Consider the following 55105-nt stretch of genomic DNA (forward strand, 5'->3'; position numbering starts at 1 on the left):
TTCCTTCCCCCCCCCTCCCCCCTCCCTGCACCCTCTTAGCCTCCCCCCCCGGGGGGGGGGGGGGGGGTTTTCCCCCCCCCCCCCCCCCCCCCCCCCCACACCGTGTTCCCGGGCGGCCCGGCGCCTAGGCGGTGACCCCGCCCTTCCCGCGCAGCACCTCGATCACGCTCGCGTAGCTGTCCCCGCCGTGGCCGGCCGCCTTCGTCCGCTCCATGGTCGCCTTGAGCAGCTCCGGCAGCGCGTTGTCGACACCGCGGTCGGCCGCCGCGTGGATGAGGTGGTCGATGGCCCCGATCTGTACGTCGACGGTCGCGTCGTCGCCCGGGTAGCGGCCCTCGTCCACCTGCGCCGCGTACCGCGTGAGGAAGCCGCTCACCGCGCCGCCGAGCCAGCGGTTCGCGAGCGCGGTGTACTCCGTGGCGGCCACCTTGTCGGCGCCGACGAGCGCCGTGCCGTGCAGCCAGCCGTTGAACGTGGCCCACATCAGACCGAGCAGCGCCGCGTCGTACAGCGAGGCGACCGCCGGGTCCGTGCCCAGGAAGAGCGCGTCACCGAGGACGTCCAGGGTGTCCTTGTGCGCGGTGAAGGTGTCCTGCGAACCGCTGTAGAGGAACATCATGTCCGGGCTGCCGACGCCGGGCGGCGTCGTCATGATGGCGCCGTCGAGGTAGGTGGCGCCCTGCGCTTCGGCCCAGTCCCTGAAGTCCCGTGCCTGCTCCGGCGATCCGGAGGTCACGTTCACCAGGGCGCGGCCCGCGAGCCGGTCGGCGACCGGGTCGAGCACGGTGTGCAGCGCGTCGTAGTCGAGGACGCAGGTGATCACCAACTCGGCGGCGGTCACCGCCTCATCGGGCGTCGCCGCGACCTTCGCGCCGCGCTCGGCGAGGGCCTTGGCCTTCTCGGGCGAACGGTTCCAGACGGTGGTCGGGTGGCCGCGCTCCAGGAAGGCGGCGGCCAGGGCCGTGCCCATGTTGCCGAGTCCGATGACGGTCACGGGGGCGCGTCGTTCTGCGCTCATTGCGTGGTAACTCCTAGAAGATCCGCCTTCGGGCGGCTGATCACGTTGATCACGTACGGACCACCCTCGCAGCGCGCCGGGGGCCACGACAGTGACGGTGATGACGGTGGCCACCAAATTCCTGCCACCCCGGCGGGTCTCGTATCCTCGCCCGCATGAGCGCTGGAACCGTCGCGGTGGTCGTGACCGAGGAGATCGGGGTCCCGTCGTGGGACCTGTACGAACTGAGCATCCCGTGCACGGTGTTCGGCAAGCCGCAGCCGGATCTGTTCGACCCCTGGTACGACCTCCGGCTCTGCGGCATCGGCGGCGGCGAGGAGGACGGCGCCGCGCGGTCCGGCTTCTCGCTGCGCACCCCGTACGGGCTCGACGACATCGTCGGCGCGGACACCGTCATCGTGCCGTCGGTGCCCGACGCCTGCGTCGAGGAGGGCGCGCCGCTGCCGCCCGGACTCGTCGACGCCCTGCGCCGCGCCCACGCGGCGGGCGCCCGCATGGTGTCCCTGTGCAACGGCGCCTTCGCGCTCGCCGAGGCGGGCCTGCTCGACGGCCGCAGGGCCACCGCGCACTGGCAGCACACGGCCCAGCTCGCCGCCCGCCATCCGCGCGTCGAGGTCGACGACTCGGTCCTGTACGTGGACGACGGCGACGTCCTGACCAGCGCGGGCCTGACCGCGGGCCTCGACCTGTGCCTGCATCTCGTACGCCGTGACCTCGGCGCGCACGTCGCCAACCAGCTCGCCCGCCGCATGGTGGTGCCCGCCCACCGGCCGGGCGGACAGGCCCAGTTCATCGATCTGTCGGTGCCCGCCACGGACGACGCGGGGCTGAGCCCGGTCCTCGAGTGGGCCAGGGAGCGCCTCGACCAGCCGTTGACGGTGACGGACTTGGCGCGCCGCGCGGCGATGAGCCCGCGCACCTTCTACCGCCGCCTCCAGGCCGCCACCGGCACGACCCCCCTCCAGTGGCTCCTCAACCAGCGCCTCGCCCGCGCCCAGAGCCTCCTGGAGTCCACCGGCCTGCCCGTCGAGAAGGTCGGCGAACTCAGCGGCCTCGGCACGGCGAACAACCTGCGCCACCACTTCCTGAAACAGGTCGGGGTGTCACCGAGCGACTACCGCCGGGCCTTCCCGCAGCCGGATTCCGCATCCGTCGGGAAACCCGCTCCGGCGGCGCCCGCAGTACCCGCCTGACGGCGTTCGACGGGGCCGCACACGGGCGGACGAGCGCGGTCCGGGGCACGCCCGCCCACGCCGGTCCGACACCCCGCACAAGCCCGCCTGCACATCCAGGATACCCGGCCTGACCTGGTCTTTCTTCGGTGTCATCGATATTCTTGCCCCCTCTCGAAGGGGGTTCGGATGGACCGGAACATACGCTCCGTGGACGACGTCCTGAAGCTGCTCGACGGGCTGTTCGCGCCGGAGGCCGACCGCTGGACGGCGGCCGCGGGCGACTGGTGGGACGGCTTCTACAGCGACCGGTCCAAGGCGGTGCCGTTCTTCGTGGCGAAGCCCGACGCGAGCCTCGCCTCGTACGTCGAACGCGGCCTGATCCGGCCGGGGCGCGCCCTCGATCTGGGCTGCGGCCCGGGCCGCAACGCGACGCACCTGGCCGCGCTCGGCTTCGAGGTGGACGCCGTCGACGTATCGCCCACCGCGCTCGCCTGGGCCGAGGAGCGCGCCCGCGAGGCCGGGGCCGAGATCCGCTTCCACCTCGGCGACGCGTTCGCGCTCGACCCCGCCGCGCTCGGCGGACCGTACGACCTGGTCTACGACTCGGGCTGCTTCCACCATCTGCCGCCGCACCGCCGCGTCAGCTACCTCGCCCTCCTGGACCGCGTCCTCGCGCCCGGCGGCCACTTCGGCCTCACCTGCTTCGCCGCGGGCGGCATGGGTTCCGAACTGCCCGACGTGGACCTCTACGGCGGCTCCGGACTCCAGGGCGGGCTCGCCTACACCGCCGAGTCGCTCCGCTGGATCTTCTCCGACCTCACGGAGGTCGAGCTGTGCCGCATGCGCGACGAGCCGCCCGAGTCGGCGCACTTCGGCGAACCGTTCCTCTGGACGGGGCTGTTCCGCAAGGACACGCCCGACGCGGCCGGTTAGGGCACCGCCTCCTGCGGCCCCTCGGCCTCGCCCTCGGCACCTGCGTGGCGAGCGGGCAAGCGTCTGTACCTACTAGTATGCACAGACCAGCGACCAGCGGGAGGAACACCGTCATGCCCTTCGTCCGCATAGACGCCCTGGAGGCCGGTCCCGACCGCCTCGACGCCCTCGGCAGGGCCGTGCACGACGCACTCGTGGAGACCATCGGCATCCCCGCCGACGACCGGTTCCAGGTACTCAACGGCCACAGCGGCGGGGGCAGCACGCTGCGGTACGACGACTATCTCGGGGTACGCCGCGACAGCGGCATCGTGTACGTGGCCATCACGATGCGCTCCGGCCGCACCCCCGACCAGAAGCGGGCCCTCTACCGGCGGATCGCCGAACTCGCCCACGCGTACGCCGGCACCGAGCCCCGGAACGTGTTCGTCACCGTGACCGAGAACGAGTCGATCGACTGGTCGCTCGGCAACGGAGTGGCTCAGTACGCCGAGGCCCCGCTCCGGAGCGACGGCCCCCTATAGGGCACGCCCGCCCCGCGCGCCCGGCATTCGCGCACTTCGTCATGCTCCCGCGTGACGCGGCCCGCGCGGGACGGCGCGAGTCGGGACAATGCACCCATGCCTGACGACTGGAAGCGGCAGATCGACGCGCTGCACAGCGACTTGGTCCGCCGCGACGACCCGGCCGCGTGGGTCAGCGAGGCCGACGCGGTGGACGCTTCGTATCTGTACCCACAACTGGCGGTGCGCGGGCCGGTCTTCGGGATCGCCGCCCGGGAGACCGGCCCGGAGGAACCCTGGCGGCTGCTCGGCGACGTCACCGAGGGCACGCCCCAGCAGGCCAGGGACAGCCTCAACTCCCTGCTGTGGTTCAAGGCGAAGGACGACACCGAGGACCGCGAGCAGCGGCGCGCGCTGCTCGCGGCCGTGACCCGGCTCGAACGCGAGCCGATCGACGAGGTCACCGTGCTCGGCACGCGCTACCGGATCATCCGCGGCGACGAGTTCGCCCGCGCCGGTGAGGACGGCCTCGAACCGCCCCGCCCCACCGACCCGGAACCGGCCGTCGCGTCCTGGGACGACCGGCCGAACCCGCCCTCGCAGGACGTGGGCTTCACCCTCGGCCCGAACAGCGCCGAAGGCCTGATGGCGGGGGCGCTGCGCATCGCCCTGCGCGGCTTCACCTACTCCGGCGGCCACCTCCCCGCCGCCCTCCGCGCGGACTCCGAGCGGGCCGTCCGGGACTATCCGGAGGTCGTCCTGCTCCCGGTCAGCTTCGGCGTCGCGGAACGCCGGGGCGAGCGGTGGCGGCCGCGCGGCGCCCTCATGCCCACCCCGCACGACGCACGCCGGCTCCTCGTCCACGGCATGACCGAGCTGTGGCCGCTCCTGTACGACTTCGACGCCACCGAACGCGCCGACTTCCGCAGCGCCGCCGAGGAGTTCAAGACCGCGGGCCGCGCCAACCAGATCGTCGTACGCGACCGCTGCTTCCGCGTCTGCCGCGTGGAACGCATGGTCAGGATCGGCCCCGACGGACCCGAGTCGGCGCGCCCCTCGGACATGGAGACGACGGAGCCGATGAAGCTGCACCCGACGATGGACGAGGACGGGGTCATCCACTACGACGAGTGAGGGCGGACCCCGCCGACGGGCAGCGGGCAGCGGGCAGCGGGCAGCGGGCAGCGGGCAGCGGGCAGCGGGCAGCGGGCAGCGGGCAGCGAACGAAATCTGTCAGCTGTCGGGGCTCGGGCGTCCGGGCGACCGGACATCTGTGTGTACGTGGCATCGGCACGGGGTAGCGCTTCGGGCGCCGACCGAACCGCTACCCCGGGTTGCGGCACTTGCCCCGCTTCTGGTTCCGTCGCGCGGGCGACCACTTGAACCGCGGCCCGACCGCCTAGCTGCTCGACGGAGTGCTGATGACCACCGAATCGAATCCCACCACCCACCGTCCCGGTGGCAACTCGGCCGCTCCCACGCCCCGCTGGCTGCGCCGCACCCAGCCGCGCCCCGGCGCCCGCACCACCCTGGTGTGCTTCCCGCACGCGGGCGGCACCGCTTCCTTCTTCTCGCCGTGGGCGCGGCTGCTTCCGCTGGACGTGGAGCTGGTCGCGGTGCAGTACCCGGGGCGCCAGGACCGGCTCGCGGAGCGACCGATCGGCACCATGACGGAGCTGGCCGACGCGGTCACGGAGGCGCTGCGGGCGGGTGTGCGCCCCGATCGCGAGCTGGTCTTCTTCGGTCACAGCATGGGGGCGGCACTGGCCTGGGAGACGGCGCTGCGCCTGGAGGCGGGGCCGGGCCCCGCGCCCCGGCAGGTCTTCGTGTCCGGTCGCCAGGGTCCGCGCCGCCAGCGCCCCGGGACGGTCCATCTGCTGCCGGAGGAGCGGCTCGTCGACGAGATCAAGCAGCTCGGCGGCACCGATCCCCAGCTCCTCGACGACCCCGACGTGCGCGAGATGGTGCTGCCCGCGATACGCGCCGACTACCGCCTGATCGAGACGTACCGACCGGACCTGACGGCACGGCTGCGCTGCCCCATCGGCGTGTTCACCGGCGACCAGGACATCGAGGTGTCGCCGGAGGACGTGGAGGCGTGGCGGGACGCGGGCAGCGGTGACTTCTCCGCGCTCGTGCTGCCCGGCGACCACTTCTACCTGGCCGACCAGGCGGAGCGCGTCATCTCCTCGATGTTCGCGAGCCGGACCGTCTGAGGCCCGCGTGGCGCCCCGGGACGGCCGCGCCTTCCGGGCGTCAGCCCGCGAAGGCGGTCCCCGGCAGCCCTTGGCCCGCGCCCTCGACCACGAGGACCGAGCCCGCCATCGGGTGCGGGCGGTCCTGGCCGGTCCGGGCCGTCGTGACATACAGATCACGCAGGTCCGGGCCGCCGAACGCACACGCGGTGGGGCGTGCCACGGGGAGCCGCAGGACGCGGTCCAGCGTCCCGTCCGGGGTGTAGCGCCGCACCTGCCCGCCGTCCCAGAGCGCCACCCACACGCAGCCTTCGGCGTCCACGGTGAGGCCGTCCGGGAAGCCGTCCGAGTCCGCGATGACGGCGAACTCACGGCGTTCGCCGGGGCGTTGACCGTCCATGCGGCAGACGTCGACGCGTCGCGTGGGGCTGTCCACGTAGTACAGGAGGGTGCCGTCGGGGCTCCAGCCGGTGCCGTTGCTGACGGCCACGGCGGGGAAGACCTCGGTCGCCGTGCCGTCGGCGGTGACGCGTGTGAGGGCGCCGCCGCCGGGCGCCTCGTCGTAGCGCATGGTGCCCGCCCACAGTGCGCCGTCGGGGGCGACGGCCGCGTCGTTGCCACGGCGTCCGGCGACCGGGTCGCGCACCAGCCAGGAGAAGGCGCCGTCCGGGGCGTAGAGCCCGACGCCGTCGCGGAGGTTGACGACGAGGCCGCCGCCCGCGCGGGGCTTCGCGGCGCCGACGTGCTGTTCCGTGACGAGCACCGTGCGGTGGCCGCTCGCCGGACGGTAGGTGTGGACACGGGAGTTGAGGATGTCCACCCAGATCAGGCGGTCGGCGGCCGGGTCCCAGGTGGGGCCCTCGCCCAGCTCGGCCCACTCGTGCACCGCGACCTCGACGACCGGCTTCCAGTCCGTCACCGTCTCCCCTTTCGCCACTGCTCCGCCTCGTCCCGGCTCATCCGACCCCCCACTGCCCGATCGACGGCGAGTTTCCGGGCATGCCGGAGACACGATGGGCGTACGAACTCGCGGCGATCACGCCCTCGTTCATCGATGGTGCATCGATGAGGGCGGCATCGGCACGGTACTGGTCGCCGTCGTCGTCGGCCAGAGGGCGGGCGCATGCGACGACGGCAGGTCAGGTGTCGGTGGCGGCACCGACTACGGGCAGGTCACCTCGGCGGGGGTCCTGCCCGTGGTGGTCGGGTTCGGTGTGCTCAGGGCACGGAGGGCGGGGCGGTGCGGCCCCGTCCTGTGGGCGGGGCCCACGCGGCGTATCAGCGTCCGCGTGGTCGGTGCGCCCCGCCTGACACGCGGCGGTGTGGCCGTCGGCGCGCACGCGCGGGCCGACGCGAAGTGGCCGGCCACTGCCGGACAGATGCATTCCACCCGGCCGCAGTACGGGCAGACAGGAACCATGGTTGTCATGTGCGTCAATATGCCCTGTCGAAGTCAAGATTCCGTTAGAACCGGGTGAGTATCGGCTAGGGCGAGATGGCCATTGTCCCTTTGGTACGCGAAGTACTCAGTGACCTGCGGCTCCGTAAGTGCGGTGGTTCGCCCGGAGCGCAACTCACGCCGCGCTGCCGCCTTTCTCCGTAGAGTGATCATGTGGCCGAGACCTGGAGTGAGACCGCCGAGGGCGTGCTGCGGCTGCCCTCGGGCAGGCTCGTGCGCGGCCGGGGACTCCGTCGCCCGCTGCCCACGGGACCCGAGCCGATGTTCGCCGTGTATCTCCAGGGCAAGCCGCCGCCCGAGGTCCCGTGGGACGCGCGCTGGCTGCGCTGGCCCGACTTCTGGCTGCCCACGGACCGGCTCGCGGCACGGCAACTCCTCGGCGAGGCCTGGGCGCGCGCCGCCACGGAGCGGGTGGAGATCGCCTGCGGCGGCGGGTTCGGGCGCACCGGCACGGCCCTCGCCTGCCTGGCCGTGCTCGACGGCGTCCCGGCCGGGGAGGCCGTCGCCTATGTGCGCGCGCACTATCACCGCCGCGCCGTCGAGACTCCCTGGCAGCGGCGCTACGTACGCGACTTCGGCACCGCCACCGCCGACTGACGCCCGGTCGGGGCGCCTTGCCGTCAGCGGTGGAGGGCGACGAGCGTGGCGTGCAGGTCGGTGTCGCGGGGGCGGTTGTGCGGCAGCCTCGCCAGGACGGTGGCCAGGCCGCAGGTGTCGGTGAGCGCGGAGAAGACCAGGCCCCCGGCGATGGCGGCGGACAGCCACAGGGCGTACGGCCACAGCAGCCCGAGGGCCAGGCCGGTCAGGACCAGGGACCCAGCGGTCAGGCGGACTTGGCGCTCCATGGCCCAGGTGGCGCGGGCCGTGCTCCGGGTGCGCTCGACGTCGTAGCCGTGCTGCGTCCAGCCGGTGGTGCCGCCGGTGAGGGTCGCGGCCGGGATGCCGTGTTCGGCCAGGGTCGCGCAGGCCCGGGCGGAGCGGTTGCCGGAGGCGCACACCATGAGGAGTTCCCCGCGTGCCGCCGCGGCCTGCAGGGCGGGCAGGGCTTCGGGGAGGCGTTCCAGGGGGATGTTGTGGGCGCCGGGGAGGTGCCCGGAGGCGAATTCGGCGGGGGTGCGGACGTCGACGACGGCCAGTGCGTCCAGGCGGTGGCGGACCTGGTCTGCGGTGAGCGCGGAGGGGGACGGCACGGGGGTTCCCTTCATCGGATGCCTTGGGGATGGCCTTGGGGATGTCTTGGTTGATGCGTGCACCACTCCCGTACGGTACCCATAGGGGTATCCAGATCGGAGTGAGCAGTGGAACTGACGATGGCGGCCGAGGAACTGAAGACGGCGGTCAACCGGCTGCGCCGGGCCCAGGGCCAGATCAACGGCGTGATCAAGATGATCGAGGAGGGCCGCGACTGCGAAGAGGTCATCACCCAGCTGGCCGCCGCGTCCCGGGCGTTGGACAAGGCCGGGTTCGCCATCATCGCCACCGGCCTCCAGCACTGCCTGACCGACACGGAGTTGGCCGAAAGTGGTGACAGGGAGCGGATGCGGGCCCGCCTGGAGAAGCTGTTCCTGTCGCTGGCATAGGGCTCCTCCCACGGCCCCGTCACCCCCAGCCGCCGCTCTGGACGACCGCGTCCACGCCCATCGCGGCGGCCACGGTCAGCAGCACGATCGCGAACGTGCGCCGCAGCGCGGCCCCGGTGAGCCTGGCGGCGAGCCGTTTGCCGTCCCAGGCGCCGAGGACCGCCGCGCCCGTGAAGGGCGCGACCACCGCCCAGTCGAGGCCGGTCGTCGTACTGCCGCGCGTGACCAGCGAGGCAAGGGAGTTGACGGCGATGACCAGCAGACTGGTCCCGGTGGCGGCCCGCATCTCGAAGGCGAGGACGGTGACGAGGGCCGGTACGACGAGGAACCCGCCGCCGACGCCTAGCAGCCCGGTCAGCGCACCGAGCCCGGCCCCGGCACCGGCCGCCCGCCCCTTCCGCACGGCACCGGCCCGCGCGCGGACGCGACGGCCTCCCCCGGTGCCCGCGCGCCGCTCCCCGCCGCCGGGCGCGGCTCCGCCCCCACACTCCGAGCCACCTCCGCGCTCAGGGCCGACTTCGCCCCCTGATCCGCCCTCGCGCACGGATCCGCTCTCGCACTCCGGGCCGCGCCCATGCCCCGGGCCTCCCTCGCGCACGACTCCGCACCCGCACTCCGAGCCCTCCGCACGACCCGCGCGCCCCGCGCCTCCCTCGCGCTCCACCCCCACACCACGCCCCACACCACCACCGCTCCCCGCCCGCCCGGCTCGCCCATCCCGCCCCGTCCGCCCGACCCGCAGCATCAACACCCCCGCAACCCCCGCCACCCCGGCGAACGCCGCCGTCAGCGCCGCCTGCGGCAACCTGCTCGCCACCGCCCCGGCCCCGGCGGCCGGAAGGATTCCGGCCGCCGCGAACAGCGCACCCGCGCGCCAGCGCACCTGCCCGGAGCGGGCGTGGGCGTACAGGGCGGTGGCCGAGGTGACGGCGACGATCAGCAGGCTCGCGGTGGTGGCGTCGGCCGGGGTGAAGCCGAGGAGGTAGATGAGGGCGGGGACGGCGAGCATGCTGCCGCCTCCGCCGAGCGCGCCGAGGGCCAGTCCGACCACGGCCCCGGCGACCAGGGCCAGGACGAGGGTGCTCACGCGCGGGCGTGGCCGTCGTGGACGGGCAGTCCGGCCCGGTCCAGGGCGTCCGCGTCGAAGGCGTCGTCGACCACGACGACCGCGCGCCCGGCGGCGGCGAGGAGCGACGCCCCGATCGCCGCGCGCATCCCGCTGCCGCAGTGCACCCACACCTCGCCGTCCGGCACCTCGCCGTGGCGTCCGTGGAGTTCGTGGAGCGGCACGTGCGCGGACCCCTCGATGTGGGCGCCCGCCCGCTCCGAGGCGCGGCGCACGTCGAGGATCACCACGTCGTCCCGTTCCTTGCGGGCCTCGGCCAGGTCGGCGAACGTCGCCCGGGGGAAGGACCCGAGGCGCTCCCCCGCACGCACCCAGCCACCGGGGTCGCCCGTGGCGCCCGCCGCCGGACGGTCGATGCCCACGCGCACCAACTCCCGCTGGGCGTCCGCCAGTTGGTGGGGCGAGTCGGCGAGCAGCGTGACCGGGGTGCCCCACGGGATCAGCCACGCCAGATACGTGGCGAGCTTGCCCTCGGCCTCGAAGTTGAAGGACCCCACGACGTGCCCGGCGGCGAACGCCACCCGGCCGCGCAGGTCCACCACCCACTCCCCGGCCGCGAGGCGCGCGGCGATCTCGACGGCGTCGGCGGTCCGGGGCGGGGTCAGGTCGACCGGCGCGGGCCCCGCCGCGTTGGCCGGGCCCATGTGGGCGTAGTACGCGGGCACGTCGTCGAGCCCGGCGAGCAGCTCGGCGACGAACGTGTCCTCGTCCTGGGTGAGGGCCGCGTTGGCCGCGCGCTCCGCGCCGATGGTGGTCGTGTCGCCCTCGGACCGCGTCGCCGAGCAGAAGCTGCCGAAGCCGTGCGTGGGCAGCACGCGCACCGCGTCGTCCAGCTCCTCGGCGAGCCGGTGCGCCGAGGCGTGCTGGGCGCGGGCCAGCGGCTCGGTGAGGCGCGGCTCGACCAGGTCGGGGCGGCCCACCGTGCCGATCAGCAGGGAGCCGCCGGTGAACGCGGCCATCGCGCGGCCGCCGACCGTCAGGACGTACGACAGGTGGTGCGGGGTGTGACCGGGCGTGGCGACCGCGCGCAGCGCCACGGACCGGTCCGCCCGGGACGCCCCGCCAGCCCTGCCCTCGTCGGCCGCCTCTTCCACCCCGACCGCCCCGACCGCCTCGGCCGCCTCGGCCGCCTCGGCCGCCTCGTCCACGCACACCACATCGCCGTCCACGACCGGCGTGTGCGGGAACGCCACGGACGCACCGGCGGGCACCAGATACCGCGCCCCCGTCACGCGGGCCAGCTCCAACCCGCCGCTCACGTAGTCGTTGTGGACGTGCGTCTCCGCGACGTACCCGATCCGCACCCCGCGCCGGGCCGCCGCCACGATGACCTGCTCGATGTCGCGCGGCGGGTCGACGGCCACAGCGATGTCCGGGCCTCCGGCCAGATAGCTGCGGTTCCCGAGCCCTGCGAGTTCGAGGGTGTCGACGAAGAACACGGCTGTCACTCCTTTTCCGCTTCGGCCCCTCCGGGGTTCCGGGGTGCGCCTCCGCCCTTCCGGGGTCGCACTTCCGGTCCATTACCCCCGGGGGTATTCACTCCTTACCTCCCACCATACCCAGGGGGGTATTTCCGACTCCGACCGGCCGGGCACGATGGCCGGTAATGAACCGGCCCGCCCCCGACGGCTTCCGCGCCCAGGAGCCCCGCCCCCCGGAGGAACGACGAGCATGAGTGCCGACGACGTGGTGACGAACTGGGCGGGGAACATCGCCTTCACGGCCCGTGAGCTGCGCCGCCCGACCTCGCTGGAGGAGCTGCGGGCGCTGGTGACCGGCTCCCGGCAGGTGCGGGTGCTCGGCAGCGGGCACTCCTTCAACCGGATCGCGGACACCGACGGCCCGGACGGCACGCTCCTCTCCCTGGCCGGGCTGCCGCCCACCGTGGACGTCGACACGGCGGCGCGCACGGTGCGGGTCGCGGGCGGCGTCCGGTACGCCGAACTGGCCCGCCGCGTGCACGCGTCCGGGCTCGCGCTGCCCAACATGGCCTCGCTCCCCCACATCTCGGTCGCGGGTTCGGTGGCGACGGGTACCCACGGCTCGGGAAACACACTGCCGCCGCTGTCGTCGTCGGTGGGCGCGGTGGAGCTGATGACGGCGGACGGCGGCCTCGTCACCCTGCGCCGGGGGGACGCCGGGTTCGACGGGGCCGTGGTCTCGCTGGGGGCGCTCGGCGTGGTGACGGCGCTGACCCTCGACCTGGAGCCCGCGTACGAGGTGGCTCAGCACGTGTTCGTGGAACTCCCGCTCGCGGGGCTCGACTTCGACGCGGTGACGTCGTCGGCGTACAGCGTGAGCCTCTTCACCGACTGGCGCGGCCCGCGCTTCACGACCGTGTGTCTCAAGCAGCGGGCGGGGCGCGGCGTCGACTTCCCGTGGGCCGCCCCCGCCACCGCGCCCCGGCATCCGGTGCCCGGCGCGGCCGCGGACAACTGCACGGAGCAGCTGGGCGTCCCCGGCCCCTGGCACGACCGACTGCCCCATTTCCGCGCCGACTTCACGCCGAGCAGCGGCGCGGAACTGCAGTCGGAGTATCTGCTGCCGCGCGCCGACACGCTCCCCGCGCTGCACGCGCTCGACGCCGTCCGGGAGACGATCGCGCCGGTCCTCCAGGTCTGCGAGGTCCGCACGGTCGCGGCGGACACCCAGTGGCTCAGCCCCGCGTACGGCCGCGACTCGGTGGCGTTCCACTTCACCTGGGCGCCGGACCCGGCCGCCGTCCTGCCGGTGATCGCCCGCGCGGAGGAGGCCCTGGCGCCCTTCGCGCCCCGCCCCCACTGGGGCAAGGTCTTCCGCACCCCTCCGGCGAGCCTGGGCGCCGTCCATCCGCGCCTCGGGGACTTCGCCGCCCTGGCAACGGAGCTCGACCCGGCCGGGACGTTCCGCAACGCCTTCGTGCGGAGCGTCCTCGGCCGGGCCTGAGTTGCAGCCGTCAGCCGCGCCGGAACACCGCGACCGTCCGCGCCGGGACCTGGAAGGTCCCCGAACCCTTCGCGTACGCGGCCGACTTGACCACGGGGTCGGCTCCGCGCGCCTGCGTGGGATGCAGCGCGTACGCCGTCCCCTTCAGGGCCTCGACGTGCTGGGACTGCTCCTGGGGTGTCGCGTTGAAGACGACCACGAGGGAGCCGAGGCGCATGGTGATGACGCCGGGCTTCTCCCCCGGGGTGCCGGACAGGGGGAAGGACAGCTCCTTCTGGACCCGCTCGCCGGTCGCGAGGGAGAACTCCGGCGCGGTGGCGCGCAGCCGCAGCAGATCCCGGTACGCGGCCGCGGCGCCGCGGATGTCCGCGCAGCCGGGGGCGAGCGCGGGGTCCGCCAACAGGGGCTTGGCGTAGGGCCACTTGGGCTTGTTGTCGGCGGCGGGCGGCAGGCCGCGGCCGAAGCCGTTGCCGTCGCGGCAGTCCCAGTGGATGGCGTTGAACCAGTCCCCGCTGTCGTAGGAGTTGCGGTCGAGGGACTTGGAGCGCAGCAGGTCGCTGCCCGCCTGGTACAGCGCCGGGCCCTGCGAGAGCGTGGCCGTCGCCGACGCGAGGACCTGCATCCGGGCCCGGTCGGCGGCCGCCGTGCCGCGCGGGAGCTTGAAGGCGAGGGCGTCGTAGAGCGTCTCGTTGTCGTGGGCGTCGGCGTAGGCGAGGGCGTCGCCGGGTTCGGCCGCGTATCCGGCGGGGGCGCCGTTGTAGTCGACGTCGGCGCCCGTGACTCTGCGGCCCGAGGAGTCGGTGAAGGCGTACGCGGCCAGGTTGCCGGTGAGGCCGACCTTGATCAGGTCCTGGTAGTGCAGGAGGCGGGCCTTCTGCCCGGCGGGAGTGCCGTTCGCCTTGGAGGTGTTGGGGTCGGTGTACAGGCCGCTGGCGAAGCCCTGGACGCCGGGGTCCTCGTCGAAGGGGCCGCCGCCGCGCACGGCGTCGCGGGCCCGGTCGGAGAAGGTGGCGATGCCCGTGCCCGCCATGTTGCGCTGCGTGGCCTGCTCGAAGCGGGCGTCGTCGGCGATCTCACCGAAGTTCCAGCCCTCTCCGTAGAGCACGATCTTCTTGCCGTCGACGCCGTCCTTCTTCGGGGTGAGGGCGTCCAGGGCCCTGCGGACGGCGAGGATGTTGGCCTTCGGGTGGTGCCCCATCAGGTCGAAGCGGAAGCCGTCGACCTTGTACTTCCTCGCCCAGGTGACGATCGAGTCGACGACGAGCCTGCCCATCATGGCGTTCTCGGGCGCGGTGTTCGCGCAGCAGGTGGAGGTGGCCACGGAGCCGTCGGCCAGCAGGCGCTGGTAGTAGCCGGGCACGATCTTGTCGAGGACCGACTTGTCGGCCTGGCCGCTCGCGACGGTGTGGTTGTAGACGACGTCCATGACGGTGCGCAGACCCGCGCCGTTGAGTCCTTGCACCATCTCGCGGAACTCGACGATGCGCCGGGGGCCTTCGGGGTCGCTCGCGTAGGAGCCCTCGGGGACGGTGTAGTGCAGCGGGTCGTAGCCCCAGTTGTAGGCGTCCTTGGCGGCGGTCTTGCCCACGCAGGCCTGCTGCTCCTCGGAGTCCGGTGCGAAGGACGCCACGTCGCAGTCGGGGGTGGCCTGTTCGGACGCGCGCTCGGGGATGGTGCCGATGTCGAACGCGGGCAGCAGGTGGACGTACGACGTCCCGGACCTGGCGAGCCTGCGCAGGTGTCGCATGCCGTTCGACGCGCGGTCCGTGAACGCCAAGTACTTGCCCGGGTGCTTGGCCGCGCGGTCGGCGATGGAGAAGTCGCGGATGTGCAGTTCCTGGATCCGCGCGTCCCGCAGGGGGGTCGCGGGCGGCTTGCGCAGGGTCCGCCAGCCCTTGGGCGCGAGTTCGGGGTCGTCGAGGTCGACGAGGAGGCTTCGGGCGGAATCGGTGGTGAGGGCGGTGGTGTAGGGGTCGGTGACCTTGTTGGTGACGACCTTGCGCACGCTCGGCGCCCACACCTTCACGACGTACCGGTACGGCTTCCCGGCCCAGCTCCGCGGACCGCTCGCCGACCAGACGCCCGAGGCCGCGTCCCTGCGCATCGGCACGGTCCGGCCGCCGATGTCGAGCCGCACGTCCTGGGCGGTGGGCGCCCACACCGCGAGCGACGGCCTGCCGTGGGTGAAGCCGGGGCCCAGCGCGGCCTTCGTGGCGGCGGGGGCGTAGACGTCGTCGAGCACGCCCTGTGTCTGTACGCCGGTGGCGGCCTTCAGGGCGCCGTCCGACGCGCGCTGGACCGCGACGAGCTGGCCGGTGAGGGCCGTGCGGATCCGGTCGCGGTCGCGCGGGTCGACGCGGAAGGCCGCGTAGGTCTTCAGGTGCGGGAACTTCGCCCGCTGCGCCTCGGTGAGGCCGCCGGGCACCGGGGCGAGGCGGATGCGGTGCGCCCCACCGGTGAGGCCGCCGTCCGCGACGGTGATGCCGCCGCGCCGCGCGTACGCCAACTCCGTGCTGACGGGCGCGCGTTCACCGCCCCGCGCGGCGGGTTCGGCGCCGGTGTTCCAGACGACGGTGTCGCGGTCGATCCACTGTGCCTCGGCCTTTGTCGGGCCGGGAGCGGCGGCCGGGGCGCCGGGCGCCGCCGCCGCGCCCGTCAGGGGCACGGCGGCGGCGAGCAGGGCCAGGGCCATCGCGGTGGCGGTGCGGCGTGCGGAGGCGGTCACGGGGGTGCGTTCTCCTTCGGCATGGTCAACAGGGCTCAGGGGGTCGGTGGGACCGGGCGATCCGGGTGCGCTCACATGCGCTCGACTGCGGCGCGCAGGCGCCCTGAAGGGGCGCGGGGAACTGCGCGACCGGCCACAGCGGCCCCGCAGACACACGTCGTCCGAACGCACCTCACCCTGCGGAGCACTTCGCGCCGGTGTGCAGGGCGAGGGCGGTGTTCGGCGCCACGGAGGCGGTGAAACGGCCCGAGCCGTCGACGGTGACGCTCCGGCCGCCCTGCACGTCGCAGTAGGTGCCCGGGGCCAGGGACGTCTGGAAGGTCCGGTCGAGCGCGGCGCCCTCGTGGTTGATCACGACGTACGCCTTGTCGCCGCGCCCGAACGCGATGGCGTTGTTGCCGTTGTCCCACCAGTGGGTGACGTCGGCGCCGCGCGCGGTGTTGCGCAGTTTCACCATGCCCTTGATCTCGGGCCAGGCGTGCTGGCACTTCCAGCCGTCGCGGTAACAGGCGTTCACCTGGCCGCCGTTGGGCGGTCCTGCGTCCCGGTCGGTGAACTCGTAGCCGGAGTGCACGTCCGGGGAGCCGTAGGGCCAGGCGAGCATGAAGACGTGCGCGAGGGTGTGGTTCGCGCCGTCCTTGTAGGTGAGGGTGTCGCCGCCGCGCTCGGTGTCGTGGTTGGCGACGAACACGTTGGACTTGCCGGGCGGCATATAGCCCCAGCCCTCGCCGTAGTTCTTCAGGTAGGCCAGCTTCTCGCCGGTGAACACGCGCTTGAGGTCGCGGGCGTAACGGAACTCCTGCACATCGCCGTTGCCCAGGTACTCGTCCGGCGAGACGGCCTCGCCCGCGCCGAAGATCGCCTCCTGCTTCCAGTAGACGTTCCGGTCCTTGAGGCGCGACTTGATGTTCGCGAGGTCTCCGGCGGCCATGTGCTTGGCGGCGTCCACACGGAAGCCGTCGGCGCCGAGGGAGAGCAGGTCGTTCATGTACGCGGCGATGCGGCCGCGTACGTACTCCTCGCCGGTGTCCAGGTCCGCGAGGCCGACGAGTTCGCACTCCTGGACGTTCGTGCGGTCCTGGTAGTCGGTGATCTGCGCGGTGCAGTTGTCGAGGTCGGGGCGCGAGTAGATGCCCGGGTAGGTGTACTTCGTGTACGACGTGCCGCCGGTGCCGGTGCCGTCGCCCGCAGCCATGTGGTTGATGACCGTGTCGACGACGACCTTCACACCCGCCGCGTGGCAGGTGTCGACCATGCTCTTGAAGGCGGCCCGGTCACCGAGCCGACCCGCGATCTTGTAGCTGACGGGCTGGTACGACGTCCACCACTGCGGGCCCTGGATGTGCTCCTGCGGCGGCGACACCTGGACGTAGCCGTAGCCGTCGGGGCCGAGCCGGTCCGTGCACGCCTTGGCCACCGAGCTGAACTTCCACTCGAAGAGCACCGCGGTGACGTCCTTGGCGCCGGGCGGGGCGGCGGCGGCCTGCGGCGCGCCGCCGACCAGGCCCCCGCCGACCCCGACGAGCAGGGCGAAGGTGGCGGCCTGGGCCTTGCGTCCTGTTCCTTGCTTCCTGCGCGTACGACGTGTCACGGGGGCCTCCTGCGCGGGTGACGTGGGGGCCTTCTCCGGCGATGGGGGTGCTCGTCAGGCCGTTGAAGGTTGTTGCAGCAAGATTGCGGCAGTGTTTTCGCCCGTGACCGTACGACCGTCAACCATCACGGTCAACCCTTGGGACGCACCTGGGCCGTTGAGCCTCGTACGACGAGTTCCGGCTGGAAGACGAACTCGGTGCGCTGCACGGGATTTCCGTTGATCTCCTCGAGGAGGGCGCCGACGGCGGCCGACGCCATCGCCTGCACGGGCTGGCGCACCGTGGTCAACGGCGGGTCCGTGAACGCGATGAGGGGCGAGTCGTCGAAGCCCACCACGGAGACGTCACCGGGCACCGTGAGGCCGCGCTCCCTGGCGGCCCTGACGGCGCCGAGCGCCATCATGTCGCTGCCGCACACCACGGCGGTGCAGCCGCGGTCGAGCAGCGCCCCGGCCGCCGCCGCACCGCCCTCGACGGTGAACAGCGTGCGCTGCACGAACGGTTCGGCCTCCCCCTGTGCCAGGCCGACGTACTCGTGCAGCGCCGTCGCGAACCCCTCCGCCTTGCGCCGCGAGGGGACGTAGCGGGTCGGCCCGATGGCCAGGCCGATCCGTTCGTGCCCGAGGTCCACGAGGTGGCGCACCGCCATCCGCACGGCCGCGCGGTCGTCGGCGGAGACGCAGGAGACGGGGATGTGCGCGTTGAATCCGTTGATGAGGACGAACGGCACGCCGCGGCCCGCGAGTTCGAGGTAGCGCCCGTGGTCGGCGCTCGCGTCGGCGTGCAGCCCGGACAGGAACACGATGCCGCTGACTCCGCGTTCCTCCAGCTGTTCCACCAGCTCGTCCTCGGTGGCGCCGCCCGGCATCTGGGTGCACAGCATGGGCGTGTAGCCGTGCCCGGCCAGGACCTGCTCCACGACCTGCGCGAAGGCCGGGAAGATCGGGTTGGTCAGCTCGGGGACGACCAGGCCGACCAGGCCCGCGCTGCGGCGCTTGAGCCGCACGGGCCGTTCGTAGCCGAGCACGTCGAGGGCGGCGAGGACGCGGCGCCGGGTCGCGGCGGCCACACCCGCCTTGCCGTTCAGGACGCGGCTCGCGGTGGCCTCGCTGACCTCCGCCTGGGCGGCGATGTCCGCGAGCCGCGGGGCGCCGCGTTCGGCGTCCCGCGGCGGGGAGGTCGTCACACCGCCCACCAGACGGTGGTGTCGGCGGGCAGCTCCACCTCGCCCCCGGTCACCTCGACGGGGCCGCTCGCGAGCAGCATCCGGCCGGGCGCCACGATCCGTACGGGCACCCCGGTGGTGTTCGCGGTGCACGCGAACTCCTCCCGCCGGAAGGCGAGCACGCCCGCCGGCGCGTCGGTCCACTCCAGGCCCTCACCCGCCCCGAGACCCGGCTGCGTACGCCGCACCCGCAGGGCCGCGCGGTACAGCTCCAGCGTCGACGTCGGGTCACCGGTCTGCGCCTGGACGCTCAGCTCGCCCCAGCCCGCGGGCTGCGGCAGCCAGCTGCCGCCGGTGCCGAAGCCGTACGACGGCCCGTCGACGGTCCACGGGATCGGCACCCGGCAGCCGTCGCGGAACCCGTCCTGCCCCTGCGCCCGGTGGAACGAGGGGTCCTGGCGGACCTCGTCGGGCAGGTCGGTGACGTCGGGCAGGCCCAGTTCCTCGCCCTGGTAGAGGTATGCGGAGCCGGGCAGGGCCAGCATCAGGAGCGTGGCGGCGCGGGCGCGGCGCAGGCCGAGCGCGCGGTCGCCGGGGGTGCGCAGCTGGGTGCCGAGCCCGGCCGGGTTGGCGAAGCGGGTCGCGTGCCGGGTCACGTCGTGGTTGGACAGGACCCAGGTGGCGGGGGCGCCGACGGGGCGCATCGCGGCCAGCGAGCTGTCGATGACCTCGCGCAGCTCGGCGGCGTCCCAGTGGGTGCCCAGGTACTGGAAGTTGAAGGCCTGGTGCATCTCGTCGGGGCGTACGTAGTGCGCGGTGCGCTCGACGGTGGGCGTCCAGGCCTCGGCGACCAGGACGCGGTCGCCCGCGTACTCGGCGAGGACCTGGCGCCAGCTGCGGTAGATGGCGTGCACGCCGTCCTGGTCGAAGAACGGCATGGTGTCGTTGCCGAGCAGCTTCAGCTGGTCGTGGTGGCCGATGTCGGGCAGCCCCTCGGCCTTGACCAGGCCGTGGGCGACGTCCACGCGGAAGCCGTCGACGCCCATGTCCAGCCAGAAGCGCAGGATGGAGCGGAACTCGTCGCGTACGGCGGGGTGTTCCCAGTTGAAGTCGGGCTGCTCGGGCGCGAACAGGTGGAGGTACCAGTCGCCGGGGGTGCCGTCGGGGTCGGTGGTGCGGGTCCAGGCCGGGCCGCCGAAGATGGACTCCCAGTCGTTGGGCGGCAGTTCGCCGCCGGGCCCCTTGCCGGGGCGGAAGTGGTAGCGCTCCCGCAGGGGCGAGCCGGGGCCGTCCGCGAGGGCGCGGCGGAACCAGTCGTGGCGGTCGGAGGAGTGGTTGGGCACCAGGTCCACGATGATGCGCAGCCCGAGGGCATGCGCGTCCCTGATCACCGCGTCGGCGTCGTGGAGGGTGCCGAACATCGGGTCGATGGCGCGGTAGTCGGCGACGTCGTAGCCCGCGTCGGCCTGCGGCGAGGCGTAGAACGGGGAGAGCCAGACGGCGTCGACGCCGAGGTCCTTCAGGTGCGGCAGGCGGGCCCGGATGCCCTCGAGGTCTCCCATGCCGTCGCCGTTGCCGTCGGCGAAGCTGCGCGGATAGACCTGGTAGATCACCGCGTCGCGCCACCAGTCCGTACGCGTGCCGGAGTCGGGGGCGGCAGGGGCAGCGAGATGCTGGGTCATGTGTTCCCTGAGAGGTCGAGTCTGGTCGAGTCGTGGTGCGGGTCGGGCGGGTCCGCCGGACGCGGGGTCCGGCGGGGCGCCCGGGTCAGGACTTCGTCGCGCCGGCCGTGAGCCCGGAGACGAGGTGGCGCTGCACGAAGCCGAAGATCACGGCGGCGGGCACGGCCACGATCACGGCCGCGGCGGTGAGCGAACCCCAGTCGCTGGTGTACTGGTTGACGAAGGTCTGCAGGCCGCCCGCGAGCGTCAGGTTCTCCTCGCCGGTCATGAACGCGGAGGCGTAGGCGACCTCGGCCCAGCCGGTGATGAAGCTGTAGAAGGCGGTGACGGCGAGGCCGGGCTTGGCCAGCGGCATGATGAGCCGCCAGAAGGTGCCGAACGGGTTGAGGCCGTCGACGCGGCCCGCCTCGTCGATCTCCACGGGGATGGTGTCGAAGTACCCCTTCATCATCCACGCGGAGAACGGCACGGCGATCGTCAGATAGGTGAGGACCAGGCCCATGGGCTGGTTCAGCAGCTCCATGCTCGCGAGCAGGTTGTACAGCGGCACGATGAGCACGGCGACCGGGAACATCTGTGTGATGAGCAGCAGCCACATCAGGGGCCGCATGCCGGGGAACTTGAACCGGCTCACCGCGTAGCCCGTGGTCGCGGAGATGAAGACGCCGATGACGGTGGTCAGGCCGACGACGAACAGCGAGTTGAGGACCCAGTCGAGGAACTTGGTGTCGTTCAGGACGTGGTCGTAGTTGCCGAACGTGAAGTCCTTCACCAGGGCGGTGGAGAACGCCTCGCTCTGCGGCTTGAACGAGGTGACGAGCAGCCACAGCGGCGGCAGGACCGCGATGAGGGAGGCGATCAGGAGGGTGGTGTGCAGGGCGACGGAGGCGAGCGGGCCGCGCTCGCCGCGCCGCCTGGCCTTCCTCGGCCGCGGGCCGGGCCCGCCGCGCGCGGGCCCTGTCGCCTTCTTGTCCGGGGTCACGGTGGTCACCACACCTCTCCTTGCTTGCGGAGCGCGCGGCGGTAGACCACCGCGAAGAGCGACAGGAGCAGCAGGATGAGCACGCCCCAGGCCGCGGACCCGGCGAAGTCGCGTGGGCTGACGACGAACGACAGGCGGTAGGCGTACGTCACGAGGATCTCGGTGGCGTCCCCCGGGCCGCCCCGGGTGAGCAGGAAGATCACCGGGAACATGTTGAAGGTCCAGATGGCGCTGATGAGGATCACGGTCGTGGCGACGGACCGCAGGCCGGGCAGCGTGACGTGGCGGAAGCGCTGCCAGGGGCTCGCGCCGTCCATCTCGGCGGCCTCGTACAGCTCGCCGGGGATGGACTGGAGCCCGCCGAGCATGGCGACGAGCATGAACGGCACGCCGAGCCAGACGTTGACGGCGATCACGGAGAACTTCGCCCAGGTGGGGTCGTTCAGCCACGGGATCGCGTCGATGCCGCCGCCTTCGAGGACCTTGTTGAGGACGCCGTTCTTCTCGTTGAAGAGCAGCCGCCAGGTGAAGACGGAGACGAACGCGGGCACCGCCCAGGGCAGGATCAGCGCCATCCGGTAGAAGGAGCGGCCCTTGAGCCTGCGGTTGAGCATGTTCGCGAGGACGAGGCCGATGGCGAACGACAGGGCGACGCAGGAGACCGTCCAGATGACGGTCCAGCTGAGCCGGTCCCAGAAGACGCCGTCGTCGAGGATCGCCTTGTAGTTGTCCAGGCCGACGGACTCGTAGGTCGCCGGGATGTGGTTGACGCCGATGGTGCGCTCGACGTTCGCCTCGTTGGCGTTCGTCGTCGACAGGAAGACGCCGCGGGCCAGGGGGTAGCCGACGATGACGCCGATGACGATCACCACGGGGGCGACCATCGCCCACGCGTACCAGTGGGTGCTCAGGGCCCTGCGCAGGCGTCCGGGGTTCTTGCCCGGGCGGGGGCCGCGGCCGCGGACGCCGACGGCGTCCGCGGCCTTGACCGCCCGGGGGCCGCTCTCGACAGCCATCGCTACTTGTAGTCCTTGAGGAGCTTGCCGTAGGCCTTGCCGATGCTCTCGGCGCCGCCCTCGGGCGAGGTCTTGCCGCTGAGCACCTTCTGCATCTCCAGGCGGATCGGCTCGAACAGCGAGTTGGCCTCGGGGATCCAGGGCCGCTGCACGGACTTGTCGACGGCCGGCTTGAAGAACTGGACCATCTGGTTGTTCTTGACGGACTTGACCTCGTAGACGGAGGTGCGGGTGGGCAGCAGGCTCAGCTTCTCGGTGGTCTGCTGCTGCACCTTCGCCGAGCTCATGTACTTGATGAACTCGTAACTGGCGTCGAGGTTCTTGGAACCGGCGTACGCGGCGAGGTTCCAGCCGCCCTGCGGCGAGGCCTGCCGGGCGCTGCCGCCGGGCACCGGCGCGACACCGAGGTTGGCCTTGCCCGCGGAGCCCTTGAACTGCTTGCCCTGCAGGGCGCCCTCGATGGACCAGGGGCCGTCGAGCGCCATGGCGACGTCGCCGTTCTTGAAGGCGTTCAGCTGGTTGTTGTAGCCGTCGCTGGCGTCGGTGACGGCGGCCTTGGAGTCGACGAGGTCCTTCATGACCTCGAAGGCCTCGGCGCCCTCGGCGTCGTCGACGGTGATCTCCTTCTTCTTGGTGTCGAGGAGGTCACCGCCCTCGCCGTAGAGGTACGGGAGGTAGAAGTACGGGTCGTCGCCGCGCAGGTAGAGACCGGTCTTGCCGGACTTCGACTTGATCTTCTTGGCGGCGGACTTCACGTCCTCGAAGGTCTTGGGGACCTCGACGCCCGCTTCCTTCAGCATCTTCTTGTTGTAGAAGAGCGCGAGGGTGTCGATGGTCTGCGGCGCCGCGTAGGTCTTGCCCTTGAACTTGGTGCTCGCGGCGGCCTGCGGCAGGAAGTCCTCCGGCTTGTCGAGCGCGGCGGTGCCCTCCAGCGGCGCCAGGTAGCCGAGGTTCGCGAAGTCGGCGACCCAGGCGACCTCGGTGCGCATCACGTCCGGGGCGCCGGAGTTGCCGCCGGCCGCGTTCTTGAACTTGGCGTTGGCCTCGCCGAACGGCACGTTCACGTACTTGACCTCGACGCCGGGGTGGAGCTCCTCGAAGCCCTTGGCCAGCTTCTCGTACGTGCCCTTCTCGGCGTCGTTCGAGGTGTCCCAGAAGGTGACGGTCCCGGAGAGCTTGCCGCCGCTCTTCTTGCCGCCACCGCCGTCGTCGCCGCCGCACGCCGCCGCTGTCATCGCAAGGGCTGCGACCAGTGCGGTGGCCGTTATGCCACGCCGCATGTGTACTCCTTCAACTGGTCCCGGAATGACCCGGAATGAGGAGAGACGAAGAGGTGCCTCCTGCTGGCCGCACTCGAGGCGGCGCCGGGTTGGCAGGAACGTAACAGGCTTGAAAACCAGCCGAAAGACCTTGCGAGAAATTTCTGCAAGACGAGGTGATCGTTACCGTCGTGTGTCCTGTACGTTGCGGTGGGACCGCGTCAGGGCTTGCTGCAAGCTTGCGCAACAGGTGGGCAAGGCCGCGGTCGGCCGGTACAGTCCCGTGCATGACCGCGCGGCTCGTCGACATCGCAGCCCAGGCGGGAGTCAGCGAAGCCACCGTCAGCCGGGTCCTCAACGGCAAGCCCGGCGTGGCCGCGGCCACCCGCGAGGCCGTTCTCGCCGCACTCGACGTGCTCGGCTACGAACGGCCCGTCCGGCTGCGCAGACGCGGCAGCGCGGGCCTGGTCGGCCTGATCACGCCCGAGCTGGACAACCCGATCTTCCCCGCCCTCGCCCAGGTCATCGGCCAGGCCCTGACCCGCCAGGGCTATACGCCGGTGCTCGCCACCCAGACCCCCGGCGGCTCCACCGAGGACGAGCTGACCGAGATGCTGGTGGACCGAGGCGTCGCCGGGATCATCTTCGTGTCCGGGCTGCACGCCGACACCACCGCCGACATGGCCCGCTACGGCTCCCTGCGCGCCCAGGGCGTCCCGCACGTCCTGGTCAACGGCTTCTCCCCCGAGGTCGACGCGCCCTTCGTCTCCACCGACGACCGGGCCGCGACGCAGCTGGCCGTGCGCCATCTCGCCTCGCTCGGTCACACCCGCATCGGCCTCGCGGTCGGCCCCCGGCGCTTCGTCCCCGTCGTCCGCAAGATCGAGGGCTTCCGGCTGGGCCTGCGCGAGCGGCTCGGCCTGTCCGACGCGCAGGCCGACGAACTGGTCCAGCACTCCCTGTACACCCTGGAGGGCGGGCAGGCCGCGGCGACGGCACTGATCGCCAAGGGGTGCACCGGCATCGTCTGCGCCAGCGACATGATGGCCCTCGGCGCCATCCGCGCCGCCCGCGAGCAGGGCCTCGACGTGCCCCACGACATCTCGGTGGTCGGCTTCGACGACTCCCCGCTCATCGCCTTCACCGACCCGCCGCTGACCACGGTCCGCCAGCCCGTCCAGGCCATGGGCCAGGCCGCGGTCCGCACCCTCCTGGAGGAGATCGGCGGCACCCCGGCGCCGCACAGCGAGTTCGTGTTCCTGCCGGAGCTGGTGGTCCGGGGGTCGACGGCTTCGGGGCGGCGCAGCGGGGCCGCGGCGTCCTGAGCCCGCGCCGCGGTGGCCGGGCGCGCCACGCCCGTTACCCTCTTTGCATGGACGCGCAAGGACAGTCGTGGGACGCGGCCGCCGCGGACCGCGCGGTGGCGGTGCTGAAGGCGGTGGCCGACCCGTCGCGGTACCGGCTGCTGTGGGCGCTCAGCGGGCAGGAGCTGCCGGTCAGCGCGCTCGCGGAGCTGCTCGGCGCGCATGTCGCCGCGACCTCCCAGCACCTGGCGAAGCTGCGGGCGGCCGGCCTTGTGGTGTCGCGCCGCGAGGGCACCCGGATCTACTACCGCGCGGCGGACGTGCGGGGGCTCCTGGACGAGGCGGCGCTGGTGGCCCGCGCCTCCGCCGCCGAGGCGACCGACGCGGCCGCGGAGCCCGCGGAGGCAGGCGCGCGGGAGCAGACCGCCACCGTGCGTGGGACGAGGGCCAAGGCGGTCCGCCGCCGCCCGGCCACCGGGCACTAGCCGGACGCGGCCCGGGCCGTCGGCCCCCGGTCCGCGAGCCCGCCCGAGCAGTCCCGCTGCCCTCCCGTACAGGAACCGCGACGCTGCCGCGCACAGACCGATCCGGCCCGGACGCATCCGCGCCACGGGCGCGAGCCGAAAGAAGGGCAGCAAAGCTGCATCGGGCAGCGCGGTGGAGGTGGTCGCCATGTCCTGGAGCCGGGGCGGGCCGGATGTCCTCGTCGTGGGAGCCGGGCTCGCGGGGCTCGCCTGCGCCCGGGACCTGGTGAGCGCGGGGCTGGACGTGCGGGTCCTTGAGGCCTCCGACGCCGTGGGCGGCCGCATGCGCTCCGACCTCGTCAGCGGATGCGTGATCGACCGGGGCTTCCAGGTGTTCAACACCGCCTACCCGCAGGTCCGCAGGCGCATGGACCTGCGTGCGCTGCGGCTGCGCCCGTTCAGTCCCGCGGTCCTGGTCCACACGGATCAGGGCCGGCTGAGGCTGACGGATCCCACCCGGGCCCCGCACGGCATCCGGGACCTGGCCCGAGACCGACCGGTCGGCCCACAGGACCTGACCGCCCTCGCGCTCCTGGCCGGCCGCGACGCTCTTCCCCCCGCCGTCCGGCTCAGCGGCGGCACCGGTCGTCGTCGTGGCGACCGGCCCGGGACCCGCCGCCGGTCTGCTGCCTGGCCTGCCCCGCCCCGCCCCGCGTACCGGACGGTCACCACGTACTACCACCTCTGCGCCCGCTCGCCGCTGCAAGAGCCGACCCTGCTCACGCATTCCGGCCGGAGTTTCCTCAACACCTGCGTACTGAGCGAGGCAGTGCCCTCCTACGCTCCCCCGGGCCTCTGTCTGGTGGCCACCTCGGTACTGGGCAACGACGCCCCGGACCGGGAGCGCACGGTGCGCTCCGCCCTCGCGGCCGCGTACGAGGACGACACCGCGGGCTGGGACCTGCTGACGGTACGGACCGTGCCCGACGCGCTGCCCGTCATGCTGCCCGGGCACCCGCTCAGCCGCACCAGCCGGATCGCGCCGGGGCGCCATGTCTGCGGCGACCACCGTGCCACCGGATCGGTCCAGGGGGCACTGGCCTCAGGCTCCCGGGCGGCCCGTGAGGTCCTCGCCGATCTGCGCGCGACTCGCACCTGACGGCACCCCTCATGGCACCTGGTCGAGGTTGCCGAGTCGTCCGAGTCCCCACACGGCCTGTGCCGTGCGAGGGTTGTCGGCGAGACGGTGCTGGTGCCGGTGCGGAAAGGACCGAAACCCGCTGGTGAAGGGGCAGGCCCGCTCACCCGGGTCGGCCACGGCCTCGCGCGGCGCCGGAACGCCGACTCGACCTCGATTAGGACGAGCGGTGCCCCCTGTGCCGGGCCGGAGTCGTCCGGGTGGAGGAAGTGCGGACCCAACTGGCCGCCGAACAGCCAGTGCCCGGTGGTCATCGGGCCCCGCCCTCGGCGCGTTCGCGCGATCGCCGGAAACGGTCCCGCGCGTCGGCGAGATCGACGATCGGGTCGGGGTAGTCGCAGGCGGCGCGGTCCAGTCCGGGCAGCTTCCACGGCTCGTGTACGGCCGGGGCCCGCAGCCCTGCGAGTTCGGGAACCCACCGCCGGACGTACTCCCCGTCGGGGTCGTGCCGCTTGGCCTGGGTGAGCGGGTTGAGGACCCGGTTGGGGCGGGTGTCCGTGCCGGTGCCCGCCATCCACTGCCAGTTGAGCTGGTTGTTGGCGATGTCGCCGTCCACCAGCAGGGACAGGAAGTGCCGTGCGCCGATGCGCCAGTCCACGTAGAGCGTCTTGGTCAGGAAGCTCGCGGTGAGCAGACGGCCGCGGTTGTGCATCCAGCCCTCGTGGGCCAGTTGGCGCATCGCGGCATCGATCACCGGGTAGCCGGTGCGGCCCTGCTTCCAGGCCTCGATGTCGTCGCGTGCTTCCGCTGTGCCGCGCCAGGCGTCGTGCCGACTGCGGTAGTCGCTGGACGCGGCGCTCGGGCGGGCGGCCAGGACCTGCTGGTGGAAGTCGCGCCACGCCAGCTGGCGGACGAACGCCGCGGGTCCGGGTCCGTGCTCCGTACGCAGGCGGTGGAGGAGCTCGACGGCGGACAGCGTGCCGAAGTGAAGATGCGGGGACAGCCGCGAGGTGGCGTCGCCCGGCAGGTCGTCGTGGCGTTCGTCGTAGGCGGACACCCCGGTTCGCAGCCAGGCGGTGAACTGTCGGCGGCCCAGGCTCTCGCCGCCCTCGGCCAGCCCCGGAGACACGCCCGCGACGTCCCCGCGGGCGGGGAGCGCCTCGGAGCCGACGGCTTCGGGCACCGGCACGGCGCGGGGGGCTGCCAGGGGCTCCCGCAGGACCTGTTGCGACCAGCGCTGGAAGTACGGCGTGAACACGGCGAAGTGGTCCGAGGACGCCGGGGTGACCGAGCCCGGGGCGACAGCTGTCCGCACCGTCTCGTGGACGAACAGGCGCAGCCCCTGGGCCGCCAGAGCACGGCGCAGGCGGCCCTCACGGCGATGCGCGTGACTGCTGTGGTCCGCTGCCATGTGCACCTCGTCGGCCTGCGCCTCGGTGGCGACCGCGCACACCGCGTCGACGAGGTCACCGCGGCGGACGATCAGCCGACCGCCTCGCGCGCGCAGACTCGCGTCGAGATCGGACAGGGAGTCGGCGAGAAACGCCAGCCGGTTGGGGGCGGCGAACCCGGCGGCGTCCACGGCGGGGTCCCGTACGAACAGGGGCACGACGGCGTCGGCCCCGCGCAGCGCGGACCGCAGCGGCGGATGGTCGTGCACGCGCAGGTCCGAGGTGAACAGGACGATCGAGATGGTCATGGCGCGGCTCCTTGAGGGCGGGCGGGTCCCGCATCAGTGATTCCGGTCCGACGCCGTGTCCAGATGCGGTGCGTGTGCGGCACCGCCGGTTCAGCGCGTGGTTCCGCAGTCGCCCGGTTCTTCGGCCGCTGCTGGTCGGCGTGGCTTGCGGGTGGCTGCCGGACGACTTCCGGACAGGAAGGCCCAGCGTTCGACGCACGATCGACTCGTGGTGAACGGCGAGGCCACGGCACTCAGGCTGGGAGCCGATGGGCACTCACCCTGGAGGCGAAGGTCATGAAGCTCCGCGAGGAACTCCCCGTCGATCACCGGCTCGCCGTCGTGTACCGGGTGGGTGCGGCACTGTGCGGAGTGATTCTGCTCGTGTTCGGCTGTCTCGGCTTCGCCGATCAGCTCGGCTTCTTCACCACCGACGGCTCTCGGGTCGCGGGCCTGTCGAGCAACGGGCTGCTCAGTCTGCTCTCGGTGGTGGTCGGGACCGGCATGGTCGCGGGAGCGGTGGTCGGCGGCAACTTCGCCTCCACACTCGACATCGCGATCGGCTCCCTCTTCCTCCTGAGCGGTTTCGCCCACCTGTTCGTACTCGATCGGTCGGTGAACGTCCTCGACTTCAGCATGCCGAACGTCGTCTTCAGCTTCGTCATGGGGCTGCTGATCGTCACGTTCGGTATGTACGGGCGGGTCAGTGGCGGTCTGCCGCACGACAATCCGTACTGGCGCCGGCGCCACCCCGACCAGGCGCGACGCGAGGAGGAGGCCGCCGACGCGGGCGGCACCCACCGTTCCCCGGCCCGTCCTGCCGCCGCCCCTCGGCCGCCCTCCCGGTCGGTCGGCTGAGATTCGTGCCGGGTCGGTGCATCCGCGGGGCCGCCCCGCGCGGAAAGGCGGGCATCGACGGACAACCGGCGAGGGGCCCATGCACGACACACAGATCGCCATCGTGGGGGCAGGCGCGGCTGGGCTCTCGCTCGCCTACCGCCTGGCCATCGGCCATCCCGGCGGCCGCGTGCCGTCGGTCGTCCTGGTGGACGCTCCGGCAGGGCCGCGGAAGCCGGGAGAGCGCACGTGGTGCTTCTGGGAGGGACCGAACGGCGATTACGACGCCGCCCTGACCGCCGCCTGGGACACCCTGCGCGTGCACGCCCCCGACGGCACGGCCGTCGCCGCCTCGCCCACCCCTCTGCGCTACAAGATGCTGCGTTCCAGCTCCTTCGAGTCCCTGGTCGGTGACCGTCTCGCCGGCGAACCGAACGTGTCCCGGCTCACGGCGGTGGTGGAAGCGATCAACGACTTCGGCCACGGTGCCGAGATCCGCACGCGCACCGGGGCGGGGCACCCCTTGGCGCTGCGGGCACGGTGGGTGTTCGACTCCCGTCCGCCCTCGGTCCTGCCGCCGGGCCGGACCACGCTGCTGCAGCACTTCCGCGGCTGGTTCGTCCGGACCGACCGGCCCGCCTTCGACCCACGGGCGGCCGTCCTGATGGACTTCCGCACTCCGCAGCCCGCACACGGCGTGTCTTTCGCCTACGTCCTGCCGACAAGCCCCAGCCAGGCCCTGGTCGAGTACACGGAATTCTCCCGCCAGGTCCTGGACGGCCGGGCGTACGAGCACGCGCTGCGCCGCTACCTGACACGCGAACTGGCCCTGGAGCACTACGAGGTCGCCCGTGCGGAGCACGGCGTGATCCCCATGACCGACGCGGCCTTCCCACGCCGCGCCGGCCCCTCCGTCTTCCGCATCGGGACCGCGGGCGGGGCGACACGGCCCTCGACCGGATACACCTTCGCCGCCATCCAGCGACAGACGCGCGCCATCGCCGCCGCCTGCCACCAGGGCCGCACGCCCCGACCGCCCCCCGCGCACTCGGCGCGGTCCCGGGCCATGGACGCCGTTCTGCTGCGGGCCCTGGACACCGGACGGGTGAGCGGGGCGTCGCTCTTCACGGACCTCTTCCGCCACGTCCCCATGGAGCGGCTGCTCCGCTTCCTCGACGGCCGCACCAGCGCCTACGAGGACCTGACGATCGGGCTGCGCACCCCCGTGGGTCCGATGGCGCGCACCGCCGTCGAACTGCCCTGGCTCCCCAAGCGTCACGCCCCCGCTCCCTCCCAGGAGACGGCGGGGCGCCCAGCCGACCGGAATGAGACCTGAGATGACCGTGCTGCGCGACGACACCCTGTCCGCCGCGTTCGACCACGCCGCCCGTGCCTACGACCGGCTGGTCGCCGTCAATCCCGGCTACCACGCCCACCTGCGCCGCTCCGCCCGCCGACTGCGGCTGCCAGACGGCGGCGCGGGGCTGCGGCTGCTCGACCTGGGTTGCGGAACCGGGGCGTCCACCGCGGCGCTGCGGCGCGTCGCGCCGCAGGCCGAGATCGTCGCGGTCGACGCCTCCGCGGGAATGCTGGCGCACGCCGCCGCCAAGTCCTGGCCGCCCACGGTCACCTTCGTCCAGTCACCCGCCGAGCGGCTCGAACAGGCAGGCGTACGAGGGCCCTTCGACGCGGTCTTCGCCGCCTACCTGTTCCGCAACCTCGCGGACCCCGATGCCGTGCTCTCCTCGGTCCGCGCTCTGCTGGCACCGGGCGGGCGCCTGGCCGTGCACGAATACACCCTCAGCGGGCGGCTGGCGGACCGCCTCGTGTGGACGGCCGTCTGCAAGGCGGTGGTACAGCCCGCGGGGACCCTCGTCGGCGACGGGGCCCTCTACCGGCATCTGTTCAGCAGCGTCTCCAGCTTCGACACCGTACAAGCGTTCGCCGCACGGACCCGGCGGGCCGGCTTCACGCGTGTGCGCGTCCTGCCGATGCCCGGCTGGCAGACCGGCATCGTGCACACCGTGCTGGCCTCGGCCGGCGAGGCGGAGAGGGGCGCTCGATGAGCCGATCCGACATCGCCCCGGACGGGCGGGCCCGCCGGGGCCGTGACCGTCGCGCCCGGGTGTGGCGGGCACCGTCCGGGCTCCCCCGCGCGCCACGGGAGCAAGCGCCGACGACCGCAGTCGTGGGCGGCGGCCTGGCCGGTCTGGCCGCCGCCACGGCCTTGGCCGAACGAGGCGTACGGGTAACGCTGTACGAGCGCGAGTACCAGCTGGGCGGCCGCCTGGCGGGCTGGCCGATCGAACTCGCCGACGGCTCCACGGCGACGATGACCCGGGGCTTTCACGCCTTCTTCCGCCAGTACTACAACCTGCGCGGCCTGTTGCGCCGCGTGGACCCCGGCCTCACCACGCTGACCGGCCTGCCCGACTACCCGCTGCGGCACAGCTCCGGGCTCCAGGACAGCTTCGCCAAAGTGCCGCGTACACCGCCGTGGAGCGCCCTCGGCTTCGCCGCGCGGAGCCCCACGTTCGGCTGGCGCGACCTGGCCCGCATGAACGCGCGCGCCGCGCTGCCCCTCATGGACGTACGCGTCCCCGAGATCTACCGCCGACTCGACCGGATCAGCGCGCAGGAACTGCTGGAACGGATCCGTTTTCCCCGAGCGGCTCACCATCTGGCGTTCGAGGTGTTCTCCCGCAGCTTCTTCGCCGACCCGCGTCGGCTCTCGGCCGCCGAACTCGCCCTCATGTTCCACATCTACTTCCTCGGCTCCAGCGAGGGCCTGCTCTTCGACGTGCCGCAGGAGCCCTTCCCGGCGGCCTTCTGGGAACCGCTCGCCGCCTATCTCGACGCTCACGGCGTCGAGATCCGCACCGGGCACGCGGTGGAGAACGTGCGGCGCGCGCCGACGGGCGGATTTCACGTCACCACCCGGGACAGCGAGATGCGGCACGACACCGTGGTGCTCTCCCTTGACACGGCGGGCCTGCGCCATGTGGTCGCGTGCTCGCCCCGACTGGGCGACCCCGACTGGCGAGAACGCATCATGCGCCTGACCACGGCCCCGCCCTTCCTCGTCTCCCGGCTGTGGCTGGACCGCCCGGTCGCCTGTGAGCGCCCGGGGTTCCTGGGCACCAGCGGATACGGTCCCTTGGACAACGTGAGCGTGCTGGAGCGGTGGGACGGCGAAGCCCTGCGCTGGGTCGCCCGCACCGGCGGCTCCGTGGTGGAACTGCACGCCTACGCCGTGGAACGGACCGCTCATCGCCCAGCGGTGCAGGAACAACTGCTGGAGCAGTTGCGGCGCCTCTATCCCGAGACCCGTGACGCCAAGATCGTCGATGAGCGCCACGAATGGCGCGCGGACTGCCCGCTGTTCGCGGTGGGCGGCTACCACGACCGGCCCACCGTGCGCACCACCGACCCGGCCCTGACCGTCGCGGGCGACCTGGTCCGTATCGACCTGCCTGCCGCGTTGATGGAACGGGCGGTCACCTCTGGTTTCCTCGCCGCCAACGCGCTGCTTGAGCGGTGGGGGCTAGACGGCCAGACCTTGTGGTCGGTCCCGGACCGGGGCCGGGTGCCGGCACTGAGGGTGCTCAACCGGCTGGCCGGTACCTAGGGTCCGTTCGGCGTCTGCCGTGGGTCGGCCGGGCAGGCGCCGGTGGCGGCCGCGCCCCCGAGCAGCGGGGGAACAGCTCAACCGGGGAATCGCCCCGTGCTGCGCAGGGCCCAGCGGCGCTCGGCGTAGGCGATGTCGTCCCGCCACAGACGGGCCGCGGCCGCCCGCATGAGCGGCCGCAGCGCGGGAGCCACGGCCCGGGCCGCGAGGAAGCCGGGGCGTTCGGATGTGGCGATCACCGCTTCGACGACCGCGGTGCGGGGGCGTCCGGCGCGATCCGTGCCCAACGGTGTCGCGTGCGTCTCCACCACGGAGCCCGTGCCCTCGCCGTGGGTGATGTGCATGACGACCGTGCGCGGTTCCGGAGCGGTGAAGACCGCCCGCACCGGTACGACCGCGCGCCCGGCCACCTTGAAGGACACATCGACGGTGAAGCCGTCGTCCTCGGCACCCTCCCGGCCGTCCCCGGCGAGCGGCGCCACGGTCAGGTCGACGAAGGAGTACGGGTGGAACCAGGCGCCGTGCCAAGGGTCGAGGCGGTTGGCGATGACGTCTTCTGGTTCGCAGCGCCCACTGGTCGTCATCACGGCCGCCACACCGCGCGCGAGGCGGGGGCGCGGGGGTACCACAGGCCGGTCCAGGGCCGGTTCGCCGCCGATGTCATCGAGTCTGACCCAGGTCAGCACACCGTCGTCGAAAGCCGGATAAGGGCTCCAGTCGCCGACGGGCCGCCCGTCCAGGGCCAGCCCGTGCCAGTGGCAGATCACCGTGCCGCAGCGCACCGGGCTGTCCTTGAGCGGGGCGCCCAGGTGCGGGCAGGCTCCCGGACCCGCCCGCACCGCGCCCTGCGCATCGCGCCACAGCACGATCTCCCGGCCTGCCACCGTGCGGCCCAGGGAGCGGTCGCCCCTGAGCTCCCGCGAGGCACCCATCACGTACCAATTGCCGGACGGGCGGCCCTGGGCGCGCTTCAGCGCCGCGGCGATCACTGCGGGCCGCGCTTCACGCCAGGTCGGGTGTTGCTGCTCCCAGGCCACGGGCCGACGGCGCAGCCGCAGCGGGCAGCGCCCGGGTCCGGGCGGGCGATCGGCACTCATACCGGCTCCTTCCACGGCTGCGGGCTGCTCTCCTCCGACGGCCGCCGCACGGGCCGCTCGGACAGCGGCACGACGTCGCCGTGCAGGCGGTGGCGCAGCCGGGCGGCGGCCACCCGGACCAGGCCGTCGCAGGCAACGGCGGCGCGGCGTCGGCGGGCCACGACTGCCCGGCGGTGCAGGACGGCGTAGCCGTCGGCGGCGATGGCGGCCAGGATGGCGGCGTACAGCACGAAGGCGGTGCGGACGCACGGGCGCGCGACGGGGTCGAGCATGCCCAGGCCCGGTGCCGCCGTGCGGTAGACGTCCCGGGTGACGGCGCAGGCCGCCGTCAATGCCTCGGTGATCCGGTGGTCCCGGCGCCCGGTGGTACGGCTCCAGCACAACAGCTCGCGGTCCACACCGTGCGCGCAGAGCAGGTCCTGGGGCAGATAGATCCGGCCCCGGTCGAGGTCCTCGCCCACGTCCCGCAGAAAGTTGGTCAGTTGGAAGGCGACCCCGAGGGCCGCGGCGTACGGCGCGGCCTCCGCGCGGGGGACGACCGTGCCGAGGACCGGCAGCATCTGCAGGCCGATGACGGCGGCCGAGCCGTGCATGTACCGCTCCAGATCGCTGTACGTGGCGTACTCGCTCACCTGGAGATCCAGGCGCATGGACGCCATGAAGTCGGTGAAGTGCCGGGGGTCGATGGCGTAGCGGCGGGCGGTGTCGGCCAGGGCCGTCACGACGGGTTCGCTGCTCGTGCCCGTGCGCAGTCCGTGGTCCAACTGGTCCTGGAGGCGGCGCAGCGCCAGGGGCCTGTTCTCCGGTGCGGCCGCCCCTTCGACGTCGACGATGTCGTCGGCCCAGCGGGCGAAGCCGTACAGGGCGTGGACGGCGGGCCGCCGTTCGACCGGGAGCAGCCGAGTGGCCAGGAAGTACGTCTTGCCGTGGCGGGCATTGAGGCGCCGACAGTGCGCGTAGGCGGCACGCAGCGCGGGATCGGTGATCGCTGCGGCGTTCAGTTCCCGGGCACTCATCCGCGTCCCCCCATGGCCCTGAACCGCCCGGCGGCGGGGGATGACGCCCCCGGTGGGCCGGTGATGCGTGCCGCGGCCAGCTTGCCGGAGACGAGGACGGTGGGCACGCCGACGCCGGGGGCCGTGCCGCAGCCCGCGAGAACGGCGTTGTCCGTTCCTCGCACCAGGTTGCGGGGGCGGAAAGGGCCGGTCTGCGGGAAGGTGTGGGCGGCGGAGAAGGGGCTGCCGGCGGCGTGTCCCTGCGCCGTCCAGTCCGCCGGGGTCACCAGGCACTCCTCCTCGACGGCCGCGTCGATCCCGGCGAGCCCGCGCCGCTCCAACTCGGCGACGAGGCTGTCGCGGTAGCGGGGCGCGAGGTCTCTCCAGTCCCGCGCCCCGGGGCCGATGTCGGTGTTGGGGCAGGGAGCCAGTACGTAGTGCAGGTGACGTCCCGGCGGTGCCAGGCCGGGGTCGGTGGCCGTCGGACGGGTGATGAGCAGGGACGGGTCGGACATGAGGTTCCCGGTGCGTGTCAGTTCGTGGAACGTGGACTTCCAGGCGGCCCCGAAGGAGATCGTGTGGTGCGCCAGTTGGGGCCAGGTGCGGTTGCTGCCGAGGTGCAGGAGCACGGCGGAGGGCGAGTGGCGCAGTGGCCAGGGACGGCGTGGCGCGCGGCCCAGCAGTCCGTAGGCGACGGGCAGGTCGGGGGTCAGGACCACGGCGTCGCAGGCGATGCGTTCCCGGTCGGTGATGACGGCGGTGATCCGGGATCCGCTGCGCTCCAGGCTCTGGACGTCGTGCCCGTACCGGATGTCGGCGCCCCCTTGTGCGGCGGCTTCCGCCATGGCCCGCGGCAGGGCGTGCATGCCGCCTCTCGGGAAGTAGACCCCGGCGACGGTGTCCATGTAGGCGATGACCGCGTAGGCGGCCAGGGCCCGTGCCGGGGGCACGCCCGCGTACAGCGCCTGGAAGGAGAAGATCCGTCGCAGTCGTTCGTCGGAGATGAACGAGGCGATGCGCGCGTCCAGACTCCGGAAGCCGCCGAGGGCGGCGAGCCGGGCCAGGTCGGGGGTCAGCAGTTCCAGGGGCGAGTCGAAGTTGGTGTCGATGAACCGACGCATCTGGAGCTGGTAGAGACGCTCCAGCCACGTGCGCAACCGCCGGTACCCCATGACGTCCCGGGAACCGGCGAAGCGTTCGATCTCGGCTTCCATGGCGCTGGGGGCGGTGTGGACGTCCAGGCTGCTGCCGTCGGCGAACCGGGCCCGGTAGGCGGGGTGCAGCGGGATGAGGTCCAACCGGTCACGCAGGCTCTCGCCCACCGCGGCGAAGGCGTCCTCGACGAGTTCCGGCATGGTCAGGACGGTGGGGCCGGTGTCGATCCGGTAGCCCGCCCGCTCCAGGAGCCCCGCACGTCCGCCCGGGTGGTCGGCCCGTTCCACCACGGTCACGGCTCGTCCGGAGCCCAGCAGATGCAGAGAGGCCGACAGGCCCGCGAGTCCGGCGCCCACGACCACCACGTGATCGGTCCGTCCCGGCAAGGTCCTCATCGGCTGCCCCCTTCGGCAGCGGGATCGCGCGGCACGAACGGCGCCGCCGGGCCACCGGCCGCGCGGATGCCTGCCACGCGGTGGAAGAGTTCACGCAGCCGCCGTTCGGCCTGCGGGACGAAGACACTGGCGCCGAGGTGCCGGTTCGCCTCCTTGACCAGGCGGAGGATCTTGTCCTCGACGATCGCTCGTGCCCCCGTCGTCACGAAGGCCTCGCGCACCCTGCGCACGTCGGCGTCGGCCAGGTCGGACCTGCCCACGCAGGCGTTGAGGAGGGCCAGCAGTTCACGGTCCGCCGCGGCCTCGGCCCGGGCGGTGGCCACGGCCAGGAGATACGTGCACTTGCCGTCACGGATGTCGTCCCCGGAAGGCTTGCCGGTCTCGGCGGGATCCCCGAACGCGCCGAAGAGGTCGTCACGGAGTTGGAAGGCGATGCCGGCGCAGCGGCCCGCCGAGCGCAGCGCGCGCGTCGCGGCCTCGTCCGCACCGGCCAGCGCCGCGCCGAAGGCCAGCGGGCGTTCCACCGAGTACAGGGCGCCCTTGAGTGACGCCGTACGGATGGATCTGGCCATCGACCGCGAGCCGATGGCCTGGCCCTGCAGGTCGAGATACTGGCCGGCCACCATCTCCGTGCGCATGGACTGCCACAGCGCGCGCACCTGGCGCGCCTTCCCGCCCTCGATGTCGACCGCGGCCACCACGTCATCCGCCCAGCTGAGCGCCAGGTCGCCCACGAGGATGGCCGCGGCCGCGCCGAACGGCTCACCGGGCCCGCCCGCCGCGGGCGTCCCGTACTGTGTCTGGACGTCCACATGCACGGCGTCCCTGCCCCGGCGCAGCGGTGAGCCGTCCATCACGTCGTCGTGGACCAAGGCGCAGGTCTGGACGAGTTCGAGGCCCGCCGCCAGGCGCAGGGCCGCCTCCGTCTGACCGGGGTCGGAACCTCCCGCGCACGCCCTCAGTCCCCACCAGAGGAACTGGGAGCGGATGCGCTTGCCGCCCTCCGAGGTGAACCGGGCCACCCGGGCCGCGACGTCCTGCGCGAACGTGCCGTCGATGGCTCCGGCGTCGTCAAGTCGCCCCTGGAGGACGACCGCGAGGGCGCGCCCCACCGCGGCGGGCACATCGGCGTCGACGTCATGTGCGTTCGCAGCGCCCAGGGTGCTGCACCTCGTCTCCGCCGCGGCGTCCGAGCGGCCCCGGGCACGGGTGCGGGCCTCTGCGGCGACTGATCCGCTGGCGCTCGTCGCGGGCGGTGCTCCTGTCCCGGGGCGCATTGCACGTCCTCTCAGCCATTCGACCGGCATGGGCTAAAGAACGTTCGGCCGCGGAGGGCCTCCTGGATGCAGCGGAGGGCCTCCTGCATGCATCGGAAGGCACCGTCAGGGGCCGGTCTTCAGCGCACCGCGGACCACGCTCTTGCCCGAGTGCGCCGGGCTGCCGTTGTACGCCTGGTCCGAGACGTCCACGAGGGGGTAGTCGGCCAGGTCCACGCCCTCCGGCACCGGCAGGGTGGCCGATCCCTCCGCGTCGAGGACACCCACCGCGATGAGCTTCCTGTGGGTCGGATCCATCAGCCACACCTCGAAGTAGCCGTTCGTCCGCGGCAGATCACTTACATCGATGTGCACCTGCCGTCGGGTGCCCGCCGATCCCTCGAGCCGCGCCACGCCCCGGGCGTCCCCCGGCGCCAGCGGGGCGAGCGAGGACACGGCTCCGGTGCGGGCGTCTTCCCCGTCGTCGCCGCGCAGCTGCCACCACGTGGCACTGCTCCCCAGCGTCGCCCCTGCCACGAGGCAGGCAGCGGCGAGAAGCAGGGGCAACTTCCTTCCCCTGCCTCGCGGCCGTACGGGTTCTTCGGCTGCCCCGCCGATCGGTGGGGCGAGATCCAGTTCCGCGGAGATCGCGCGCCAGACCCGCTCGGGCGGCGGAGCCGGAACGTCGTCCGGGGATACGGCCCGCGCGGCTCCGACGACCCTGCGCAGGGAGTCGAGTTCGGCCCGGCACTGATCGCACTCCGCCAGGTGGGCGGTGTGGGGGCCGAGGGTTTCGGAGGTCTCCTCCGCGAGGGCGAGGTCGGCGAGATCTGCCGGGTGCAGATGCTTCATGGCTTCTCGCCTCCCCGCGGCGTCAGGGCTTCGAGGCCCTCAACCAGCTCCTGTCTGACTCTGTCCACCGACAGCGTGAGTCGTTCGGCCACTTCTGTCGCCGTCAGATGCCCGTACAGAGCCAGGCGCAGGATGGAGGCGCGCAAGGGCGGCTGATTCGCGAGCGTCTCCCGGGTGACGGCCTGCCGGACGGTGCGCTCGAAGGCGGCTGGGCCGGGCGGCTCGTGGAGGCGCGCGGCGATTTCCCCGCGGGTGCGTTCGAGCAACCAGCCGGCCAGGGATGAGGCGGGGTCGAAGGAGCCGCGATCGCGCCAGGCCTCGGCGAAGACGCGCTCGGTGGTCTCCTCCGCGACATCGGGCCGCGGCAGAAGGCGCAGGGCGAGGGCGTAGACGTCGGCGCCCCACAGGCTGTAGGCCCTGGCCAGTGCAGTGGTGTCACCCCCGTGGAAGGCCACGGCGAGCTGGGACTCGGCACCGCGTGGCGCTTGGGGACGCGCGGGCACGCGGGGAGCGGAGTGCTTGTGCGCCGGGCCGGGTTCGGGCACCGCGGACGCGTAGCCGTGGCCATCACCTTTCACCTCCTGCCCGCCTCAACCGCTCGTCGGCACCGCGGTGACCACCAGATTTCTCCGGTAGCCGCCGCGGGCCGGATCGAAGGGCGGCGCGCACGTGATCAGGGTGAGCACGGGGCGGCCGTCCCGGCGGAAGACCGACGGGGGCAGGTCCTGTTCGGGCACGGTGCGGCGGGCCGTCACCCGGTAGCGCACGGGCTCGGCTGCCTCGCGCGCCACCATGACGGTGTCGTCGGCCCGGATGTCGTACAGCGCGGCGAAGGCTCCCAACTCGCCGCTGCGGGAGTCGACATGGCCGACCAGAACGGCGGAACCGGCAGGAGCGCCGGGCGCGGGCCCGTGGCGGTACCAGCCCGCCGCGGCGGGGTCGGCGGGGATCTCGGTCCTGCCCCGGGCATCCACACCGACCGCCTGGACGCGTGCGCTGAGCCGCAGCCGAGGCAGGCGCACCCGCAGGGGGGCCGCCTCCGGCTCCTCCCCCGTGGTGCGGCCCGCACCGTCCACGGGCCCGGCCGCCTTCCCCCCGGCCTGTGAGGGGCCGACGGCCGGGGCGCCCGGGCGTTCGGTGGCCGTCGGCTCCGGTGTCCCGGGCGGTGCCGCCATGCCTGGTCCGAAGTCCTGCCCGAACTCGGCAGGCGGCCTGTCGTCGGACGGATCCAGCGCGAGGAGCAGCCCGGTGGCGAGCAGGAAAGAGAGCACAGCACGCATCACGGACCCACGCGACCGCGGCACCCGTGCCACCTTGCCGGTGGTGGGCTCAGGCATGTCGCCGGGCTCGGCGACGGACGGTCAGCGCACCGGCCACGACGAGGAGACCCGCGGCGGCGCTCCAAGCGGGCCAGTCGTGGGCGGAGTTGGCCGCGGCGGCGCCCGAGAAGCCGGCGTCGACACCACCGGGCGCCGAGTGCATGCCGTCGAACGACTGCACCTTCAGGGCGAGGTTCTTGTCGTCGGCGCTCCCCCAGGCGTACACCACGTTGCTGGTGCCCTCCTTGAGGTTGACGTCGGCGGGGCCGACGGCGACGGTGTCCGTCCCGGCCAGCACGACATCGGCGGGTACGGTGCCGGCCTTCACCTCGGTCTTCGCCTCCTTCGGGTTCTCCAGGGCTTCGAACACGGGCTTCTCGGCGGCCCGCACATCGACGGCGGGAGCCGCCGCGACGTGCCGGACGGTGAGCCGGGACTCGCCGGCCGGCACCTTCGTCACGTCATTGACGAACGCGTTGAGTTGAGGTTTTCCGTCGGCGGAGAGATGAGCGACCACCGTCGCGTTGGCACCGGCGGGCACCTCGACCTTCTTCTGCAGGGCGGGACTGCCGCCGGGGCCGTCGCCGTCCTTGAACACCTTGAGGTCGTAGGAACCGGCGGGCAGTTCCTGCGGTTCGGTGAGCGTTCCGGGCTTGAAGTTCGGGAGCAGCTCGTCACCGTTGGCGTACACGTCCACGGTCAGGCCCGGGATCCCGTGGAAGACGGAGACCATTGCCTTGTCGTCGTCGGCGCGCGGTGCGGCCCCGGCCGGTCCGGCGCCCGTGAGAGCGAGAGTGAGCGCGCCCGCGGTGGCGGCGAGCAGAGTGGGGGTGCGCGAGATCATCGGAGGACTCCCTTCGCGGCGGATTCCGCTCCGTGCGGAACTCACCCCCACTTCTCTCGCGCCAGTGGCCGCGGATGCGGCGCAGCCGCGCCTCCTCGACTTGTGCGGCCCCGTTCGGCCTGTGGCGCGGTGAACCAGGGGTGGCGTCCTGTGTGCGGAGAGGGACGGCAGCCGGTGGGTCAGGCCGCCGCCGCGGACGGCCTCATCGCGCGGCGGGCCGCCGCCGGACGTCGTCACCCACCGCCGCCTCCACCGCCGCCAGGGCTTCGGCCAGCCCTGAGGGCCGTGGCAGTCCGGGCACGGTCTGACCGGCCCACCCCGGCCCGAGTGTCAGCACGAGGGGGCGTCTGCGGGCGCCGCGCACGCCCCACTCCATGGCCGCCACGTGCTGCGCGAGGGGGCGGTTCGCGGTGGTCCGGGACTGGGCCCACAGTCCGATGACCGCGGGCCCGGTCCTGCGGACCGCGTCCACAAGCGCTTCGGCAGGCATGGCCGCCCCGAACATCCTGACCGGCAGGCCTCGATCGGTGAGGGCGGCGGCCAGCGCTTCCAGCGGCAGTGTGTGAATCTCGCCCGGCACGCAGGCGAGCAACGTCGTGGCGGCCGCCTGGTCGGCCGGGATTCTCTGGGAGCGTCGCCGCAGCGCACCGGTGATGTGCCAGGAGAGGAAGTGCTCCACCTCCACGTACTTCTCGCCCGAGCTCTCCCACTTGCGCCCCACCGCCTGCAGCGTCGGCATGATCACTTCCTGCCATGCCGTGACCAGTCCGTAGTCGTCGATCGCCGCGGTCAGCAGGTCGTCCACGGAGGCGGCGTCCAGCCGCAGCGAAGCACGGGCGAGGCCTTTGCACTCCCGGCGCGCGTTCCCCAGCTGGAGACCGCTGCCCGACCGGCTGCGGGCAGGGCTCGGCCGCGGCGGGGCGGCGACGGGCGCCGTTGCCGGGGGCCAGCCTTCGCGTGCGGCGCGCGCGGCCTCGGCCGGCGGCACCCCCGCCATGGTCAGCGCGCTCATCCGCTCCAACCGTGCGATGTCCGCGGCGGTCCAGCGGCGGTGTTTGCCGGGCGTGTGGACGTCGGGCCCCAGGCCGTAGCGCTGGTCCCACGTACGCACCGTCGTGGGCGCGACGCCCAGGCGCCTGGCCACCGCACCGGTCGACAGCCTTGCGGGCTGCTCGTGCTCGGTCGAGCTCACCGCCCCATCGTACGACGCAGAACCGACGCGTGTTGCTTGCGTCGTTTCTGCGTCCAAGACTCGGAACCGGCCCAGGCGGGCGTCGGCCTGTGGCTGTACGTCCGCACGTGAACGCCTACTCCGCACTGCCGCTCTGCAGGAGGAACAAGACCATGAGTTCGATCACGCGAACCTCGCAACGTCTGTTCCCGCCCATCGAGGAAACGGCGCTGGAGGAGGACCTTGCCCGAGGGCTCGTCGATTCCGACGAGCAGGCGTTCGCCGCGATCTACCGGCGCTGGAGCTCCCTCGTCCACACCATGGCCGCCCGCTCGCTCGGCGACGCGCGGGAGGCGGAGGACGTGACCCAGCAGGTGTTCCTGGCGGCCTGGCGGGGCCGGTCCGGATTCCACCCCGAACGCGGACCGCTGGGCGCCTGGCTCGTCGGCATCACCCGGCGCAAGACCGTCGACGCGCTGGCGGCCCGCACGCGCCGCCTCCGTCTGGTCGAGGCGGCGGGCCGCGCCGTGGATGCCGCCGCACCGCACCCGCAACCGACGGTCACCGAACAGGTGTTGGACCGGGTTCTTCTCTCCGCGGAACTCTCCCGCCTGCCTCGGCGGCAGCAAGAGGTGCTGCGTCTCGCGTTCTTCGACGACCTGACCCAGGCGCAGATCTCCGAGCACACCGGCCTGCCCCTGGGCACGGTCAAGAGTCACGCGCGCCGGGGCCTGTTCCAGCTGCGCCGCAAGATCGATGAGGGCCGCTGATGAGCGCGCCGCACCCCGCCGACGTGGCGCACACTCGGACTGGACACGGTGGCGCCGCTGGGTCCGTGAACGGGCAAAGACAACGGCCGATACGTGGGTGTCCGAGCTGGCAGACGGAGGGACGATCATGGGAACGGACGGACGGCGAGCCGCACAGCCGCTGCACTGCCTGGTCACCGGCGCGTCCGGCTACATCGGCGGACGCCTGGTGCCGGAGCTTCTGGACGCGGGGCACCACGTGCGGTGTCTGGCCCGCTCACCGGCCAAGCTCCGCGACCACCCGTGGGCGGCGGACGCCGAGGTGGTCCGGGGCGACGTCACGGACGCCGCTTCCGTCGCGGAGGCCATGCGCGGGATCGACGTCGCGTACTACCTGGTGCACGCGCTGGGCTCCGGCTCCGGTTTCGAGGAGACCGACCGCCGCGGGGCCCGGATCTTCGCCGAGCAGGCCCACGCCGCCGGTGTGCGGCGCATCGTCTATCTGGGCGGTCTCACGTCGCGGGGCGTCCCCGTGGCGCAGCTCTCCCCGCACCTGCGGTCGCGCGCCGAGGTCGGACAGATCTTCCTGGACGGACCGGTCCCGGCCACCGTGCTGCGGGCCGCCGTCGTCATCGGTTCGGGATCGGCTTCGTTCGAGATGCTGCGCTATCTGACCGAGCGGTTGCCGGTCATGGTCACCCCCAGCTGGGTGCACACGCGCACGCAACCCATCGGCGTCCGCGACGTGCTCCGCTATCTCGTCGGTTCGGCCACCATGCCGGCCGACCTCGACCGGGCGTTCGACATCGGGGGCCCGGACGTACTCACCTACAGGGAGATGATGCGGGCGTACGCGAGAGTCGCCGGGCTGCGCCAGCGGCTCATCGTGCCGGTGCCCGTGCTCACGCCGGGGCTCTCCAGCCACTGGGTCGGCCTGGTCACCCCGGTGCCCGCCGCCATCGCCCGGCCGCTGACGGAGTCGCTGCGCCACGAGGTCGTCTGCCACGAACACGACATCGCCCGGTACGTGCCCGACCTCCCGGGTCGCCCGCTGCCGTTCGACGAGGCGCTGGCCCTGGCGCTGCGCAGGGTGCGGGAGGCCCAGGTCACGACCCGCTGGTCGTCCGCCTCCGTGCCCGGGGCGCCGAGCGATCCGCTTCCCACCGACCCCGACTGGGCCGGCGGCAGCCTCTATGAGGACGAACGGCACCTGCCGGTCCAGGTGTCGCGGCAGGCGCTGTGGAAGGTGATCGAAGGCGTCGGAGGCGACAACGGCTGGTACTCCCTCCCGCTCGCCTGGGCGGTCAGGGGCTGGCTGGACCGGTTCGTCGGCGGGGTGGGCCTGCGCCGCGGACGACGCGACGCCGAACGGCTGAGGGTCGGCGACTCGCTGGACTTCTGGCGGGTCGAGGAGATCGAGCCGGGACGGCTGCTGCGGCTGCGGGCTGAGATGCGACTGCCGGGGCTCGCCTGGCTGGAGATGCACGCCGAGACGGACGACTCGGGCCGCACCCGCTACCGGCAGCGCGCCCTGTTCCACCCGCGCGGTCTGCTGGGCCACGCCTACTGGTGGTCCGTCGCCCCGTTCCACGCTCTCGTCTTCGGCGGCATGGCCCGCAACATCGCACGGGCAGCCGCCGAAGGCACGCGTGAGCCCGGGACCGCGCCGCACCCCGAACCCCCTCGACGCCGCCGCGTCGGGCGGCGTGCGCGGCGCTGACCCGCACACCGCCGTCAGCCCGCAGTGCCCCCGGCAGCGCGCCCCGTCTTGGACCGCCGCTCGCCGATGCCGCCGACTCGTCCCGTCACCCGCGCCCCGGCTCCCCCTCCGGCCCCTCGTCGAGGCGGTACTCCCGCGCATTGGCGTCGTAGGAATACAGCTCCGCGTACCGGCCCCAGTCGGTGGCCGTCTCCAGCTGCCGCTCCACCTGCTCGCTGGTGAAGTGGTGGGCGAGCAGATCGCGGAAGAACCCGGCGCGCACGGCGCCGTCCGGCTGCTGCCGCAGGCTGTTGGTGATCAGCTTCACCAGCGGGACCTCGGTGGCCGCGGCGGCGAAGATGGTCTTGGACGTCTGCACGTCGGCTGCGGCGAAGGCCGCGCCCGGCTCGGTGAGGACCAGGTCGTCGCCGCTGATCGAGGCGAAGCCGAGCAGTTCGAGGGCGTCGACCTGCGGCAGCAAGTCGTCGACGTCGAGGCCGAGTTCGTCGGCGAGGTCGGCCAGGTCGCAGCGTCCGCCCCGGTGCGCGACCAGCTCCGCGAGGCCGGACAGGCCGTCGACGGTGGCGGCGGGCAGCGGAGTGCCCGCGACGGTGCGCCTGTCCAGGGCGGCGGGGTCGGTCGGGTCGGCGCGGCCGGAGATCCGGGCCTCCTTGGGGCGGCCGGTCATGATGCGGTACACCCGGTCGATGAGTTCCTGGAAGGCGGGCGCGTCCCGGTCCCGGGGACGGTCGAGGCCGACCTCGACGGTCTCCCGGATGGTGCCGTAGGGGCGGGAGCCGAGCACGACGATGCGGTCGGCCATCAGGACGGCCTCCTCGATGTTGTGGGTCACCAGGACCACGGCCCTGGTGGGGAACTGCCCCGACTCCCACAGCTCCATCAGCTCGCCGCGCAGGTTCTCGGCGGTCAGCACGTCGAGCGCGGAGAACGGCTCGTCCATCATCAGGACGTCGGGCTCCACGACGAGGGCGCGCGCGAAGCCGACGCGCTGGCGCATGCCGCCCGACAGTTCCTTCGGGTACGCCGACTCGAAGCCGTCGAGGCCGATCAGGTCGATGGCCTGCCCGGCGGCGCGGGCGCGCTCGTCGGCGGGCACGCCCCGCGCCTCCAGGCCGAGTTCGACGTTCTGCCGCACGGTCAGCCAGGGCAGCAGGGCGAAGGTCTGGAAGACCATGGCCGTGCCGGGGTTGGCGCCGGTCAGCGGCTCGCCGCGGTAGGCGACGGTGCCGGAGCTGGCCGGGATGAGCCCGGCGAGGCAGCGCAGCAGCGTGGACTTGCCGGAGCCGGACTTGCCGAGCAGCGCGACGATCTCCCCGGCGCGGACGGTGAGGTCGATGCCGGAGAGGACGGGCAGGTCGCCGTCGGCGCCCGCGTAGGACTTGGTCAGGCCGACGGCCTCCAGGAGGGCGTCGCCGTCGGCGGCGGGCGACGGGGGGACGGCCGGTCCTGTGGGGGCGGCGACGGTGGTGCGCAGCTTGCGGAGTGCCTTGAGTGCCATGAGGGGGGCTCCAGTTCGGCGGAGGGAGAGGGAGGTCTGGGGGTGGGCCTCGGCCCGGGCGCGGGTCACAGCGCGTACCGGGTGTCGGCGAGGCGGTAGAGGCGGCGCCACAGCAGGCGGTTGAGGCCCACGACGTACACGCTCATCACCGCGACGCCCGCGATCAGGCGCGGGAAGTCGCCGTCCGCGGTGGCCTCGGCGATGTACGCGCCGAGGCCGGTCGCGGTCAGCGTGGTGCCGCCGAACGTGACGACCTCGGAGACGATCGAGGCGTTCCAGGCGCCGCCGGACGCGGTGATGCCACCGGTGACGTACGCGGGGAAGACACCGGGCAGGATCAGCCGCCGCCAGCGCTGCCAGCCGGTCACGCCCAGGTCGTCCATGGCCTCGCGCAGGTCGGTCGGGATCGACATGGCACCGGCGATGGTGTTGAAGAGGATGTACCACTGGGCACCGAGCGCCATCAGGAGGATGCCGCCGATGTCGATGGACAGGCCGGTCTTCAGGAAGAACCAGACGGCGACGGGGAAGAGGAAGTTGGCGGGGAAGCTCGCGAGCACCTGGACGATCGGCTGGGCGATCCGGGTCAGGCGCGGCGAGAAGCCGATCCGTACGCCGATGGGCACCCACACGACGGTGGCGGCGACGACGAGCACGACGACGCGGGCGAAGGTGACCAGGCCGAGGAGGAGCGGCTCGCCGAACACGCCGAGGCCGGTGCGGTCGTCGAGGTAGCGGCCGAGGTCGACAAGGCCCCACACGATGAGGCCGCCCGCGACGAGCCCGAAGGCGAGGTCGCCGGTGCGCCTGCGGGCCGGGTCGACGGTCAGGGGGCGGTCGTCGGTGCCGAACACCCGGGCGGCGCGGCCGAGCGCGCGGCCCACGGGGCGCAGCGTCGTTCCGAGGAGGTGCGGCCAGTGGGAGCGGCGCAGGAAGTTCAGGACGACGGAGCGCTGCACCTCGCTCGCCTCGGACTGCTCGTTCTTGAAGCGCTCCGCCCAGGCCGTGAGCGGGCGCCAGAACAGGAAGTTCACGCCGATGACCATGACGGCCATGGTGAGGACGGCCCAGCCGACCCTGCCGAGGTCGCCGTCGGCGACGGCGGCTCCGGCGTAGGAGCCGACGCCGGGCAGGGCGTAGTCCTTGTTGTTGACGCTGATCGCTTCGGAGGCGACGAGGAAGAACCAGCCGCCGCCAAAGCTCATCATGCCGTTCCAGACCAGGCCGATCGTCCCGGCGGGGGCCTCGACCTTCCAGAACCGCATCCACTTGGTGAAGCGGAACGACCGTGACAGCTCGTCGAGTTCACGGGGCAGCGAGGTCAGCGAGTGGTAGAAGCCGAACGTCATGTTCCAGGCCTGGGAGGTGAAGATCGCGAAGATCGACGCGCATTCGAGGCCGAGCAGGGAGCCGGGGAACAGGGCGATGAACCCGGTCACGGCGACGGTGAGGAAGCCGAGGACCGGCACGGACTGGAGGATGTCCAGGGCCGGGACGAGGATCCGTTCGAGGCGGCGGCTCTTGGCGGCCGCGTAGGCGTACCCGAACGTGAAGACGACCGAGGCGGCCAGGGCGACGAACATCCGCAGCAGGGAGCGGGCCGCGTCGTACGGCAGCCGCGCCGGATCGGTGTCGACCGTGACCGACTGGTCGGTGGAGAAGCGGACGGTGGTGCCCTGGCCGACCCGCAGGACGAGGTAGAGCAGGACCAGGACGGCCGCGGCGACCACGATGTCCACCCAGGACATCCGGGACAGACGGCCCCCGAACCGGGAGGAGAGCGGGGCGCGCGGCGGGGCGCCGCCGGCCTTGAACGACATCACAAGAACCTCCGACCACACTCTGGGCACAGCGGTCCCCAGGCCGCGACCGCAGCCGCGGCCGGGCAGGCGAGGGTCACACCGTGACGGGAGTGCGCACGTGAGCTGGCAAAGGGGAGAGACGGCCGCGGACGTGGTGCCGCGCGGGCCGGGTCACGCCGGTCCCGTGCGGTGCTGACGCGGGGAGCGGCGGATCAGGAGCTGCCGGGGAGGCAGCGGCTACTGGGAGGGTCGGCGCCCATGGCTGCCTCCTTCCGTGATGCCGGTGTGCCGGGGTGTGCCGGATGTGCCTCCGGAAGTGTGCGCCTCTTTGCGTCGATACGCAAATAAGAAGGTCGAGGCACCCACCGAGCGGATACTATTTTTGCGCACTTGCGCAAGCATGCAAGCATCGGGAAGCGAAAGAAGTACCGGCGACAGCGGTACGGGAGCCACCTGGAGGTGCCGCCATGCAGTCCCTGACCACATTCGACTTCGCCCTGCGCCTGGCCACCGGCGTCGGCTGCGGCGCCCTCATCGGCGTGGAGCGGCAGTGGCGCGCCCGCATGGCGGGGCTGCGCACCAACGCCCTGGTCGCCGCCGGGGCGACGCTGTTCGTGCTCTACAGCGAGGCGATGCACGACCCGACGAGCCCGACGCGCGTCGCCTCGTACGTCGTCTCCGGCGTCGGATTCCTCGGCGGTGGCGTCATCATGCGCGAGGGCGCCTCGATCCGGGGCCTCAACACCGCGGCCACGCTGTGGTGTTCGGCGGCGGTCGGGGTCCTCGCGGCCTCCGGGCGGCTGACCCTCGCCCTGCTCGGCGCCGCCACCGTCGTCGCCGTCCATCTGACCCTGCGGCCCACCAGCCGCCTGATCGACCGGGCCCCGCAGGGCAACTCCGACACCCCCACGCAGGTCGCCTTCCACGTCACCTGCGACCGCCGCGACGAGGCCCACGTCCGGGCGCTGCTCATCCAGTTGCTCAGCAGCTCCGACGCGCGCCTCGCGGGGCTGCGCATCCGGCGCGGCGAGGACGACGACAGCACCGCCCTGGAGGCCGCGGTCGTCCTGGACGGCGCCCCCGGCGCGGACATGGAGCAGCTGGTGACGCGCCTCTCGCTGGAGCCGGGCGTCCGCGATCTGCACTGGCACCTCGCGGACGAGGACGAGCAGGCCCGCGCCGAACGCGAGGCACTGGTCTGACCCGGCCCCGCCCCCGACGCCCGGGGCTCACCCCCCGCCCAGCCTCCGCGCGACCTCCCCGAGCCCGTCCTTCAGGGCCCGCACCTGGTCCTCGCTGAGCACGTCGATCAGATGGGCGCGGACGACCTCGACGTGGCCGGGCGCCGCCCGCTCCAGGCGGGCGCGGCCCGCGTCGGTGAGGACGGCGTAGACACCGCGCACATCCGCGGCGCACGAGCGGCGGCGCACCAGGCCCGCCTTCTCCAACTGCGTGATCTGGTACGTCAGTCCGCTCTTGGTGGTGAGCACGTCGGCGGCGAGTTCACTCATGCGCAGTTCGCCGCCCTCGGCGGCGGACAGCCGCACCAGCACCTCGTACTGGACGTGGGACAGTCCCGACTCGGCCTTCAGCTGCTCCTCGATGCGCCGGTCGAGCAGCGCCCCCGCCGTGAGGAAGGCCTGCCAGAGGGCCATCTCGTCGTCGTTCAGCCACTTCGTGTCGCCCATGGGAGCAGCGTACGCCTGTTGTTCAAATTCAAACCATCGAGTACGGTCGGCCACATCCATGTGATTCAAATTTGAACCACACCGCCGAGGAGGCGACCGACCATGACCACCGCACCCCTGGATCACCCGGTGTCGCGGATGCCCGCGCTCTTCATGAGCCACGGCGCCCCGACTCTCGCCGAGGACGCCGTCTGGCCCGGCCAGCTGGCCCGGTGGGGCGCGGAGCTGCCGCGCCCGAAGGCGATCCTGATGGTCTCCGCGCACTGGGAGGAGGCCCCGCTCGCGCTCGGTGCGACCACCGTCGTGCCGCTGGTCTACGACTTCTGGGGCTTCCCCGAGCACTACTACGACATCCGGTACGCGGCGCCCGGCGCCCCCGAGCTCGCCGCGCAGGTCCGGGGACTCCTGCGGGCCCCGGGCATGCCGGTGCAGGACCTGCCCGAGCGCGGCCTCGACCACGGTGCGTACGTGCCGCTCCTCCAGATGTACCCCGCCGCGGACATCCCCGTGCTCCAGATGTCCCTGCCCACGCTGGACCCGCGGCGGCTGATGGACATCGGCCGCAGGCTCGCGCCGCTGCGCGACGAGGGCGTGCTGATCGTCGGCAGCGGCCACTTCACGCACAACCTGCGCGCCATCAACCCCCAGAACGAAGTCCCCTCCCCCTTGGCCGAGTTCGACGACTGGGGGCGGCGGGCCCTGGAGGCCGGTGACGTCGACGCGCTGCTCGACTTCGCGCACAAGGCCCCGGCCGCCCGGTACGCCCACCCCCGCGAGGAGCACTTCGTGCCGCTCGCGGTCACGCTCGGCGCGGCGGCGGACGACCTGGGCAGCCAGCGGAGCGTCATCGAGGGCTCGTGGCTCGGCCTTTCGAAGCGGTCGGTGCAGTTCGGCTGAGCGACCGCTCCGCACTGCCCTCGGGGCCGCGCCACGTCAGGCGTGGGCCCAGCCCCGGTCGGTCCGCACCAGCTCCCGGAACCCGAGCGCGGTGAGCCGCGCGATCGCTTCCGGGTCGTCGGCCCCCTCGTACGCCAGCAGCCGGTCGGCCCCGGCGAGGCGCAGCCACTCGGCGGCCTCGCCCAGGAGCCAGGCGTCCAGGCCCTCGACGCCGTGGCCGGACTCGGTGTGGAAGTCGCCGATGTCGGCCAGGGTGCCGTTGCGGGCCTGGCGTTCGGCGCGGCCGAGCGCGCTGTCGACCTCGATGAAGCCCAGGTCACGGCCTTCGAGGTGGGCGGTCAGGCGCGTGCCGCAGGCGCCGAGGGTGCGGCGGACGGCCAGGCCCGGCCGCGGCGGCTCGGTCCGGGGCAGGGCCGACAGGGGGGCGATGAGGACGACCTCGGTGTGTCCGGTGTGGCGGAATCCGGCCCGTTCGTAGGCGGCGCGGACGTGCGGCCAGACGCTCGGCAGGCCGTAGACGGCCGGGGCGGGCAGCGAGCCGTCGGCCGCGCGGGCGCGCACGCCCCAGCGGGCCAGCTGGGCCAGGCAGGCGCTCATGAGCAGGTCGGCGGCTTCCTCCGAGTCCGGCCAGAACGACGCGGGCGGGTGGCAGACGAACCAGTTGATCTCGCCGATGCCGCGGTGGTCCGGGGAGACGTCGGCGTCGGAGCGGTAGCGCAGCAGATGCGCGGCGGCCACGACGAACGCACGCTGCTCGGCGACAAGGGTGACGCGCTCGGCCACCCACGGGTCGGTGATGAACTCGTCCGGCTGGCGCGCCAGTTGCCCGAGAACGGTGTTCACGGAGACGGAGACGCCCGGCACGACGGCGGCCACATGGCTGTTCACCAGCTCGGTGAGCTGATCGCGGTCGTCGCGGTGGAAGGGGCGTACCTTGAGCGCGGACATGCGGGGACCTCCCGGTCGGGTTGCGTGTGCTTCAGGAGGCCGCCATGCGATGCGGTACGCGACCGATCCTACGACAGGTGCCGCCGCACCGGAGCGGGCGTACCGATGCGGCCACGCGGGCCCGGCGCCACGGCTGCGACACGTGCGAAAGCGGCGCGACCCGACGAGACTCGTACGGATCCGGCGCCGCCGGACGGATGGAGCCTCGCGATCCGGCGCCGCCGGAAGGATGGAGTCCCGCCCCGCATGCCCACCCCACCGCACGCGGCCCGTCGGCCGGCCGCCGCGCTCGCCATGTCGCCCGGTGCCGCCCGGGCGCTGCTCGGGCCCGACGTGCTCGCCGCCTTCGCCGGAGTCTGCGCGCTCCGGCACCCGCCCGTCCTCGACGACTTCTCCGGCGAGCGGGCCCGGGAGGTGCTCGGGCGGGCCGAGGTGCTGATCACCGGCTGGGGCTGTCCGCCGCTCGACGAGGCCGCCCTCGCCGCGGCGCCGGAGCTGCGGGCCGTCGTGCACACCGCCGGATCCGTGCGCGGCCATCTCACGCCCGCCTGCTGGGAGCGCGGCATCGAGGTCTCGTCGGCGGCCGCCGCGAACGCGCTGCCGGTCGCCGAGTACACCGTCGCGATGATCCTCCTCGCCGGGAAGCACGTCCTGGAGCGGGCCCGTGCCTTCAAAGCCGCGCGCGACCGCGACGACCCGCTCACCACACCGCACTCGATCGGCAACTACCGCCGCACCGTGGGGATCCTGTCCGCCTCCCACGTCGGACGGCGCGTCATCGAGCTGCTGCGCCCGTACGACATCGAGGTGCTGCTGCACGACCCGTACGTCGACGGGGCCGAGGCGGCCGCGCTGGGCGTGCGGGCCGTCGGGCTCGACGAGCTGTTCCGGCGGAGCGACATCGTGAGCGTGCACGCCCCGCTGCTGCCCGCCACGCGCGGACTCGTCGGCCGCCGCCAGCTCGCCGCCCTGCGCCCCGAGGGCGTGCTCATCAACACCGCGCGCGGCGCGGTGGTCGACCAGGACGCGCTCACCGAAGCGGTCCTCGCGGGCCGCATCCGGGTGGTGCTCGACGTCACCGAACCCGAAGTCCTGCCGCCGGGGCACCCGTTGTGGGACTGCGAGAACGCGCTGATCACCCCGCACCTCGCGGGCTCGCAGGGCAACGAGTGGCGGCGCCTGACCGACGTCGCGGTGAGCGAGGTCGCGCGCTGGGCGGCGGGCGAGGGCTTCGCGCACCCCGTGCGGGCGGACCGGGTGGCGTTCCTGGCGTGAGCGGGGCGCCCGGGCGCCGGGTGTCCGGGCCGGTCCGGCGCGGCCCGGTGGGCGCTAGCCGGTGAGGTTCAGGGTGAAGTTCTCGTTGTCGCCCACGTCGAACAGCCGGAAGCCGCGCGGGTGGCCGCCCGAGACCGAGGGCCGCCAGCAGCGGTTGAACGCCTGGTCCGGCACCTGCGTGACGTACTCCCCCGCCCAGACCGGGCCGTTGTTCACGGCCTCGCCGACGAAGAACCACATGCGGCTGTACTGGTTGACGCGGTTGGCGTACACGAGCGCGCAGCGGCCCGGGTCCAGGTTCCACCAGCCCATGATGTGCGGGCCCGTGTTGTACAGGCAGGCGTTGTCGTAGAAGCCGATCGAGACGTGGACGCGGGTGTGGAAGCGGTTGCAGATCGTCAGGCCCATGGCGTCAGTCCTCCGGGGTCCGCGGCCGTGCCGTCGGCCCGGGTGCGGGCGGCGGGTCCAGCGGGGCCGACAGGTCCGGTGCGCCCGGAGCCTGCCACGCCTCCGCGTGGGGCGCCGCCGGGTCCCGTGCCAGCGCGCACTCGTTCGGCGTCCTGCCCACCGGCGGGTCCCCGATCGCGCCGCGCGGGTCGGCGCCCGCGGGCTCGGCCGGAGCGGGCGCCGTGCTGTCGTCCTCTGACCCCATCTCGTACCCCCTGCTGGGACGTTGGCGGACCGCCGTCGCTTCGAGCATGGGGCACGGGGGCCGCCCCGGCCAGCCTCGCGGGGCATCTGCGGGGTCAGCCTCCGGTCGTGGAGCCCGGCCGCACGATCATCAGGATGGTGACGGTGGCCCACAGGAGGTTGAAGACGCCGGTGAACATGGCGAGTTGGGCGCTGGTGCGCGCGTCGAGGCGCACCGTGCCCGCACCGCCGGTCGCGTCCGCCTCATCGGCCTCGCCCCCGGCGGCACCGGCGCCCTCACCGGCAGCCACGGCCTTCACCCCGGCCACCGCCTCCAACGCCGTCTCCTGGCGCGGCAGCACCAGCAGGATGAGGATCACCGCCGCGACGAACGTCAGCGCGATCGACGTGATCAGCCAGGCACTGCCGAGCACCCCCATGCTGCTCGCCGTCAGGAAGCCGAAGACCACCACGGCGATGGCGGCGCCCGCGTAGACGCGGCAGATGCGGTGCAGTGTCCGCAGCGTCGTGACGGGGGCCGCGTCGCCGGGTCCGGCGAGGGCGTCGCGAAGCACCTTGGGGAACATGCTGGCCGCGACGGCGACCGGGCCGACGGCGAGGATGGCCGCGAGGACGTGGAGGATGAGGAACAGCTTCGTCATGGGAGGGCTTTCGCTTCGGGGAGGGCGGGCGGGACGCCGGGCGGAGGGGGGTGCGTTTCAAGCGGGCAGGACGCCGGACGGCGGAGCCCGTCCACGGCGGCCGGGTCAGATGGGTGCGGGCTCGGCGCCGGTCGCGCGCCACACCACCCCGCGCCGCTCGTGCGCGAACATCTCCTCGACCACATGCGCCACGCGCGGCCCGAACTCGCGCTCCAGGAGGTGCAGTCCGAGGTCGAGACCGGACGTCACCCCGGCGGCGCTGACCAGGTCGCCGTCGTCCACGACCCGGGCCCGCACCACGGTCGCCCCGAGGCCCCACAGGACGTCGAGGGCGTCATGGTGGCCGGTGGCGTGCCTGCCCTTGAGGAGGCCGGACATCGCAAGGAGCAGGGAGCCGCCGCACACCGACGTCATGGTCACGCCGGGGCGCGCCATGGCGGCCGCCAGGAGCGCGGGCAGATCGGTGCGCTGGGTGCGGGCGAGGCGGGAGGGGATGCTGTCGTCCTCGGGGCCGCCCTGCTCGGTGGCTCCGGCGGCGCCCGGCACCAGGATCAGGCCGTCGCGCTCCGGGTCGAGCCGCGCCGTGGCCCTGAGAGTGACCAGGTCCAGGCCGCTCGGGACGTCGCGGGCGCCCTCCGCCGAGACCAGTGCGACGGTGATGGCGCCGTTCGTGGCGATGCCCCCGGCGTACAGGATCTCCAGGGGGCCGAGGACGTCGAGGGGGTCGAAGCCGTCGAAGAGGACTGCTTGAACGTGCATACGAGGTTCCGTTTCCTGGCGGGGACCGCGGCCCCGGCGGGGCTCCGGTGCTGTTCCCGGCGTCGAGGCTAGTCAGCGCCGCGCACCCGCCGACAGTGGCTGCAATGACAGCTTTCAACGGGATATCGCCAGGGCGACGCGAGGCCGTCGCCGCCCACTGGGTGCCCGTTCCCACAGGTCGTCGGCGCGCGGGGCGGGCGAGTGGGGCCGGGTGGGGGCCACGAGCGGCGCTTGGCGGGAGTCCGGTGGTGCCGTACGTTGCCGCCATGCACACCGTCGCCTTCCTCGCCCTCGACGACGTCATCCCCTCCGACCTCGCGATGCCCCTGGACGTGTTCAGCAGGACGCGGCTGCCCGGGGAGCGGCAGGCCTACCGGGTGCGGGTGTGCGCGGCCGGGCCCGAGGTCGACGCGGGCGCGTTCTCGCTGCGGGCGCACCACGACCTGAGCGGGCTCGTGGACGCGGACACCATCGTCGTACCGGGCACCCACGACCCGACCGCGCCGGTGCCGGAGAAGACCCTGGCGGCGCTGCGCGAGGCGGCCGCCGCGGGCACCCGCATCGCGTCCATCTGCGTGGGCACGTTCGTCCTCGCGCAGGCGGGGCTGCTCGACGGGCTGCGGGCCACCACGCACTGGTTCGCGACGGACCACCTCGCCGCGGCCTACCCGGCCATCGACGTCGACCCGGATGTGCTGTACGTCGACAACGGCCAGATCCTCACGTCCGCGGGCGCCGCCGCCGGGATGGACCTGAGCCTGCACATGGTGCGGCGCGACTACGGCTCGGCGGTCGCCGCGGACTCGGCGCGCCTTTCGGTGATGCCGCTCGAACGGGAGGGCGGCCAGGCCCAGTTCATCGTCAACCAGCCCCCGGCGATGCCCCGCGGCCGCGCCCTGGAGCCGCTGCTGCGCTGGCTGGACGAGAACGCGGCGCGCGACCTCACCCTGGACGACATCGCCGGGCACGCGGGCCTGAGCAGCCGCACGCTGCTGCGCCGGTTCCGCGA

Annotated in this window: 49 protein-coding genes and 3 pseudogenes (1 of these 52 only partly in view); 21 read left to right on the plus strand and 31 right to left on the minus strand. The window is 73.1% G+C overall.

What is annotated here, in order from left to right:
- Nucleotides 1-124: 124 nt before the first annotated feature.
- On the minus strand, nt 125-1018 hold the full coding sequence (locus ACZ6AA_RS10665) for an NAD(P)-dependent oxidoreductase (RefSeq protein WP_471457398.1): 894 nt from the start codon (nt 1016-1018) through the stop codon (nt 125-127).
- A gap of 176 nt (nt 1019-1194) precedes the next feature.
- Here ACZ6AA_RS10665 and ACZ6AA_RS10670 point away from each other — a divergent pair, with 176 nt between their 5' ends.
- The 5 genes from ACZ6AA_RS10670 to ACZ6AA_RS10690 all read left to right on the plus strand — a co-directional run bounded on the left by ACZ6AA_RS10670 (nt 1195) and on the right by ACZ6AA_RS10690 (nt 5845).
- Nucleotides 1195-2211, plus strand: a complete 1017-nt coding sequence (locus ACZ6AA_RS10670) for a GlxA family transcriptional regulator (protein WP_468459670.1) — start codon at nt 1195-1197, stop codon at nt 2209-2211.
- A gap of 168 nt (nt 2212-2379) precedes the next feature.
- Nucleotides 2380-3126, plus strand: a complete 747-nt coding sequence (locus ACZ6AA_RS10675; RefSeq protein ID WP_471457400.1) for a class I SAM-dependent methyltransferase — start codon at nt 2380-2382, stop codon at nt 3124-3126.
- 113 nt (nt 3127-3239) lie between these two features.
- Nucleotides 3240-3650, plus strand: coding sequence for a tautomerase family protein (locus ACZ6AA_RS10680; RefSeq protein WP_468459212.1), 411 nt, complete (start codon nt 3240-3242; stop codon nt 3648-3650).
- A 96-nt stretch (nt 3651-3746) separates the two neighbouring features.
- Nucleotides 3747-4763, plus strand: a complete 1017-nt coding sequence (locus ACZ6AA_RS10685) for a DUF5954 family protein (RefSeq protein WP_468459214.1) — start codon at nt 3747-3749, stop codon at nt 4761-4763.
- A 287-nt stretch (nt 4764-5050) separates the two neighbouring features.
- Nucleotides 5051-5845: a thioesterase II family protein gene (locus tag ACZ6AA_RS10690; protein ID WP_468459216.1), complete on the plus strand. Its 795-nt coding sequence runs from the start codon at nt 5051-5053 to the stop codon at nt 5843-5845.
- A gap of 40 nt (nt 5846-5885) precedes the next feature.
- On the opposite strand, the gene ACZ6AA_RS10695 is transcribed toward ACZ6AA_RS10690, so the two are convergent.
- Nucleotides 5886-6743: an SMP-30/gluconolactonase/LRE family protein gene (locus ACZ6AA_RS10695; RefSeq protein ID WP_471457402.1), complete on the minus strand. Its 858-nt coding sequence runs from the start codon at nt 6741-6743 to the stop codon at nt 5886-5888.
- Nucleotides 6744-7436: 693 nt separating this feature from the next.
- Between ACZ6AA_RS10695 and ACZ6AA_RS10700 the strand changes: the two genes are divergently transcribed.
- On the plus strand, nt 7437-7880 hold the full coding sequence (locus tag ACZ6AA_RS10700; protein WP_468459220.1) for a protein-tyrosine phosphatase family protein: 444 nt from the start codon (nt 7437-7439) through the stop codon (nt 7878-7880).
- Nucleotides 7881-7903: 23 nt separating this feature from the next.
- Here ACZ6AA_RS10700 and ACZ6AA_RS10705 read toward each other — a convergent pair whose 3' ends face one another.
- Nucleotides 7904-8488, minus strand: a complete 585-nt coding sequence (locus ACZ6AA_RS10705) for a rhodanese-like domain-containing protein (RefSeq protein ID WP_471457404.1) — start codon at nt 8486-8488, stop codon at nt 7904-7906.
- 93 nt (nt 8489-8581) lie between these two features.
- Here ACZ6AA_RS10705 and ACZ6AA_RS10710 point away from each other — a divergent pair, with 93 nt between their 5' ends.
- Nucleotides 8582-8863, plus strand: coding sequence for a metal-sensitive transcriptional regulator (locus ACZ6AA_RS10710; RefSeq protein ID WP_468459224.1), 282 nt, complete (start codon nt 8582-8584; stop codon nt 8861-8863).
- Between the two features lie 19 nt (nt 8864-8882).
- On the opposite strand, the pseudogene ACZ6AA_RS10715 reads toward ACZ6AA_RS10710, so the two are convergent.
- The 3 genes and pseudogenes from ACZ6AA_RS10715 to ACZ6AA_RS10725 all read right to left on the minus strand — a co-directional run.
- Nucleotides 8883-9275: pseudogene (locus tag ACZ6AA_RS10715) on the minus strand (TSUP family transporter); the annotation flags it as partial.
- A gap of 234 nt (nt 9276-9509) precedes the next feature.
- Nucleotides 9510-9950: pseudogene (locus tag ACZ6AA_RS10720) on the minus strand (TSUP family transporter); the annotation flags it as partial.
- On the minus strand, nt 9947-11428 hold the full coding sequence (locus ACZ6AA_RS10725; RefSeq protein WP_471457406.1) for a rhodanese-like domain-containing protein: 1482 nt from the start codon (nt 11426-11428) through the stop codon (nt 9947-9949). The pseudogene ACZ6AA_RS10720 and the gene ACZ6AA_RS10725, both read right to left, overlap by 4 nt.
- Nucleotides 11429-11660: 232 nt before the next feature.
- Between ACZ6AA_RS10725 and ACZ6AA_RS10730 the strand changes: the two genes are divergently transcribed.
- Complete coding sequence (locus ACZ6AA_RS10730) at nt 11661-12914, plus strand: FAD-binding protein (RefSeq protein WP_471457408.1); 1254 nt, start codon at nt 11661-11663, stop codon at nt 12912-12914.
- Nucleotides 12915-12924: 10 nt separating this feature from the next.
- Here the strand turns inward: ACZ6AA_RS10730 and pulA are convergent, their stop codons facing one another.
- From pulA to ACZ6AA_RS10765, 7 genes and pseudogenes are all read right to left on the minus strand, one after another.
- On the minus strand, nt 12925-15639 hold the full coding sequence (pulA, locus tag ACZ6AA_RS10735; protein ID WP_471457410.1) for a pullulanase-type alpha-1,6-glucosidase: 2715 nt from the start codon (nt 15637-15639) through the stop codon (nt 12925-12927).
- 175 nt (nt 15640-15814) lie between these two features.
- Nucleotides 15815-17167: pseudogene (locus ACZ6AA_RS10740) on the minus strand (alpha-amylase); the annotation flags it as partial.
- Between the two features lie 194 nt (nt 17168-17361).
- Nucleotides 17362-18426 (minus strand): LacI family DNA-binding transcriptional regulator, encoded by a 1065-nt coding sequence (locus ACZ6AA_RS10745; RefSeq protein ID WP_468459234.1) that lies wholly within the window; start codon nt 18424-18426, stop codon nt 17362-17364.
- The gene (locus ACZ6AA_RS10750; RefSeq protein ID WP_468482310.1) at nt 18414-20078 is read right to left on the minus strand and encodes a glycoside hydrolase family 13 protein; all 1665 of its coding nucleotides are present in this window, start codon (nt 20076-20078) and stop codon (nt 18414-18416) included. The genes ACZ6AA_RS10745 and ACZ6AA_RS10750 overlap by 13 nt, the downstream gene beginning before the upstream one ends.
- A gap of 85 nt (nt 20079-20163) precedes the next feature.
- Nucleotides 20164-21069: a sugar ABC transporter permease gene (locus tag ACZ6AA_RS10755; RefSeq protein ID WP_468459238.1), complete on the minus strand. Its 906-nt coding sequence runs from the start codon at nt 21067-21069 to the stop codon at nt 20164-20166.
- Complete coding sequence (locus ACZ6AA_RS10760) at nt 21066-22076, minus strand: carbohydrate ABC transporter permease (RefSeq protein WP_468459240.1); 1011 nt, start codon at nt 22074-22076, stop codon at nt 21066-21068. The genes ACZ6AA_RS10755 and ACZ6AA_RS10760 overlap by 4 nt, the downstream gene beginning before the upstream one ends.
- Nucleotides 22077-22078: 2 nt before the next feature.
- Nucleotides 22079-23356, minus strand: a complete 1278-nt coding sequence (locus tag ACZ6AA_RS10765) for an extracellular solute-binding protein (protein WP_468459242.1) — start codon at nt 23354-23356, stop codon at nt 22079-22081.
- 266 nt (nt 23357-23622) lie between these two features.
- Between ACZ6AA_RS10765 and ACZ6AA_RS10770 the strand changes: the two genes are divergently transcribed.
- The 3 genes from ACZ6AA_RS10770 (at nt 23623) to ACZ6AA_RS10780 (ending at nt 26262) form a co-directional block, all read left to right on the plus strand.
- Nucleotides 23623-24660, plus strand: coding sequence for a LacI family DNA-binding transcriptional regulator (locus ACZ6AA_RS10770; RefSeq protein WP_471457412.1), 1038 nt, complete (start codon nt 23623-23625; stop codon nt 24658-24660).
- A gap of 47 nt (nt 24661-24707) precedes the next feature.
- Nucleotides 24708-25124 (plus strand): ArsR/SmtB family transcription factor, encoded by a 417-nt coding sequence (locus tag ACZ6AA_RS10775; RefSeq protein ID WP_468459246.1) that lies wholly within the window; start codon nt 24708-24710, stop codon nt 25122-25124.
- Between the two features lie 187 nt (nt 25125-25311).
- Nucleotides 25312-26262: an FAD-dependent oxidoreductase gene (locus tag ACZ6AA_RS10780; protein WP_471457414.1), complete on the plus strand. Its 951-nt coding sequence runs from the start codon at nt 25312-25314 to the stop codon at nt 26260-26262.
- A gap of 289 nt (nt 26263-26551) precedes the next feature.
- On the opposite strand, the gene ACZ6AA_RS10785 is transcribed toward ACZ6AA_RS10780, so the two are convergent.
- Nucleotides 26552-27940: a cryptochrome/photolyase family protein gene (locus ACZ6AA_RS10785; RefSeq protein ID WP_471457416.1), complete on the minus strand. Its 1389-nt coding sequence runs from the start codon at nt 27938-27940 to the stop codon at nt 26552-26554.
- A 276-nt stretch (nt 27941-28216) separates the two neighbouring features.
- On the opposite strand from ACZ6AA_RS10785, the gene ACZ6AA_RS10790 reads away from it, so the two are divergent.
- From ACZ6AA_RS10790 to ACZ6AA_RS10805, 4 genes are all read left to right on the plus strand, one after another.
- Complete coding sequence (locus ACZ6AA_RS10790) at nt 28217-28777, plus strand: DUF4383 domain-containing protein (RefSeq protein WP_471457418.1); 561 nt, start codon at nt 28217-28219, stop codon at nt 28775-28777.
- 79 nt (nt 28778-28856) lie between these two features.
- On the plus strand, nt 28857-30092 hold the full coding sequence (locus ACZ6AA_RS10795) for a lycopene cyclase family protein (RefSeq protein ID WP_471457420.1): 1236 nt from the start codon (nt 28857-28859) through the stop codon (nt 30090-30092).
- A gap of 1 nt (nt 30093) precedes the next feature.
- Complete coding sequence (locus ACZ6AA_RS10800) at nt 30094-30822, plus strand: class I SAM-dependent methyltransferase (RefSeq protein WP_471457422.1); 729 nt, start codon at nt 30094-30096, stop codon at nt 30820-30822.
- A complete protein-coding gene (locus ACZ6AA_RS10805; RefSeq protein WP_471457424.1) occupies nt 30819-32384 on the plus strand; it encodes an FAD-dependent oxidoreductase in 1566 nt (521 codons plus the stop codon). The genes ACZ6AA_RS10800 and ACZ6AA_RS10805 overlap by 4 nt, the downstream gene beginning before the upstream one ends.
- Nucleotides 32385-32461: 77 nt before the next feature.
- On the opposite strand, the gene ACZ6AA_RS10810 is transcribed toward ACZ6AA_RS10805, so the two are convergent.
- The 9 genes from ACZ6AA_RS10810 to ACZ6AA_RS10850 form a co-directional block, all read right to left on the minus strand.
- Nucleotides 32462-33481 carry a DUF5914 domain-containing protein gene (locus tag ACZ6AA_RS10810; RefSeq protein WP_471457426.1) on the minus strand — a complete coding sequence of 340 codons (1020 nt, stop codon included), beginning with the start codon at nt 33479-33481 and terminating at the stop codon, nt 32462-32464.
- Nucleotides 33478-34497 carry a phytoene/squalene synthase family protein gene (locus ACZ6AA_RS10815; protein WP_468459262.1) on the minus strand — a complete coding sequence of 340 codons (1020 nt, stop codon included), beginning with the start codon at nt 34495-34497 and terminating at the stop codon, nt 33478-33480. The genes ACZ6AA_RS10810 and ACZ6AA_RS10815 overlap by 4 nt, the downstream gene beginning before the upstream one ends.
- The gene (locus ACZ6AA_RS10820; protein WP_471457428.1) at nt 34494-36026 is read right to left on the minus strand and encodes a phytoene desaturase; all 1533 of its coding nucleotides are present in this window, start codon (nt 36024-36026) and stop codon (nt 34494-34496) included. The genes ACZ6AA_RS10815 and ACZ6AA_RS10820 overlap by 4 nt, the downstream gene beginning before the upstream one ends.
- Entirely contained in the window at nt 36023-37303 is a 1281-nt protein-coding gene (locus tag ACZ6AA_RS10825; protein WP_471457430.1) for a polyprenyl synthetase family protein, read from the minus strand. The genes ACZ6AA_RS10820 and ACZ6AA_RS10825 overlap by 4 nt, the downstream gene beginning before the upstream one ends.
- 105 nt (nt 37304-37408) lie before the next feature.
- Nucleotides 37409-38134: an anti-sigma factor gene (locus ACZ6AA_RS10830; RefSeq protein ID WP_471457432.1), complete on the minus strand. Its 726-nt coding sequence runs from the start codon at nt 38132-38134 to the stop codon at nt 37409-37411.
- On the minus strand, nt 38131-38637 hold the full coding sequence (locus ACZ6AA_RS10835) for a sigma factor (RefSeq protein ID WP_471457434.1): 507 nt from the start codon (nt 38635-38637) through the stop codon (nt 38131-38133). Before ACZ6AA_RS10835 ends, ACZ6AA_RS10830 begins: the two co-directional genes overlap by 4 nt.
- A gap of 87 nt (nt 38638-38724) precedes the next feature.
- On the minus strand, nt 38725-39471 hold the full coding sequence (locus ACZ6AA_RS10840) for a class F sortase (RefSeq protein ID WP_471457436.1): 747 nt from the start codon (nt 39469-39471) through the stop codon (nt 38725-38727).
- Nucleotides 39464-40297, minus strand: a complete 834-nt coding sequence (locus ACZ6AA_RS10845) for a DUF4397 domain-containing protein (RefSeq protein WP_468482301.1) — start codon at nt 40295-40297, stop codon at nt 39464-39466. Before ACZ6AA_RS10845 ends, ACZ6AA_RS10840 begins: the two co-directional genes overlap by 8 nt.
- 202 nt (nt 40298-40499) lie before the next feature.
- Entirely contained in the window at nt 40500-41489 is a 990-nt protein-coding gene (locus ACZ6AA_RS10850) for a MerR family transcriptional regulator (RefSeq protein ID WP_471457438.1), read from the minus strand.
- Between the two features lie 152 nt (nt 41490-41641).
- Here ACZ6AA_RS10850 and ACZ6AA_RS10855 point away from each other — a divergent pair, with 152 nt between their 5' ends.
- A complete protein-coding gene (locus tag ACZ6AA_RS10855) occupies nt 41642-42238 on the plus strand; it encodes an RNA polymerase sigma factor (RefSeq protein ID WP_468459277.1) in 597 nt (198 codons plus the stop codon).
- 127 nt (nt 42239-42365) lie between these two features.
- Nucleotides 42366-43937 carry an SDR family oxidoreductase gene (locus tag ACZ6AA_RS10860; RefSeq protein ID WP_468482299.1) on the plus strand — a complete coding sequence of 524 codons (1572 nt, stop codon included), beginning with the start codon at nt 42366-42368 and terminating at the stop codon, nt 43935-43937.
- 85 nt (nt 43938-44022) lie between these two features.
- Here the strand turns inward: ACZ6AA_RS10860 and ACZ6AA_RS10865 are convergent, their stop codons facing one another.
- Both ACZ6AA_RS10865 and ACZ6AA_RS10870 read right to left on the minus strand, forming a co-directional pair.
- Nucleotides 44023-45435 carry an ABC transporter ATP-binding protein gene (locus ACZ6AA_RS10865; RefSeq protein WP_471457441.1) on the minus strand — a complete coding sequence of 471 codons (1413 nt, stop codon included), beginning with the start codon at nt 45433-45435 and terminating at the stop codon, nt 44023-44025.
- A gap of 65 nt (nt 45436-45500) precedes the next feature.
- On the minus strand, nt 45501-47255 hold the full coding sequence (locus ACZ6AA_RS10870; protein ID WP_471457442.1) for an ABC transporter permease: 1755 nt from the start codon (nt 47253-47255) through the stop codon (nt 45501-45503).
- A gap of 449 nt (nt 47256-47704) precedes the next feature.
- Between ACZ6AA_RS10870 and ACZ6AA_RS10875 the strand changes: the two genes are divergently transcribed.
- Nucleotides 47705-48439, plus strand: a complete 735-nt coding sequence (locus tag ACZ6AA_RS10875; protein ID WP_468459285.1) for an MgtC/SapB family protein — start codon at nt 47705-47707, stop codon at nt 48437-48439.
- A 27-nt stretch (nt 48440-48466) separates the two neighbouring features.
- Here ACZ6AA_RS10875 and ACZ6AA_RS10880 read toward each other — a convergent pair whose 3' ends face one another.
- Nucleotides 48467-48925, minus strand: coding sequence for a MarR family winged helix-turn-helix transcriptional regulator (locus ACZ6AA_RS10880; protein ID WP_468459287.1), 459 nt, complete (start codon nt 48923-48925; stop codon nt 48467-48469).
- A 102-nt stretch (nt 48926-49027) separates the two neighbouring features.
- On the opposite strand from ACZ6AA_RS10880, the gene ACZ6AA_RS10885 reads away from it, so the two are divergent.
- Nucleotides 49028-49822 (plus strand): dioxygenase family protein, encoded by a 795-nt coding sequence (locus tag ACZ6AA_RS10885; RefSeq protein ID WP_471457445.1) that lies wholly within the window; start codon nt 49028-49030, stop codon nt 49820-49822.
- A 36-nt stretch (nt 49823-49858) separates the two neighbouring features.
- On the opposite strand, the gene ACZ6AA_RS10890 is transcribed toward ACZ6AA_RS10885, so the two are convergent.
- Nucleotides 49859-50770, minus strand: a complete 912-nt coding sequence (locus tag ACZ6AA_RS10890; RefSeq protein ID WP_471457447.1) for a GNAT family N-acetyltransferase — start codon at nt 50768-50770, stop codon at nt 49859-49861.
- Nucleotides 50771-51016: 246 nt separating this feature from the next.
- On the opposite strand from ACZ6AA_RS10890, the gene ACZ6AA_RS10895 reads away from it, so the two are divergent.
- The gene (locus ACZ6AA_RS10895; RefSeq protein WP_468459293.1) at nt 51017-52045 is read left to right on the plus strand and encodes a hydroxyacid dehydrogenase; all 1029 of its coding nucleotides are present in this window, start codon (nt 51017-51019) and stop codon (nt 52043-52045) included.
- A gap of 54 nt (nt 52046-52099) precedes the next feature.
- Here the strand turns inward: ACZ6AA_RS10895 and ACZ6AA_RS10900 are convergent, their stop codons facing one another.
- The 4 genes from ACZ6AA_RS10900 to ACZ6AA_RS10915 all read right to left on the minus strand — a co-directional run bounded on the left by ACZ6AA_RS10900 (nt 52100) and on the right by ACZ6AA_RS10915 (nt 54096).
- Nucleotides 52100-52453, minus strand: a complete 354-nt coding sequence (locus tag ACZ6AA_RS10900) for a DUF1036 domain-containing protein (protein ID WP_468459295.1) — start codon at nt 52451-52453, stop codon at nt 52100-52102.
- Nucleotides 52454-52457: 4 nt separating this feature from the next.
- Complete coding sequence (locus ACZ6AA_RS10905; protein ID WP_468459297.1) at nt 52458-52697, minus strand: hypothetical protein; 240 nt, start codon at nt 52695-52697, stop codon at nt 52458-52460.
- Nucleotides 52698-52791: 94 nt separating this feature from the next.
- The gene (locus tag ACZ6AA_RS10910; RefSeq protein ID WP_468459299.1) at nt 52792-53337 is read right to left on the minus strand and encodes a hypothetical protein; all 546 of its coding nucleotides are present in this window, start codon (nt 53335-53337) and stop codon (nt 52792-52794) included.
- Between the two features lie 105 nt (nt 53338-53442).
- Nucleotides 53443-54096 (minus strand): DJ-1/PfpI family protein, encoded by a 654-nt coding sequence (locus ACZ6AA_RS10915; RefSeq protein WP_471457450.1) that lies wholly within the window; start codon nt 54094-54096, stop codon nt 53443-53445.
- Between the two features lie 266 nt (nt 54097-54362).
- On the opposite strand from ACZ6AA_RS10915, the gene ACZ6AA_RS10920 reads away from it, so the two are divergent.
- On the plus strand, nt 54363-55105 hold the 5' portion of the coding sequence (locus tag ACZ6AA_RS10920) for a GlxA family transcriptional regulator (RefSeq protein WP_468459303.1). It continues 208 nt past the right edge of the window; the window shows 743 of its 951 coding nt (coding positions 1-743); it begins with the start codon at nt 54363-54365; the stop codon falls past the right edge of the window.

It is taken from the genome of Streptomyces sp. NPDC040610, from assembly GCF_055594065.1.

What these genes read in the sequence shown, in the direction of transcription:
- ACZ6AA_RS10770 (WP_471457412.1), top strand. Translation starts at nt 23,623, where the DNA reads ATGACCGCGCGGCTCGTCGACATCGCAGCCCAGGCGGGAGTCAGCGAA.
- ACZ6AA_RS10705 (WP_471457404.1), bottom strand. Translation starts at nt 8,488, where the DNA reads ATGAAGGGAACCCCCGTGCCGTCCCCCTCCGCGCTCACCGCAGACCAG.
- ACZ6AA_RS10795 (WP_471457420.1), top strand. Translation starts at nt 28,857, where the DNA reads ATGCACGACACACAGATCGCCATCGTGGGGGCAGGCGCGGCTGGGCTC.
- ACZ6AA_RS10730 (WP_471457408.1), top strand. Translation starts at nt 11,661, where the DNA reads ATGAGTGCCGACGACGTGGTGACGAACTGGGCGGGGAACATCGCCTTC.
- ACZ6AA_RS10785 (WP_471457416.1), bottom strand. Translation starts at nt 27,940, where the DNA reads ATGACCATCTCGATCGTCCTGTTCACCTCGGACCTGCGCGTGCACGAC.
- ACZ6AA_RS10845 (WP_468482301.1), bottom strand. Translation starts at nt 40,297, where the DNA reads ATGATCTCGCGCACCCCCACTCTGCTCGCCGCCACCGCGGGCGCGCTC.
- ACZ6AA_RS10800 (WP_471457422.1), top strand. Translation starts at nt 30,094, where the DNA reads ATGACCGTGCTGCGCGACGACACCCTGTCCGCCGCGTTCGACCACGCC.
- ACZ6AA_RS10915 (WP_471457450.1), bottom strand. Translation starts at nt 54,096, where the DNA reads ATGCACGTTCAAGCAGTCCTCTTCGACGGCTTCGACCCCCTCGACGTC.
- ACZ6AA_RS10865 (WP_471457441.1), bottom strand. Translation starts at nt 45,435, where the DNA reads ATGGCACTCAAGGCACTCCGCAAGCTGCGCACCACCGTCGCCGCCCCC.
- ACZ6AA_RS10765 (WP_468459242.1), bottom strand. Translation starts at nt 23,356, where the DNA reads ATGCGGCGTGGCATAACGGCCACCGCACTGGTCGCAGCCCTTGCGATG.
- ACZ6AA_RS10870 (WP_471457442.1), bottom strand. Translation starts at nt 47,255, where the DNA reads ATGTCGTTCAAGGCCGGCGGCGCCCCGCCGCGCGCCCCGCTCTCCTCC.
- ACZ6AA_RS10885 (WP_471457445.1), top strand. Translation starts at nt 49,028, where the DNA reads ATGACCACCGCACCCCTGGATCACCCGGTGTCGCGGATGCCCGCGCTC.
- ACZ6AA_RS10675 (WP_471457400.1), top strand. Translation starts at nt 2,380, where the DNA reads ATGGACCGGAACATACGCTCCGTGGACGACGTCCTGAAGCTGCTCGAC.
- ACZ6AA_RS10905 (WP_468459297.1), bottom strand. Translation starts at nt 52,697, where the DNA reads ATGGGGTCAGAGGACGACAGCACGGCGCCCGCTCCGGCCGAGCCCGCG.
- ACZ6AA_RS10815 (WP_468459262.1), bottom strand. Translation starts at nt 34,497, where the DNA reads ATGAGTGCCCGGGAACTGAACGCCGCAGCGATCACCGATCCCGCGCTG.
- ACZ6AA_RS10855 (WP_468459277.1), top strand. Translation starts at nt 41,642, where the DNA reads ATGAGTTCGATCACGCGAACCTCGCAACGTCTGTTCCCGCCCATCGAG.
- ACZ6AA_RS10825 (WP_471457430.1), bottom strand. Translation starts at nt 37,303, where the DNA reads ATGCGCCCCGGGACAGGAGCACCGCCCGCGACGAGCGCCAGCGGATCA.
- ACZ6AA_RS10880 (WP_468459287.1), bottom strand. Translation starts at nt 48,925, where the DNA reads ATGGGCGACACGAAGTGGCTGAACGACGACGAGATGGCCCTCTGGCAG.
- ACZ6AA_RS10810 (WP_471457426.1), bottom strand. Translation starts at nt 33,481, where the DNA reads ATGAGTGCCGATCGCCCGCCCGGACCCGGGCGCTGCCCGCTGCGGCTG.
- ACZ6AA_RS10875 (WP_468459285.1), top strand. Translation starts at nt 47,705, where the DNA reads ATGCAGTCCCTGACCACATTCGACTTCGCCCTGCGCCTGGCCACCGGC.
- ACZ6AA_RS10805 (WP_471457424.1), top strand. Translation starts at nt 30,819, where the DNA reads ATGAGCCGATCCGACATCGCCCCGGACGGGCGGGCCCGCCGGGGCCGT.
- ACZ6AA_RS10790 (WP_471457418.1), top strand. Translation starts at nt 28,217, where the DNA reads ATGAAGCTCCGCGAGGAACTCCCCGTCGATCACCGGCTCGCCGTCGTG.
- ACZ6AA_RS10685 (WP_468459214.1), top strand. Translation starts at nt 3,747, where the DNA reads ATGCCTGACGACTGGAAGCGGCAGATCGACGCGCTGCACAGCGACTTG.
- ACZ6AA_RS10665 (WP_471457398.1), bottom strand. Translation starts at nt 1,018, where the DNA reads ATGAGCGCAGAACGACGCGCCCCCGTGACCGTCATCGGACTCGGCAAC.
- ACZ6AA_RS10860 (WP_468482299.1), top strand. Translation starts at nt 42,366, where the DNA reads ATGGGAACGGACGGACGGCGAGCCGCACAGCCGCTGCACTGCCTGGTC.
- ACZ6AA_RS10900 (WP_468459295.1), bottom strand. Translation starts at nt 52,453, where the DNA reads ATGGGCCTGACGATCTGCAACCGCTTCCACACCCGCGTCCACGTCTCG.
- ACZ6AA_RS10775 (WP_468459246.1), top strand. Translation starts at nt 24,708, where the DNA reads ATGGACGCGCAAGGACAGTCGTGGGACGCGGCCGCCGCGGACCGCGCG.
- ACZ6AA_RS10895 (WP_468459293.1), top strand. Translation starts at nt 51,017, where the DNA reads ATGCCCACCCCACCGCACGCGGCCCGTCGGCCGGCCGCCGCGCTCGCC.
- ACZ6AA_RS10690 (WP_468459216.1), top strand. Translation starts at nt 5,051, where the DNA reads ATGACCACCGAATCGAATCCCACCACCCACCGTCCCGGTGGCAACTCG.
- ACZ6AA_RS10830 (WP_471457432.1), bottom strand. Translation starts at nt 38,134, where the DNA reads ATGAAGCATCTGCACCCGGCAGATCTCGCCGACCTCGCCCTCGCGGAG.
- ACZ6AA_RS10840 (WP_471457436.1), bottom strand. Translation starts at nt 39,471, where the DNA reads ATGCCTGAGCCCACCACCGGCAAGGTGGCACGGGTGCCGCGGTCGCGT.
- ACZ6AA_RS10760 (WP_468459240.1), bottom strand. Translation starts at nt 22,076, where the DNA reads ATGGCTGTCGAGAGCGGCCCCCGGGCGGTCAAGGCCGCGGACGCCGTC.
- ACZ6AA_RS10750 (WP_468482310.1), bottom strand. Translation starts at nt 20,078, where the DNA reads ATGACCCAGCATCTCGCTGCCCCTGCCGCCCCCGACTCCGGCACGCGT.
- ACZ6AA_RS10910 (WP_468459299.1), bottom strand. Translation starts at nt 53,337, where the DNA reads ATGACGAAGCTGTTCCTCATCCTCCACGTCCTCGCGGCCATCCTCGCC.
- ACZ6AA_RS10780 (WP_471457414.1), top strand. Translation starts at nt 25,312, where the DNA reads ATGTCCTGGAGCCGGGGCGGGCCGGATGTCCTCGTCGTGGGAGCCGGG.
- ACZ6AA_RS10820 (WP_471457428.1), bottom strand. Translation starts at nt 36,026, where the DNA reads ATGAGGACCTTGCCGGGACGGACCGATCACGTGGTGGTCGTGGGCGCC.
- ACZ6AA_RS10890 (WP_471457447.1), bottom strand. Translation starts at nt 50,770, where the DNA reads ATGTCCGCGCTCAAGGTACGCCCCTTCCACCGCGACGACCGCGATCAG.
- ACZ6AA_RS10680 (WP_468459212.1), top strand. Translation starts at nt 3,240, where the DNA reads ATGCCCTTCGTCCGCATAGACGCCCTGGAGGCCGGTCCCGACCGCCTC.